The 56,870-nt window shown below is 69.3% G+C and carries 54 protein-coding genes and 1 pseudogene (1 of these 55 running past the window's edge); 20 read left to right on the top strand and 35 right to left on the bottom strand.

What is annotated here, in order from left to right; all coding sequences use genetic code 11:
- The first annotated feature begins 411 nt into the window (after positions 1 to 411).
- Complete coding sequence (locus JOD27_RS28205; RefSeq protein WP_275591807.1) at positions 412 to 1,503, top strand: MrcB family domain-containing protein; 1,092 nt, start codon at positions 412 to 414, stop codon at positions 1,501 to 1,503.
- A gap of 9 nt (positions 1,504 to 1,512) precedes the next feature.
- Here the strand turns inward: JOD27_RS28205 and JOD27_RS28200 are convergent, their stop codons facing one another.
- The 3 genes from JOD27_RS28200 to JOD27_RS46835 all read right to left on the bottom strand — a co-directional run bounded on the left by JOD27_RS28200 (position 1,513) and on the right by JOD27_RS46835 (position 4,205).
- Positions 1,513 to 2,190 carry an SDR family NAD(P)-dependent oxidoreductase gene (locus JOD27_RS28200; RefSeq protein WP_204765291.1) on the bottom strand — a complete coding sequence of 226 codons (678 nt, stop codon included), beginning with the start codon at positions 2,188 to 2,190 and terminating at the stop codon, positions 1,513 to 1,515.
- A complete protein-coding gene (locus JOD27_RS28195; protein WP_204765290.1) occupies positions 2,187 to 2,927 on the bottom strand; it encodes an inositol monophosphatase family protein in 741 nt (246 codons plus the stop codon). Before JOD27_RS28195 ends, JOD27_RS28200 begins: the two co-directional genes overlap by 4 nt.
- A gap of 318 nt (positions 2,928 to 3,245) precedes the next feature.
- The gene (locus JOD27_RS46835) at positions 3,246 to 4,205 is read right to left on the bottom strand and encodes a lysyl oxidase family protein (protein ID WP_307830359.1); all 960 of its coding nucleotides are present in this window, start codon (positions 4,203 to 4,205) and stop codon (positions 3,246 to 3,248) included.
- Positions 4,206 to 4,316: 111 nt separating this feature from the next.
- Between JOD27_RS46835 and wecB the strand changes: the two genes are divergently transcribed.
- A complete protein-coding gene (gene wecB / locus JOD27_RS28185; RefSeq protein WP_307830358.1) occupies positions 4,317 to 5,456 on the top strand; it encodes a non-hydrolyzing UDP-N-acetylglucosamine 2-epimerase in 1,140 nt (379 codons plus the stop codon).
- Here the strand turns inward: wecB and JOD27_RS28180 are convergent.
- Both JOD27_RS28180 and JOD27_RS28175 read right to left on the bottom strand, forming a co-directional pair.
- The gene (locus JOD27_RS28180; RefSeq protein WP_204765288.1) at positions 5,345 to 6,625 is read right to left on the bottom strand and encodes an FAD-dependent oxidoreductase; all 1,281 of its coding nucleotides are present in this window, start codon (positions 6,623 to 6,625) and stop codon (positions 5,345 to 5,347) included. The genes wecB and JOD27_RS28180 overlap by 112 nt on opposite strands.
- The gene (locus JOD27_RS28175) at positions 6,625 to 7,458 is read right to left on the bottom strand and encodes a glycosyltransferase (RefSeq protein WP_204765287.1); all 834 of its coding nucleotides are present in this window, start codon (positions 7,456 to 7,458) and stop codon (positions 6,625 to 6,627) included. Before JOD27_RS28175 ends, JOD27_RS28180 begins: the two co-directional genes overlap by 1 nt.
- A gap of 266 nt (positions 7,459 to 7,724) precedes the next feature.
- Here JOD27_RS28175 and JOD27_RS28170 point away from each other — a divergent pair, with 266 nt between their 5' ends.
- A complete protein-coding gene (locus tag JOD27_RS28170; protein ID WP_307830357.1) occupies positions 7,725 to 9,137 on the top strand; it encodes a sugar transferase in 1,413 nt (470 codons plus the stop codon).
- Positions 9,138 to 9,163: 26 nt separating this feature from the next.
- Positions 9,164 to 10,444 (top strand): putative glycoside hydrolase family 15 protein, encoded by a 1,281-nt coding sequence (locus JOD27_RS28165; RefSeq protein WP_307830356.1) that lies wholly within the window; start codon positions 9,164 to 9,166, stop codon positions 10,442 to 10,444.
- On the opposite strand, the gene JOD27_RS28160 is transcribed toward JOD27_RS28165, so the two are convergent.
- From JOD27_RS28160 to pqqA, 14 genes are all read right to left on the bottom strand, one after another.
- Complete coding sequence (locus JOD27_RS28160) at positions 10,413 to 11,501, bottom strand: glycosyltransferase family 4 protein (protein WP_204765285.1); 1,089 nt, start codon at positions 11,499 to 11,501, stop codon at positions 10,413 to 10,415. The genes JOD27_RS28165 and JOD27_RS28160 overlap by 32 nt on opposite strands.
- Positions 11,498 to 12,553, bottom strand: a complete 1,056-nt coding sequence (locus JOD27_RS46830; protein WP_307830355.1) for a glycosyltransferase — start codon at positions 12,551 to 12,553, stop codon at positions 11,498 to 11,500. Before JOD27_RS46830 ends, JOD27_RS28160 begins: the two co-directional genes overlap by 4 nt.
- An 11-nt stretch (positions 12,554 to 12,564) precedes the next feature.
- Positions 12,565 to 13,971, bottom strand: coding sequence for an oligosaccharide flippase family protein (locus JOD27_RS28150; protein WP_307830354.1), 1,407 nt, complete (start codon positions 13,969 to 13,971; stop codon positions 12,565 to 12,567).
- Positions 13,968 to 15,206, bottom strand: a complete 1,239-nt coding sequence (locus tag JOD27_RS28145) for a glycosyltransferase family 87 protein (RefSeq protein ID WP_204765283.1) — start codon at positions 15,204 to 15,206, stop codon at positions 13,968 to 13,970. The genes JOD27_RS28150 and JOD27_RS28145 overlap by 4 nt, the downstream gene beginning before the upstream one ends.
- Positions 15,203 to 16,072, bottom strand: coding sequence for a hypothetical protein (locus JOD27_RS28140; RefSeq protein ID WP_204765282.1), 870 nt, complete (start codon positions 16,070 to 16,072; stop codon positions 15,203 to 15,205). The genes JOD27_RS28145 and JOD27_RS28140 overlap by 4 nt, the downstream gene beginning before the upstream one ends.
- Complete coding sequence (locus tag JOD27_RS28135; RefSeq protein ID WP_239569082.1) at positions 16,069 to 17,130, bottom strand: glycosyltransferase; 1,062 nt, start codon at positions 17,128 to 17,130, stop codon at positions 16,069 to 16,071. Before JOD27_RS28135 ends, JOD27_RS28140 begins: the two co-directional genes overlap by 4 nt.
- Positions 17,105 to 18,268 (bottom strand): O-antigen ligase family protein, encoded by a 1,164-nt coding sequence (locus JOD27_RS28130; RefSeq protein ID WP_204765281.1) that lies wholly within the window; start codon positions 18,266 to 18,268, stop codon positions 17,105 to 17,107. Before JOD27_RS28130 ends, JOD27_RS28135 begins: the two co-directional genes overlap by 26 nt.
- Positions 18,265 to 19,200, bottom strand: a complete 936-nt coding sequence (locus JOD27_RS28125; RefSeq protein ID WP_204765280.1) for a polysaccharide deacetylase family protein — start codon at positions 19,198 to 19,200, stop codon at positions 18,265 to 18,267. Before JOD27_RS28125 ends, JOD27_RS28130 begins: the two co-directional genes overlap by 4 nt.
- Positions 19,197 to 20,021, bottom strand: a complete 825-nt coding sequence (locus tag JOD27_RS28120; protein WP_204765279.1) for a DMT family transporter — start codon at positions 20,019 to 20,021, stop codon at positions 19,197 to 19,199. Before JOD27_RS28120 ends, JOD27_RS28125 begins: the two co-directional genes overlap by 4 nt.
- A 143-nt stretch (positions 20,022 to 20,164) precedes the next feature.
- Complete coding sequence (gene pqqB, locus JOD27_RS28115; RefSeq protein ID WP_204765278.1) at positions 20,165 to 21,046, bottom strand: pyrroloquinoline quinone biosynthesis protein PqqB; 882 nt, start codon at positions 21,044 to 21,046, stop codon at positions 20,165 to 20,167.
- A complete protein-coding gene (pqqE, locus tag JOD27_RS28110) occupies positions 21,043 to 22,122 on the bottom strand; it encodes a pyrroloquinoline quinone biosynthesis protein PqqE (RefSeq protein WP_204765277.1) in 1,080 nt (359 codons plus the stop codon). The genes pqqB and pqqE overlap by 4 nt, the downstream gene beginning before the upstream one ends.
- Positions 22,115 to 22,393, bottom strand: a complete 279-nt coding sequence (gene pqqD, locus JOD27_RS28105) for a pyrroloquinoline quinone biosynthesis peptide chaperone PqqD (protein WP_204765276.1) — start codon at positions 22,391 to 22,393, stop codon at positions 22,115 to 22,117. The genes pqqE and pqqD overlap by 8 nt, the downstream gene beginning before the upstream one ends.
- Positions 22,390 to 23,085 (bottom strand): pyrroloquinoline-quinone synthase PqqC, encoded by a 696-nt coding sequence (pqqC, locus tag JOD27_RS28100; RefSeq protein ID WP_204765275.1) that lies wholly within the window; start codon positions 23,083 to 23,085, stop codon positions 22,390 to 22,392. Before pqqC ends, pqqD begins: the two co-directional genes overlap by 4 nt.
- Before the next feature lie 90 nt (positions 23,086 to 23,175).
- On the bottom strand, positions 23,176 to 23,298 hold the full coding sequence (gene pqqA, locus JOD27_RS28095) for a pyrroloquinoline quinone precursor peptide PqqA (RefSeq protein WP_204765274.1): 123 nt from the start codon (positions 23,296 to 23,298) through the stop codon (positions 23,176 to 23,178).
- Positions 23,299 to 23,772: 474 nt separating this feature from the next.
- Between pqqA and JOD27_RS28090 the strand changes: the two genes are divergently transcribed.
- The gene (locus JOD27_RS28090; RefSeq protein WP_204765273.1) at positions 23,773 to 24,807 is read left to right on the top strand and encodes a PQQ-dependent sugar dehydrogenase; all 1,035 of its coding nucleotides are present in this window, start codon (positions 23,773 to 23,775) and stop codon (positions 24,805 to 24,807) included.
- A gap of 99 nt (positions 24,808 to 24,906) precedes the next feature.
- Here the strand turns inward: JOD27_RS28090 and JOD27_RS28085 are convergent, their stop codons facing one another.
- The 3 genes from JOD27_RS28085 to JOD27_RS28075 are packed head-to-tail and all read right to left on the bottom strand — an operon-like array spanning position 24,907 to position 28,190.
- Complete coding sequence (locus tag JOD27_RS28085) at positions 24,907 to 26,055, bottom strand: polysaccharide deacetylase family protein (RefSeq protein ID WP_239569080.1); 1,149 nt, start codon at positions 26,053 to 26,055, stop codon at positions 24,907 to 24,909.
- Between the two features lie 57 nt (positions 26,056 to 26,112).
- Entirely contained in the window at positions 26,113 to 26,817 is a 705-nt protein-coding gene (locus tag JOD27_RS28080) for a class F sortase (RefSeq protein WP_307830353.1), read from the bottom strand.
- On the bottom strand, positions 26,802 to 28,190 hold the full coding sequence (locus tag JOD27_RS28075) for an MSCRAMM family protein (protein WP_204765271.1): 1,389 nt from the start codon (positions 28,188 to 28,190) through the stop codon (positions 26,802 to 26,804). Before JOD27_RS28075 ends, JOD27_RS28080 begins: the two co-directional genes overlap by 16 nt.
- A 317-nt stretch (positions 28,191 to 28,507) precedes the next feature.
- On the opposite strand from JOD27_RS28075, the gene JOD27_RS28070 reads away from it, so the two are divergent.
- Positions 28,508 to 29,311 (top strand): Bax inhibitor-1/YccA family protein, encoded by an 804-nt coding sequence (locus JOD27_RS28070; protein WP_204765270.1) that lies wholly within the window; start codon positions 28,508 to 28,510, stop codon positions 29,309 to 29,311.
- Between the two features lie 60 nt (positions 29,312 to 29,371).
- Here JOD27_RS28070 and JOD27_RS28065 read toward each other — a convergent pair whose 3' ends face one another.
- The 3 genes from JOD27_RS28065 to JOD27_RS28055 form a co-directional block, all read right to left on the bottom strand.
- Positions 29,372 to 29,581: a hypothetical protein gene (locus JOD27_RS28065; protein ID WP_204765269.1), complete on the bottom strand. Its 210-nt coding sequence runs from the start codon at positions 29,579 to 29,581 to the stop codon at positions 29,372 to 29,374.
- Positions 29,582 to 29,743: 162 nt separating this feature from the next.
- Entirely contained in the window at positions 29,744 to 30,964 is a 1,221-nt protein-coding gene (locus JOD27_RS28060) for an acetyl-CoA C-acetyltransferase (protein WP_204765268.1), read from the bottom strand.
- 91 nt (positions 30,965 to 31,055) lie between these two features.
- Entirely contained in the window at positions 31,056 to 31,928 is an 873-nt protein-coding gene (locus JOD27_RS28055) for an SGNH/GDSL hydrolase family protein (RefSeq protein ID WP_307830352.1), read from the bottom strand.
- 119 nt (positions 31,929 to 32,047) lie between these two features.
- Here JOD27_RS28055 and JOD27_RS28050 point away from each other — a divergent pair, with 119 nt between their 5' ends.
- The 3 genes from JOD27_RS28050 to JOD27_RS28040 all read left to right on the top strand — a co-directional run bounded on the left by JOD27_RS28050 (position 32,048) and on the right by JOD27_RS28040 (position 35,905).
- Positions 32,048 to 33,418: a cystathionine beta-synthase gene (locus JOD27_RS28050; RefSeq protein ID WP_204765267.1), complete on the top strand. Its 1,371-nt coding sequence runs from the start codon at positions 32,048 to 32,050 to the stop codon at positions 33,416 to 33,418.
- A gap of 89 nt (positions 33,419 to 33,507) precedes the next feature.
- Positions 33,508 to 34,608, top strand: a complete 1,101-nt coding sequence (locus JOD27_RS46170) for an RDD family protein (RefSeq protein WP_204765266.1) — start codon at positions 33,508 to 33,510, stop codon at positions 34,606 to 34,608.
- A 151-nt stretch (positions 34,609 to 34,759) separates the two neighbouring features.
- The gene (locus JOD27_RS28040; protein ID WP_204765265.1) at positions 34,760 to 35,905 is read left to right on the top strand and encodes a cystathionine gamma-synthase; all 1,146 of its coding nucleotides are present in this window, start codon (positions 34,760 to 34,762) and stop codon (positions 35,903 to 35,905) included.
- Positions 35,906 to 35,977: 72 nt separating this feature from the next.
- Here JOD27_RS28040 and JOD27_RS28035 read toward each other — a convergent pair whose 3' ends face one another.
- Both JOD27_RS28035 and hppD read right to left on the bottom strand, forming a co-directional pair.
- A complete protein-coding gene (locus JOD27_RS28035) occupies positions 35,978 to 36,223 on the bottom strand; it encodes a hypothetical protein (protein WP_204765264.1) in 246 nt (81 codons plus the stop codon).
- A gap of 54 nt (positions 36,224 to 36,277) precedes the next feature.
- Positions 36,278 to 37,459, bottom strand: coding sequence for a 4-hydroxyphenylpyruvate dioxygenase (gene hppD / locus JOD27_RS28030; protein ID WP_204765263.1), 1,182 nt, complete (start codon positions 37,457 to 37,459; stop codon positions 36,278 to 36,280).
- 74 nt (positions 37,460 to 37,533) lie between these two features.
- On the opposite strand from hppD, the gene JOD27_RS28025 reads away from it, so the two are divergent.
- Positions 37,534 to 38,043 carry an Lrp/AsnC family transcriptional regulator gene (locus tag JOD27_RS28025; protein ID WP_109632229.1) on the top strand — a complete coding sequence of 170 codons (510 nt, stop codon included), beginning with the start codon at positions 37,534 to 37,536 and terminating at the stop codon, positions 38,041 to 38,043.
- Positions 38,044 to 38,073: 30 nt separating this feature from the next.
- Here the strand turns inward: JOD27_RS28025 and greA are convergent, their stop codons facing one another.
- On the bottom strand, positions 38,074 to 38,571 hold the full coding sequence (gene greA / locus JOD27_RS28020) for a transcription elongation factor GreA (RefSeq protein WP_229813464.1): 498 nt from the start codon (positions 38,569 to 38,571) through the stop codon (positions 38,074 to 38,076).
- 183 nt (positions 38,572 to 38,754) lie between these two features.
- A complete protein-coding gene (locus JOD27_RS28015; RefSeq protein WP_204765262.1) occupies positions 38,755 to 39,177 on the bottom strand; it encodes a DUF4307 domain-containing protein in 423 nt (140 codons plus the stop codon).
- A 96-nt stretch (positions 39,178 to 39,273) separates the two neighbouring features.
- On the opposite strand from JOD27_RS28015, the gene mca reads away from it, so the two are divergent.
- Positions 39,274 to 40,143, top strand: a complete 870-nt coding sequence (gene mca / locus JOD27_RS28010) for a mycothiol conjugate amidase Mca (protein WP_204765261.1) — start codon at positions 39,274 to 39,276, stop codon at positions 40,141 to 40,143.
- Positions 40,144 to 40,178: 35 nt separating this feature from the next.
- On the top strand, positions 40,179 to 40,409 hold the full coding sequence (locus JOD27_RS28005) for a hypothetical protein (RefSeq protein ID WP_204765341.1): 231 nt from the start codon (positions 40,179 to 40,181) through the stop codon (positions 40,407 to 40,409).
- Here the strand turns inward: JOD27_RS28005 and JOD27_RS28000 are convergent.
- From JOD27_RS28000 to JOD27_RS27985, 4 genes and pseudogenes are all read right to left on the bottom strand, one after another.
- On the bottom strand, positions 40,406 to 41,164 hold the full coding sequence (locus JOD27_RS28000) for a nucleotidyltransferase domain-containing protein (protein WP_204765260.1): 759 nt from the start codon (positions 41,162 to 41,164) through the stop codon (positions 40,406 to 40,408). The two genes, JOD27_RS28005 and JOD27_RS28000, sit on opposite strands and share 4 nt — an antisense overlap.
- Complete coding sequence (locus JOD27_RS27995; protein ID WP_204765259.1) at positions 41,161 to 41,775, bottom strand: nucleotidyltransferase domain-containing protein; 615 nt, start codon at positions 41,773 to 41,775, stop codon at positions 41,161 to 41,163. The genes JOD27_RS28000 and JOD27_RS27995 overlap by 4 nt, the downstream gene beginning before the upstream one ends.
- Positions 41,772 to 44,230: pseudogene (locus JOD27_RS27990) on the bottom strand (polynucleotide kinase-phosphatase). Before JOD27_RS27990 ends, JOD27_RS27995 begins: the two are co-directional and overlap by 4 nt.
- A complete protein-coding gene (locus JOD27_RS27985) occupies positions 44,230 to 45,567 on the bottom strand; it encodes a 3' terminal RNA ribose 2'-O-methyltransferase Hen1 (protein ID WP_204765258.1) in 1,338 nt (445 codons plus the stop codon). Before JOD27_RS27985 ends, JOD27_RS27990 begins: the two are co-directional and overlap by 1 nt.
- A 55-nt stretch (positions 45,568 to 45,622) precedes the next feature.
- On the opposite strand from JOD27_RS27985, the gene JOD27_RS27980 reads away from it, so the two are divergent.
- Genes JOD27_RS27980 through JOD27_RS27970 form a run of 3 tightly spaced genes read left to right on the top strand, consistent with a single transcriptional unit; the run spans position 45,623 to position 49,017 of the window.
- On the top strand, positions 45,623 to 47,596 hold the full coding sequence (locus tag JOD27_RS27980) for a thioredoxin domain-containing protein (protein WP_204765257.1): 1,974 nt from the start codon (positions 45,623 to 45,625) through the stop codon (positions 47,594 to 47,596).
- Between the two features lie 52 nt (positions 47,597 to 47,648).
- The gene (abmR, locus tag JOD27_RS27975; RefSeq protein ID WP_204765256.1) at positions 47,649 to 48,203 is read left to right on the top strand and encodes an ATP-binding transcription factor AbmR; all 555 of its coding nucleotides are present in this window, start codon (positions 47,649 to 47,651) and stop codon (positions 48,201 to 48,203) included.
- A 10-nt stretch (positions 48,204 to 48,213) separates the two neighbouring features.
- Positions 48,214 to 49,017, top strand: coding sequence for a hypothetical protein (locus tag JOD27_RS27970; RefSeq protein WP_204765255.1), 804 nt, complete (start codon positions 48,214 to 48,216; stop codon positions 49,015 to 49,017).
- 154 nt (positions 49,018 to 49,171) lie between these two features.
- Here JOD27_RS27970 and JOD27_RS27965 read toward each other — a convergent pair whose 3' ends face one another.
- Complete coding sequence (locus JOD27_RS27965; protein ID WP_204765254.1) at positions 49,172 to 50,074, bottom strand: DMT family transporter; 903 nt, start codon at positions 50,072 to 50,074, stop codon at positions 49,172 to 49,174.
- Between the two features lie 47 nt (positions 50,075 to 50,121).
- On the opposite strand from JOD27_RS27965, the gene pdxR reads away from it, so the two are divergent.
- Entirely contained in the window at positions 50,122 to 51,468 is a 1,347-nt protein-coding gene (gene pdxR / locus JOD27_RS27960) for a MocR-like pyridoxine biosynthesis transcription factor PdxR (RefSeq protein WP_204765253.1), read from the top strand.
- Here the strand turns inward: pdxR and JOD27_RS27955 are convergent.
- Entirely contained in the window at positions 51,465 to 51,632 is a 168-nt protein-coding gene (locus JOD27_RS27955; RefSeq protein ID WP_204765252.1) for a hypothetical protein, read from the bottom strand. The two genes, pdxR and JOD27_RS27955, sit on opposite strands and share 4 nt — an antisense overlap.
- Positions 51,633 to 51,722: 90 nt before the next feature.
- Here JOD27_RS27955 and JOD27_RS27950 point away from each other — a divergent pair, with 90 nt between their 5' ends.
- The 4 genes from JOD27_RS27950 to JOD27_RS27935 form a co-directional block, all read left to right on the top strand.
- Entirely contained in the window at positions 51,723 to 53,252 is a 1,530-nt protein-coding gene (locus JOD27_RS27950; RefSeq protein WP_204765251.1) for an ATP-dependent DNA ligase, read from the top strand.
- Between the two features lie 196 nt (positions 53,253 to 53,448).
- Entirely contained in the window at positions 53,449 to 54,231 is a 783-nt protein-coding gene (locus JOD27_RS27945; RefSeq protein WP_204765250.1) for a GNAT family N-acetyltransferase, read from the top strand.
- 597 nt (positions 54,232 to 54,828) lie between these two features.
- Positions 54,829 to 56,268 carry a GuaB1 family IMP dehydrogenase-related protein gene (locus JOD27_RS27940; protein ID WP_204765249.1) on the top strand — a complete coding sequence of 480 codons (1,440 nt, stop codon included), beginning with the start codon at positions 54,829 to 54,831 and terminating at the stop codon, positions 56,266 to 56,268.
- A gap of 3 nt (positions 56,269 to 56,271) precedes the next feature.
- Positions 56,272 to 56,870: the 5' portion of an ABC transporter ATP-binding protein gene (locus JOD27_RS27935; RefSeq protein WP_204765248.1), read on the top strand. The gene runs 355 nt beyond the window's last position; only the first 599 of its 954 coding nucleotides appear in the window; its start codon is at positions 56,272 to 56,274; the stop codon falls past the right edge of the window.

Here is a 56,870-nt window from a genome sequence, read left to right as displayed (position 1 = left end):
TGGTGCCTGAACAGGCATTTTGCGCCTCCTTCGCGTGGCTCCATCACCCCTTTCGGAGGTACTTGCTACCTCCGAAAGATGTGGGGAGGGGAGCCGGAGAGTAACCAGAAGTCGATCTTGGTCACCGTTCGGGTCGCTGAGCTGGGTGATCTTGCTCGGTTGCCGTAGCAGCAGGTCAGGGGGCCTGGGGGTGCATCCAGCGGTGCCGCATCCTCGACCGCGGGTTCGTTTGGCTCCGGCGTGTCGCGTCATGTGGTGTTCGTCACGAGCTTCAGTTCACCGCTGCGACGCATCCTGCTCCGGACTTAACTCGTTCGGGTAACACTCAGCTGGGTTAAGCGCGATCATGTGGTGACTGATCGTGTGAACGATCGGCGTCAAAGCCGTCGTGAGGGTGGTGGCCCGTTCCCCATGCGAGCGTCTCTGCGTGACGTCCTCTTGCTTCAGCCCGAGTGGAGTTCGAAGAACACGCCCGCCATGCAGGAGCGGGGTCGGCTGATCCGACGCGAAGTCCCGCACTGGCTGCGTGACAGGTTGCCCGCAGTCACGCGAAACGCACCGGTCGAGATCGATGACTGGCAGGTCGAACCGAGTGACGGCACAGGGCTCAAGAACGAGATTCCGTGGGTGCGGGTGCACTCTGCCGGCCGCTCGCCCTCCGCGACTCTCGGGTGGTACGTCGTCTATCTGTTCGCGGCTCAGGGTGACCGCGTCTACCTGTCGTTGATGCAGGGCGCCAGCCGCTGGGAGAACGGCGAGTTCCGTCCTCGGCCTCGGTCGGAGCTCCGTCAGCGCGCAGAGTGGGCACGTGAGGCGTTGGCTGATCGCCTGCTTGCGCGTGCCGACCTGGTCGAGAAGATCGAGCTCAACGCCCGCAAGTCGAAGCTCGGGCCGGCTTACGAGGCAGGCACCGTTGTCGCGTTCGAATACTCACGGGACGAGCTGCCCTCCGACGAGGTGCTCGGGAATGACTTGAGTTTTCTCGTGTCTGTCCTGAGCCATCTCTACGAACTGGATCCTCCAGGTGAAGTGGCGCCGGAGATCGCCGACGCGGTGATCAACGCCGAACGCTCAGCGGGTCGGGCGCGGCGCGGACAGGGCCTTCACCTCAGTGCGGCGGAACGTGTTGCGGTCGAACGTCGCGCGGTTGCTGTGGCGACCGGTTACCTCGAAGAGCAGGGCTATCAGGTCGTCGACGTCGGCGCGACCGAGTCTTACGATCTCGATGCCCGGCGTGGCGAGGAACACCTGTTCGTCGAGGTCAAGGGCACCACGACCGTGTGGTCGAGCAGTGGCTCGGAGATCATCGTGACGAAGAACGAGGTCGATCTTCACCTGCGCGAGTACCCGAACAACATGCTGCTGATCATCAGTCAGATCGTGCTCGATCGCTCTGTCACGCCGCCGTCGGCGTCGCGCGGCGAGCTGCGGGTCATTCACCCGTGGCGAGTCGAGTTGCCCAACCTCACGCCGGTGACCTATCGGTACCTCGTGGGGGAGTAGCAACCCCGGTCACCAGGTCGGGCGGGCCGTCACGCCGCCGTCGACGACCAGGTCATGACCGGTGATCCACGACGCCAGGTCGCTCGCCAGGAACACGCACGCGTTGCCGATGTCCTCGGGCGTGCCCAACCGCCCCAACGGCGCCGCCGCCTCCCACCGCGCAACGCCTTCGGGCCACTGCTCGGCGATGCCGGGACGAGTGATCAGGCCCGGCGACACGGTGTTCACGCGGATGCCGCGCGGCCCGTACTCCAGGGCCGCCGCACGGGCGTGCATGATCAGGGCGGCTTTCGAGGCGGCGTAGTGGGCGTGGCCCGGCGCCGGGTGCGAGCCCTCGATGGACGCGATGTGCGTGATCGAGCTGACATGGCAACGCACCGCCGCCTGGGTGACGGCGAACGGGGCAGTCAGGTTGGTGTCCACAACGGACTGCCACTGCGCAGCTGTCATGTCCGGCAACGGTTCTACGGGCTGCACGCCTGCGTTGTTGACGACCGCGTCCAGTCGGCCGTGCAGGTCGAAGGCGTCGGAGACCACACGTGCAGCCGAGGTGCGCAGGTCGCCGTCCGTGAGGCCGCGGTGGCGGACGACCACGGCGCCCGCGGCCTCGAACCTCGACGCGATGCCCGCGCCCACACCGCCGCCCGCGCCGGTGACCAGGACGACCTTGCCGCTGAGATCGATCACGAGACGATGCCCTCCAGCCGTTCGACCAACCACGGCACGATCTCACCCCGGCCCGCCACGAAGCCGTCGCGGCCGACGTCGACGAACTCACCGCCGGCTGCGCGGACGAGCACCGCGCCCGCCGCCACGTCCCACGGGTGGATGCCCAGGTTCGCCGCCGCGTCCGCCCTGCCCGCCGCGACCCAGGCGAGCGACAGCGCGGTCACGTAGACGCGGCGCACGTCGGCGATGGTCATCAGTTCGCCCAGCAGTTCCATCTCACCGCGGTAAGGACTGCCCGGCAACGGGATGTCGGTCAGCACGAGGGGCCGCGGGCTCACACCCGGAGTGATCGTCAGGCCGGACGAGCGGACCGAGAAAGGCACGTCCACGGCCGCGGTGAACAGCTCGTCGCGGAACGGGTCGAGCACGCAGCCCGCCACCAGGGAGCCGTCGACGCCGGCCGCGACCGAGATGCACGACAACGGGATTCCGCGCACGAAGTTCCGCGTGCCGTCGATCGGGTCGACGTACCAGGTGATCCGCGCGGAATCCGACCCGAGTTCCTCACCGACCACCGCCGAGCCGGGGGCGCCTGCCGTCAGCGAAGCGCGCAGGAACGTCTCGACCTCCAGATCGGCCGAGCTGACCTGGTCGAACGTGCCCTTCGGCGAAACGTCGACGCGAGCCTCGTGCAGCAGCTTGGCGGCGTCCAGGCACGACTGCGCGGCCAGAGTGAGCAGATCCCCAGGGGTCACGCGGCCCATTGTCATCTGTCACGAACACGACCGGATGGGTCTGGGCAACGTCCCGCGCGTGTCGGTGACCTGAGCCACAGGCCTGTCGTGCCGCCGACTCGCGCAGGAGCCGCAGCCCCTCCTCGGACGGCGCCTGGCCGGACCCGAGCACGGCGGCGAACGCCCGCAGCGCGTGCTCGGTGCCGCGCGCGATGTCGCCGGGCAGCTCCTCCGCGGGCAGGCTGCTGGTACGCGGGCACCCGTTCGACGATCTCCGCGGCGAGCCGTTCGGCCACTGGACGCCCGCCGATCACCTAGGACATCAACCGATTCCGACGGCTATCGAGGCCCGCGGCGGGGTTCGTTCGCGCAGCGGACCTTGCCAGGGCAGCCGCGCAGCAGCTTCACGACGGGCGGCCGGGTGATCCGCTCCGGTGCGTGCGCGGCGCTGCCCGGCCACTTCACCGAGATGGCCATGGACGACGCGTTGTTGTCGTAGTTCTTCTCCTGCAGCACGCGGTCCGGGTTGGCGACCGTGACGACGTCGTAGACCCCGGAGGCGACGCCGGTGAGGTCGAGCCACTGGAACTCCACCCGGTACTTGTAGTCGTCGCCCTTGCCGACGGAGATCCCGAAGAACACGTCCAGCGCTTCCGGGTTGTGGTGCTGGCACTTGTGGCCGTCGAGCTCGTACGCGAGCGCGCCGGTGTGGCTGTCGCGGTCGCCTGGCAGGTGGGCCAGCGATCCCGCGTCGACGTTGGTGTAGCGGTCGCCCAGGCAGAAGCCGTTCTTGCGGTCGGTCACGACCGTGTCGCCGGTCGGGGTTCGCAGCTGGAAGTACTCGAAGCCCATCAGGTGCCAGTGCTCGTGGGCGGCGGCCGGTTCGTAGTACGACCAGGTGGAGGTGTGGTGCTGGGCCGCTCCGAACGTCATCGGGATCGGTCCGTCTACATCGGACTGAATTGCCTGACGCACGGCCATGCGCGGCTGGGCGGTACTGTCGCGGTGGGCGTGCACGAGGAACGGTCCATCGCCGATGTTGTCCACCGAAGTGGTGAACCTGAGGCGCACCGCCTTGATGTCGCCCTCTTCGACGCACGGGCCACCCGGTGAGGACGGGTCGGTCACCATGCAGACGTCCCAGGCGTCGCATTTGCTTGCGTCGCCGTCGAATCCGCCCGGACAGCCGACGGGAGCCTGCCTCAGGTCGGGCAGCATCGGGGTGGCGGCGTGGGATGACGCGGTGAGGGCGGCAGTGGTGATCACGGTGACGATCACCGCGACGGGTCTCTTGAACACCGTCACACATTAGTTGCGCCGCAACGGTTTCAGGTGCCACCGCTGCAGAGACTCACCCGATCGACTGACAGGGCAACGGAAACAGGCGTGCCGAGAACTAGTGTGCGGCCGGTGACAAGAGGCTCCATCACCCTCGTGTGCGGCACGAGGCCGGAACTGATCAAGCTCGCTCCGCTCATCCGCCGGTTCGGCAAGGACGCCGCCGTCGTCTACACAGGACAGCACTACGACCAGTCGATGTACTCGCGCATCCGCCAGGACATCGCGGAACCGGGCAGCTTCGTCGAGCTCGGTGTCGGCGGCGGACGCCGGGGTGCTCAGCTGGGAAATGCCGTGGCGGCACTGGACGCGCACTTCGCCGAAGAGCCACCCGGTGTGGTGATCGTGCAGGGTGACACCACCTCCGCGCTCGCGGGTGCGTTGGCCGCCAACGCGAACGACGTGCCGCTGGTGCACGTCGAGGCAGGCTTGCGCAGCTACGACCGCGCGATGCCGGAGGAGCACAACAGGGTCGCCATCGACCACCTCGCTGACCTGTGCTGCGCGCCGACGCCGATCAACTTCACCAACCTGGTCGCGGAAGGCGTTGCCGCGGACCGGATCACGGTCACCGGCAACACGGTCGTGGAAGCGCTGGAGGAAGCCCTTCCCGCCGCCGACGAGTCGCGGAGACTGATCGCCGGACTGGGGCTCAAAGCGGATTCGTACGTGCTCGCCACGATCCACCGGCCGGAGAACGTGGACTGCCAGGAGAACCTCGGCACGATCCTCGGTGAGCTCGCCCAGCTGCCGTTGCCCGTCGTGCTGCCACTGCACCCGCGCACCGCGAAGCAGGTCGCCGCGTTCGGCCTCGGCCGGTTGCTCGCCGGGCTGCACGTCCTCGAACCCCAGTCGTACAAGGACTTCCTGTCACTGGCTCGCTGGGCCGCCGTGCTCGTCTCCGACTCCGGTGGCGTGCAGGAGGAGGTCAGCGTCCTCAAACGGCCGGTCGTCGTGGTCCGCCGTAGCACCGAACGGCCCGAGATCGAGGGCACGTTCGGCACGCTCGTGCCGCCGGGCCCCCGAGTGCGGGCCGAGGTGCTCAAGTGGCTCGACGACGTGAGCGGGCACCGCACCCGGCTGGCCGGCATCGCGTCGCCCTACGGCACCGGTTCGCCGTCCGGGCTCATCGAGGCAGCGGTGCGCAAAATGGTCTCCGACACCCGGTTCGCCAGTCCGACGCTCGAGTTCCAGCTCGTCACCGAGGGATAGACGTGCGCGGTGGTGGCGAGCAGCAGCCGCGTGCCCGCCACCTCCACCGCCGGCTGCTGGGCGAGATATCCCACGGGGTACACCGGTTCCACGAACGGAGCGCGGAAGACGTGCACCTCTTCGACGTCCGCGCCGGGGTGCAGCGACCGCAGCTGCTCGGTCCACCTGGCCGCGATCGTGCGCTCGTCCTCGGCGAACAGCGCGGAATCCCGGTCGGTGTAACGCATGACGTACGCGAGGTGCCGCCCGTCGACCGGCCCGGTCAGCGGAGACATCTCGACGACGCCGTCGAACTCGGTGCCCGAACGCAGCACCGGAGTCCAGTAGTGGCCGGACAACGGCTGCCGCAGCACGAACAACGCGTTCACGACGCCCTGGTACCGCAGGTTCACCCAGGGCAGCAGCGGTGCCAGTTCGGCGTCGGCCACCTGCCGCAACGCGGGCAACGGCAACGTGGACACGATCCGATCGGCCTCGATCGTCTCGCCGTCGAGCTCGACCATCCCGTCCCGCACCACCCGGACCGGAGCGGACGTCCGCACGATCCCGCCGTGCGCCTCGATCGAGGCCCGCAGCGCGTCGATGATCGACTTGTAACCGCCGCGCGGGTAGCCGCGCACGGCGACGTTGCGCTCCCGGCCCAGCCGCTGCCACAGGTACAGCGCGGGCACGTCGCCGAACGCCGCGCCGAACTTCGACCCGAACAGAGGACCGAAGAGATCACGCCAGACCCGGTCGCCGTACAGGCCGCGCAACCAGTCCTCGGTGCGCAGGTTGTCGAGGTCCTTGCCCTTGCCGAGCCTGCGCAGCAACACCGACACCGCACCGAACCGGACCCGGTCGACGACACCCAATGCGGTGAACCTCACCAGGTCCAGCGCGGAGTTGAACGGGTAGTGGCGCCCCTCGACGATCATGCCCATGCTGGTGCGCTCCCAGCGGACGTCGTCGCGCACCCCGACTTCTCCCAGCAGGCCCAGCAGATCCTCGTCCGTCGGCATGACGCAGTGGTAGAAGCGCTCCAACCACCTGCCGTGCCAAGGGAAGAACGTGCCAAGACCGCCGAGCTGGCCGGTGCTCTCCAGCACCGTCACGGCGACGCCCGCGCGGGCGAGGCGGTGCGCCACGACGAGGCCGCAGATGCCGCCGCCGATCACCACTGCGCTCATCACAGCTCCCGGTACGGGGCCGGGGTGAGCCGGTCGCGCGCCAGCAGCCGGACGTACTGGACGATCGTGTGACGCAGCTTCAGCTTGCTCGGGCCCTGCTTGCGGTCGTAGCGCAGCTCCAGCGGCACCTCGGTGATCACCGGATGGCAGTGCCTGAGCTTGAGCAGAAGCTCGACCATGCAGGCGAAACCGCGCTCCTCGACGAGCCGCTCGCCCCAGTGCGTGCACGCGCGGGTGAGCAGGCTGACCCGGTAGGCGCGGAAGCCGCTCGTGAAGTCGTGCACTTCGACCAGCCCGAGCACGCGGCGGAACAGCACGGCGGCGCCACGCGACAGCATCCGGCGGAACGGCGGGGCTGTCTTGTCGTCACCGCCGTCGACGAAGCGGGAGCAGATCACCACGTCGGATCCGGCGAGGATCTCGTTGCCCAGCTTGGTGATGAGCGCGGGGTCGTGCGTGTCGTCGGCGTCCATGACGACGATGAAGTCGTCTTCGTCGGCATCGTTCAGCGCGGCCTTCAGTCCGGTTTGGACGGCCTGACCGAGGCCGAGGTTCACCTGGTGGCGCACCACTCGGACGTCCAGCCCCGCCACGTCGGCGACGTCGACCACGTCGCCGGTCCCGTCCGACGACCCGTCGTCGACGACCCACGCCGTGACCCGCTCGGTGCGGCCGACCTCGGCGATGCGGCGCAGCAACGACGGCAGCGACACGGCCTCGTTGTAGGCGGGCAGCACGACGTGCGCCCGGCCGCGAACGGGCGCGGTGACCGTTGCGGCGGGTCTTGGACCGGGCGTCGGCGAGGTGTGGACCTCGCGTCCGGCGACTGACATGGAGCCCCCATTTCATCGGGTCTCAGTGCGGCGGCCAGAATTATTCGCACGCCCGGACTTAAATTGCGGGCGGCCCCTGGCTGACTTTCGCTCGGCGGTGGGGAGCGGAAGGCTCGACTGATTTCGGATGTAATTCGAAAGGGGTACAAGTGTTCCTCGAACGGGTGACGACGGGGCTTGTTGCCGTCATTCTCGGGACATTTTCCTGCCAGATGATCTCGATCGGGTGAATTCGGATGAGACAAAGCGCTGAGGCGGAGTCGCGCGTGGGTCTTCCCCTGGACGAGTGGTTCGCGGGAGAGCTGACCACGCCGATGGAGCCCGTCCGTGACGGGACGCGTCCACGCGGTCTGCTCGGCCGGGTGAACGGGGTGGCGGTACTGCTGGTCGTGGTCGACGCGGTCGCGTTGTTCACGACGGCGTCGACCACCGCGTTGAACGCGGCCGCGATGGTGGTGCTCGCGGGCGCGCTGCTCGGCGTGCGGGTATCGGGGCGGGTCTACCGCAGGCGGCTGCAGCTGTCGTGGCTGCACGACCTGCCGCGCTCGCTCGCCACGACGGCGATCGCGTTCGCGGCAGTGGGCGTGCTGCTGTTGGTCGGCGGCTGGCCACCGGAGGTGTTGTTGCAGCTCAAGGCGGCTGTCGTCGCCTTCACCCTGGTGGGCGAGCCGGCCAGGCTGGTGGTGTTCGCGTTCGGGCGGTGGTGCCGTCGCCGGTTCGACTGCTGCGACCGGACGATCGTGATCGGCGCGGGCAGGGTCGGCACGGACCTCGCCGAGGTCATGCTGCGCCACCCCGAGTACGGCCTGCGTCCCGTCGGGTTCATCGACCCCGACCCGCCGGGCGACCGCAAACTGCCGGTCGGCCTGCTGCGCGACGACCTGGCCACCGCGATCGACCGGCTCGGCGTGGGCACCGTAGTGATCGCGTTCTCGCAGGCCGTCGACTCACCGCTGGTCGACGCGGCCGTGACAGCGCATCGGCTCGGCTGCTCGACGCTCGTCGTGCCGAGGATGTTCGAGCTGCACCAGGACGGGCCCGACGTCGAACGACTGCGCAGCTACCCGTTGCTGCGGCTGAGCACCGCGCCGACCGCCAGGCCGACGTGGTGGATCAAGCGCCTGGTCGAGCGGTCGCTCGCGCTGCTCGCGCTGGTACTGCTCTCGCCGGTCATCGGGCTGTGCGCGCTCGCGGTGCTGCTGGAGAGCGGCCGGCCGATCATGTTCAAGCAGATCCGCGTCGGCATGGACGACCAGAAGTTCGTGATCTACAAGCTGCGCAGTGTCCGGCAGACCGGTGTGGACGACTCGGACGTCCGGTGGTCGGTGGTGGGCGACTCGCGGGTCGGGCCCGTCGGCGGGTTCCTGCGCCGCACCTCGCTCGACGAGCTGCCGCAGCTGTGGAACATCCTGCGCGGCGACATGTGCATTGTCGGGCCGCGGCCGGAAAGGCCGGGTTTCGTTCGCCAGTTCTCCGCGATCCACGAACTATACTGGGCGCGCCATCGAGTACCCACCGGATTGACCGGGCTCGCCCAGGTCCACGGATTGAGGGGGGACACCTCGATCGTGGACAGATCTCGGTACGACAACTACTACATCGCGAACTGGTCGCTGTGGCTGGACGTCAAAATCGTGCTGTTGACGGTGGGTGAGCTGTGTTGCCGAAGGAATCGCTGACAGGTCGGGCACTGGCACGGTCTCTGGTGGCACTGCTGGTGTTCACCACGACCGCCTGTACGTTCCTGCCGGTCGACGAGAGAGCGGCGCAGGAGAGCCTCGCTCCGCCGGAACCGTCGATCGTCAGCGGTCCGCCGCCGAAACCGCTCGCGCCGTGCGCGTGGTGGTACGGCATCGGCGCGAAACCCACGTCGCTCCAGCTCAAGTTCGCCGCACAGCACTTCGGCCTCGTGGTGCTGAACTCGTGGGAGACGGCTGCCCTCAAGCGGCTGCGCCAGCTGAACCCCAAGGTGAAAGTGCTGGTGTACAAGGACTTCTCCAGCACCCGCAACTATCCGGGCACCGTCGACAACGGCATCGACGCGAAGTACCTGCCGACCGGGCTCGGGTACGTCGCCACGGAGAAGGCGCACCCGGAGTGGTTCGCCGTCGACACCGCCGACCAGCGGATCGAGTGGAGTGGTTACGAGAAGCACTGGCAGATGACGGTGTGGACCGAGGCCTACCAACGCGCGTGGACGACGGCGGTCGTCGAGGAGGTCGTCCGCGAGGGCTGGGACGGAGTGCTGGCGGACAACGACTTCAGCTCGTTGAGGTTCTACTCGCCGGCCTTGCTCAAGGGCACCGCCGACGTCGAGGCCACCGACCGGCTGCTGCGCGACGGCTTCGACTCGTTCCTCGGCATCGCCGGTGACGAGCTGCAGAAGGCGGGGAAGATGCTGGTTCCCAACGTGTCCGAGTCGCACCTGCGACCGGGCAGGTGGACCGCGCACTCCCGGTACGACGGGGCGATGGAGGAGAACTTCGGGCTGCGCGACGACGGCGGCAACGGCGAGCTGCTCACGTTCCGCGGCAACGAGTGGAAGGAACTGCGCGCCCAGGCCGCGCTCGGCGAGTCCTGGCTGTTGCTGGTCACGCACACCGCCAGCCCGCGCGAGGAACGCGTCGGTTACGCCACGGCGGCGCTGCTCGCCGGGCCGTACACGTGCTGGAACGGTGCGGCTCCCGACTACGAGAACCCGGCGTGGTCGCAGTACCAGGAGGCCGGGCTCGGCGAGGCGGTCGAGACGGCGAACCGGTTGCCCAACGGGTTGTGGACGCGTGGCTTCAGCAACGGCTGGGTGGCGGTGAACCCGACCGGCAATCCGGCTCAGGTGACGCCGCCCGCCGGGTTGGTGGACATCAACGGGGTGCCGGTGCCGGGGCCGTTCGAGCTGCCCGGCGCGGACGCCAAGGTGCTCGTCAAGCCGAAAGCCGTGCCCACCACTCCACCGGTCAAGCCGACGAAACCGGCAGAGACCGGCTGAGGCCGCGGTACAGCTCCAGGTGCCGCCCAGCGCACACCTCGGGGCTGAAGCGCTCCTTCGCCCGCTCGGCCAGGAGCCGGCCCGTCCAGGCCGGGTCCAGGTCGGCGAAGAGCGCGCGCAGTTGCTTGGCCAGCGAGGCCGCGTCACCCGGCGAAGCGAGGCGGAGCGCGGTGCCCGGCACGTCGAGCATGTCCGCGACGCCGCCGGTGTCCGTTGCCACCACCGGCTTCCCCGCCGCCATCGCCTCGGCGACGACGAGCGGCTGCTGTTCCATTGTGGACGGCAGCACCAACGCGTCGTGCTTGCGCAGCAGCTCCGGCACGTCCGCGCGGAAGCCGAGGAACTCGACGGGGAGGCCTTCCGCGAGCCGTTCGCACCTGGCGCGCAGCGGGCCGTCACCGACGACGGTGAGCGTCGCGTCCGGCGGCATCGCACGTGGCAGTGCTTCCAGCAACGTGGGCAAGCCCTTGCGTTCCACCAGAAGACCGACGAACAACAGGTGGCGCACCGGCGTGGCGGGCGGCTCGGCGGCGCCGATCGGGACGCAGTTGTCGATGTGTGCGATGCGGTGGGCGGGCACGCGCAATCGTTCGCGGAGGAACTTGCCCATCGCGGGTGAGGGCACGACCGTGCGGTCGACGCGGCGTGCGACGAGGGCATCCGCGGCGAGCACGGTCATCGTGTACGTCGATGGTCTCGGTGCCCGTGCGGCGCCGCGGAACCACGGCTCGGTCACGTCGTCCGGCACGCCGTGGTAGGTGTGCACGACCGGGATGTCGCCGAGCCCGGCGCAGACGAGGCCGCTGCGGCGGTCCTGCGCGTGCACGACGTCCGGTTGCCACGCCCGCAGCGCCGCGCGGGCCTGCCGGCTTGCGCGCAGATCACCCTTGTGCGGCACGGTGACCTCCTCGTGCTCGACGAGCTGCGCGTCGCGGGCGGGAACCGGGCCGAACACCTTGACCTCGGCCTCGCCACCGGCCTGCAGCGCTGCGGCGAGCCGGACTGCGACGTCGACCGGGCCACCCCGGTCCTGGGTCAGCAGGTACGCGACCCTCACCGGGCATCTCCTTCGAGCTTCTCCACGAGCGTGATGATCTGGTCGGTCATGCGGGCGCTGTCGAACAACGTCTCGGCACGCCGGCGTCCGGCACGGCCTTCCCGGTCCGCGAGCGACGGGTCGGCGAGCCGTGCCACGAGTGCTTGAGCGAGTGCGGCCACGTCCTCCTTCGGGACGACGGCCCCTGCTGACCCGAGGCTCTGCCGTACGCCGTCCACGTCGAACGCCACGACGGAACGACCGCAGGCCATGGCTTCCAGCGCGACCAGGGCCATGCCCTCGGCACGTGACGGCAGGACGACGACGTCAGCGGCGGCGTAGAAGTCTGTGGTGGCGTCGCTGCGACCCCACCACAGGACGGACTCCTGGTCCTGCTGCCATTCAGTCCTCATTGGACCGTCGCCGACCAGCACCAGCTGGGCGTCGGGGACGTTCGCGAGCACCTTCGGCCAGGCGGCGAGCAGGAGGTCCTGGCCCTTCTGTGGTGCCAACCGGCCGACGCACACCACCGTCGGCCGTTCCGGCAGCCCGAGCCGTTGGCGTGCCGCGGTTCGGTCTGCCGGGCGCAGTCGCGTGGTGTCGACGCCGTTGCACACGACCTCGGCCGGTGCGGTCACTCCTGCCGCGCGTCCGGAGGCGAGTTCGTCGTCACTCACGCACACCAGCTGGTGCGTCCACCGCGAGGCGAACGCTTCCCAGCGCACGCACGCCCGTCGCAGCAGACCCTCTGAGAGGCGGAACGACCACAGGTGCGGCTGGAAGATCGTCGTGATCCGGCCGCGCACCGCGAGCCTGCCGGTCAGCCCGGCCTTCGAGCTGTGCAGGTGCACGATGTCGGGACGCAGGTCTTTCAGCAGCTTGCGCAGCTTGTGCGTTTCTCGCGGGGTGGCCGGTCCTGGTGAGCGGGTCGCGTGCCACGCGTGGGTGTGGATCTGAGTGGGGAGCCAGCCGTGCGGCGGGCACACCACGTGCACGTCCCACCCGGCGGCCTGTTGTGCCAGCGCGAGATCGAGGACCACCTTGGCGACGCCCGCCTCGACCGGCTGCGTCACGTGCACGACCTTCACAGGCTGCCTCGCAGTTCGCGGACGGCTTCACGGTTGAGCGGCAGCACGACCGCCGCGTAGACGCCGAGCAACGCCAGCCCGGCGAGCAGTGCGCCCGCGACGCCGTCGGTGTCCGGGAGCAGGCGGGCGACGGCCGCGCAGGCCGCGGAGGCCGTGAGCAGTCCGGCTGTGGTGCGGCCCAGTTCGCATGGCGGGAACGCGAGTCCGTGCCGCGTCAGCACCCACCAGGTGAGGGGCACGAGCAACCAGACGATCGCGGCCTGAGCGATCGCCACGGCGAGCACACCGTGCCGCGTGGTCACGGCCAGCGCGCTCAGCAGGGCGACCAGGTGCGTCACCTCGAGGGCGAGGTACCACCGCGCGTGCCCGGCGGCGCGGATCACCTGGTACCAGGTGTGCAACAGGCCGAGGCCGAGTCCATAGGCGCACAACGTCATCAGCACCGGTCCCGCCGGCGCCCAGCGTTCGCCGAACAGCACCACGTGGTCCGCGAGCAGCGCGATGACCACGAAGAGCCCGCTGGTGATCATGAGCGCGGCCCTGGTGAACCGCAGCACGGCACCGGACACGCACTGTCCACTTCGGATCAGCTCGGCGCACACCGGGAACATCACGCCGCCCAGCACGACGGCCACGACGATGTACGGCATCCAGGCGATCCGGAACGCGAGCGAGTACACACCTACGGCGGACGGGCCGAGCACGTGCCCGATCGTCAGGTAGTCCACGTTGATCAGCAGCGTGGCGACCACGGCGCCGGGGCCGACGACAGCCGTCCACCGCAAGGCTTCCCGCGCGGATTCGCGGTCCCAACCCGGCCACACCCGTGCCCCCGCGACCACCGCCAGCACGGGCTGCGCGATGGCGTTGCACACCAGGCCCACTGCCACCGCGAGCGGGCCGGAACCCAGTGCTGCCAGGACGATCGTGACCGCCGTGCCCAGCACCATCCCGCCCGCGTCCGGCAGCATCCGGCGCCGGAAGTCCAGGTCACGGTGCATCATCGCCATCTGGACGCCACCGATCGCCGTGAACGGCAGGCTGAGCGCCGCGACCCTGATGAGGGTGGCCGGCGCCCCGAGCGCGGTGCCGAGCGGTTCCGCCGTGAGCATCAGCAGGGCGGCCAGCGTCGCGCCACCACCGATGCTCGACGTCAGCACGGTGCCCGCGAGCTGTCGCGGATCGCGGTTCGTGCGGCTGATCACGTCGTAGACGCCCGCGGACTGCACGACCTGGCCGATGTTGACCAGCGATACGACGAGCGACACCACGCCGAGACCGTCCTCGGTGAGCAGCGCCGCGAGCACCAGCGTGATCGCGATCTGACAGCCCTTGCTGACGACGTTGACCGCGAAGAGCCACAGTGATCCCCGGACCGCCCGCTCGCCGATCTCGTTCGTCACGCGCGTTTCCTGGCCGCGACGAGGACCAGCAGCACCCAGGCGACGACGATCGCGACACCGTCCACCGTCACGTCGACCCGCTGGCCGAACGCCCCGACGATGGTGCTGTTGACGAAGTACAGGTGCGCGAACGGAACCAGCAGGGCCAGCACCGCGAAGCCGGTGAGCAGCCAGTCGCGTTCTTTCCTGCACCGCCAGCACACCACGGCGACCGCGGTCATGGCGGGCACGGCGATCAACACGTCACCGGGCTGATGCACCATCGCCACGACCGCGCCGACACACGTGATCAGCTCAGCGAGCGATCGGTTGTCGTCGTCACCCCGATCGAGTTTCCTCGCCAGGCAGGCCGTGGCGGCCAGCACACCGACCAGCGCCACGAGCTCGGCCGCGGGCGGCAGCCAGTCCGTGACCCGGAAGAACACGGCCGGAAGATCCACGCGTTGCGCGGTCGGGGAATCCACGGCGCCGTAACTGGTTCCGCCGGCATGCGCGAGGTTCGCCGCGATCACGTCGAGGTACGGCCCGACACCCCCGCCCCGGAAGATGAGCAGCGCCACCACGGGCAGGCTTGCGAGCGCAGCGATGACGGTGCCGCCGAGCGCGACCCGCCGCGAGCCGCGGGCGAACAGCAGCACCGCCAACGGCAACCCGAACTGCGGCTTCAGCCACGCCACCGCCAGCCCGAGCGCCGCCACCCGCGGATGACTCGACCGCGCCATCAACGCCGCCGCCGCGCCCACCGCGATCAACGGGTTGACCTGCCCCACGTACAGCTGCGCCTTGCCGACCTGGCTCGTCACCAGCAGCGTCGCGATCACGATGGTGCCGAGCACGAGCGGCAGCTTCGCGCGCCGGGCCGCCAGCAACCCGAGAACTCCCAGCAGCAGCAAGGACGCCAGGGCGAACGCGATCGCGCCGATCCGGTACTCGGGCAACGCGAACGGCATGTGCAGCACGAGGTGGTACGGCTGGTAGAGGTTGAAGTTCTGCCGCACCGGCCAGTGCTCGAACATCGCTGCCGGGTCGTACGGGTTGCCGCCCGCCAGGAACTCGCGGATCGGGAAAAACAGTGCGTCCCGGAAGTCCTGCAGGCGTTCCTCGGGGAGGTTCGCCTCGGTGGGGGTGGGGACCTCCCATGACGGACGCAGGGTACGTGCGGCGCTGAACGCACCGACGATGGCGACCGCGATCGTGACGACGGTGCGGGTGCCGGGCTTGGTCGTGGTGATCACGTCAGGACCACCGCCACCAGCATCGCGGACCCCGGCAGCACCGCGAGCGCCGCCGCCAGGTCACCCGGCTCGCTCTCACCGTCGGCGACCGCGATCACCACGGCGCCCTCACCGGGCTCGCCCGCCTTGTCCGGCAACGACTCCGCGAGCGACTCCGCCTGCGCGGTGAGCCCGTGGTCCGCCGGGATCACCCGCACCGGCCTGGCCGCCGCCACGCACAGCGCGGTCAGCCGGTCGATCATGCCGGGGTCGTCCTCGCGCACCAGCGCCACCGGATGTCGCACCCCGGCCGCGGCGACGGCAGCCCGCACGGCCGCCTCGCCGGTGCGCGGCCTGCGCAGGGTCCGCACGGCCACGGTCGCGACACCCGCCGCCAGTGCCGCGGCCAGGGCGAGCCCTGCCGCGAGCTTCCAGTCCGGCGCCACCCGCGCGGTGTCCGGGCGTTCGTCGAGCACCCGCAACCGGCCGGCGGGAGCGAGGAGGTTCGCCTCTCCCACGGCCTTGGCGACCGCCGTCACGGCGGCGGAAGCCCTGTCCGCCGAACCCGCTCGCACCGTCAGGCGGGCGAGACCGGACGCCGGGACCAGTTCCACGCCGACGCCAGAGGCGATCTCACGGGAGGTGCTGCCCGAAGCGCGCGCGGCGGCGTCCAGGACGGTCGGGCTGTGCACCAGCTGGACGATCGCCGGCATCGCGAGCGAGGCCACTTCGCCGTACTGGGCGGCGGAGTCGGTCTGCGTGGCGGGCACGGCGAGCACGGCCACCCGGCTCTCGTACTGTTCGCCGCGCAGTGACGTCACCGCCAGCACGAGCACCGCGACGACCAGCGCCACGGCCGTCGCCTCCAGCAGCGTGCGCTTGTTCACCGTCGTTCTCCCGCAATGGTTCGGAGCAGTACGTCGTAGGACTTCATGAAGGTGTGCGGGTCGTGGTCGCGTTCGACGGCGGCACGACCCGCGGCGCCGGCCGTGGCACACGCCCGCGCGTCGAACAGGAACGAGGCCAGCGCTGCCGCGGTCTCGGTGGGTGAGCGGCGGGGAACCAGCACGCCGCCGCCACCGGCCAGTGCCTCGCGCACACCGTCCACATCGGACGCAACGACCGGACGGCCGGCGGCCAGCGCCTCCAGCACCGCGATCGGCATGCCCTCCCAGTCGCTGGTGAGCACCACGACGTCCGCGGCCTCCAGCAGGTCGGGAACGTCGCACCTGGTGCCGAGGAAGCGCACCCGGTCCGCCACCTCGAGTTCCGCGGCGCGCTGTTCCAGGTCCGCGCGGAGACTGCCGGCGCCCGCCAGCAGCAGGACGGCACCCGCGACCCTCGACCACGCCTCCAGCAGCACGTCGTGCCGCTTCTGGGGTTCGAGGCGGGCCGGGCACAACGCGACCGGCACGTCGGGGCCGATGCCGAGCACACCGCGGATCGCGGCACGGTCGACCCGCGGCGGCTCGGCGAACACCGCGTTCGGGATCACCTCGGCGCCGACACCCAAGGCACGCAACCGGTCCGCACTCGCCTCGGCGACGGCCACCACCGCACGCGACGTCCGCCGCAGAACCCGTGCCGCACCACCGAGATCCGACTCGGAGACGCCGTGGAACACCGTCGCCACCGGCCGGCCGCGCGCCGCCAGCCGGGACACGAGGCTCGCGGACACGTTGTGCGCCAGCAGAACATCAGGCGAGAAAGAGCGGACAGCCGACCGCACAGCGGAAGCGGCGCGCAGCACGCCGAGCGCCCTGCGTCGCGGCACCGGTACGTCGAACGTCGAGAAGCCCTGCGCCCGCAACGCCTCCGCGCGGTGCCCGCCCCCGCTCGCGATGCCCGACTCCCAGCCGAAATCGCCACCGGACCGCACCATCCCCGCCACGACGGCTTCGGCTCCTCCGGCGCCCATCTCACTGATGACGTGCAACACACGCATCGCGCTCACTCTCCTCATGGCGCAGGCCGGCCGCGATCGCCACCGCGACCAGCGACCAGATCGGCAGGTAGTACTGCTCTGACAGGAAGGTCGAGGCGACCAGCGCGGCGATCAGCGACGCCTGGATCGCGAGCATCGACCGGACGGCGGCGGCGCGCAGCACGCGTTCCGCCGACACGAACGCCAGCGCGATCGCGCCGAGGAAGCAGGCGAGGCCGGGCAGGCCGAGCTCCGCGCCGATCTCCAGGTAGATGTTGTGCGCCACCGGCGACTGCTCGTCGATCTCGGCGTTGCGCGAGGCCGCCGCGTACGAGCTGCGGAACCCGCCCGGTCCGACTCCGAGCACCGGGTTGCCGGCCAGCATGCGGGCGGCGGCCTGCCAGCGCAGCTCGCGAGTGTCCACATTGGTCGCCGCGATGTACGTCTTCTCCGCGAGCGCCCTGTCCAGCACCGGGCCCGCGAACACCACGGCGCCGAGCCCGATGACCGCGAGCCCGCCCACCGCCACCGCGACCGCACGTATCGACACGGCACGACGCGCCACGAGCCACAACGCGGCGGCGGCCAGCGCGAGGCCACCACCGCGCGAGAACGTCGCCGCCGCACCCGCCGCCAGCACCGCGGCGACCGGCAGGAGGAACTTCCGATGAGGCAGGGCGATCAGCAACGGCAGCGCCGCCACCAGGAAGAACGCGAGGTCGTTGGGGTCCTCCAGCGGGCCGGTCGCTCGTGACGCGCCTTCGAAGACCAGGCTGTACAACGCGCCGACCGCCGCGAACACCGCACCGCCGACCGCTGCTCCGAGCACCGCCCGTACCGGCACCTCGCGCGCCACGACGTCGACCAGCACGGCGGTGATCACCAGGAAGGGCAGGAAGCGCTGGGCGTAGTCCAGCGTGAACGGATCACCGGCGTGCACGGCCGCGGACGCCAGCAGCACCACGCCGAGCAGCGCCAGCACCGCGTGCAGCGGATGCGCTGCGGGCCAACGGCGTTCCCGCGCCCGTTGCACGGCCCACGACACGATCAGCACCGCCGGCGCCACCTTGGCGAGGTGCGGGTGCACCTCCTGCAGATAACCCTCCACCGGAGCCAGCAGGACCGTCGCGCACGCCGGCACGCGCAGCAGCCACGTCATCCGCACAGCTCCGTCCGGCGCTCCCGCAGCAGCCCCGACAGCCGGTCGACGTGCTCACCGGTGCCGACGACGTCGAAGTGCCGCCGCAGCACCGAAAGCACCCAGCCGAGCAACGCAGCCTTCTCGGCACTCGGCACCGCCATGCCGGGGAAGAACTCCATCCCCGGCGCCTCGGCACCGCTCAGCACGTCCGTCGGGTGCAGCAGCAACGACGGCGTGGTGCCGGTCAGCAGGCACAACCGCAGCGCGGCGCGGAAGTACCCGCGTGCCAGCCGCGGCGAGATCTGGTGCAGTTGCAACAGGTACGCGCCGTGGATCGGTACGCGCAGCAACGGCACCGTCGTGACCGGCAGCTCGACCAGGCCGGTGCCGTGCCAGCGGAACGGGGTGTTCGGCGCCAGGACCTTGCCGAAACCGCCGAAGAGATCGTCTGCGGCACCCCGCGCGGCCGTGCGGTTGTGGTAGGCGCGGGCCAGCGGGCCGATCCACGTCGGCAGGGTGCTCGCGTCGTAGCGGTAGCCGCGCGCGGCGAGAATCTCCAGCAATGCCGGGGTGACGCTGTACCCAGGACCGCGGAACCCGACGGGTCGCGGAGCCCCCGCGGCCACGATCGCGTCCTCGGCCCTGACCAGCTCCGCCTCCAGCTCGGACCGGGAGTACCGGTGCAGCCAGGGCTCGTGGCCCCACGAGTGGTTCGCGACCTCGTGCCCCGCCGCCACGACATCGCGGACGGCCTGGGCTCCGTCGTCACGTTCGGCGTCCGCCCCGACCACGAAAACCGTGGTGGTGAGCCGGTGTTCACCGAAGACGTCCAGCAGCCGCGGCACGGCCGTGGCGAGGAAGCTCGGCCTGCTTTCCCAGCCGGGGTCGCCGTGGGTCTTGAGGTAGGCCCACAGGTTGTCCAGGTCCAGCGAGACGCTCGCGGGTCTCATCCGGCCACCTCCGCGGTGGTGCGGCTCGGGGACCCCAGCACCAGCACGCCGGCCACGACGAGCGTCATGCCGGACCCGACGGCCCACTCCCAGCCCGGCGTGATCCGGTCGCCCAGCATCCCGATGCCGACGACCGACGTGAGCACCACCGTCGTCGCGTCCATCGCCGCCACCGCCGACGTGGCCGTGCCGCGCTGCAACGCCACCGCGAGGCAGGACTGGCCCACCAGCGCCGCCACGATCATCAGCCACGTCAACGTGTTCAGCAGCAGGGCGGGCAACGACTCGTCCGCCACGGATCGTCCGATGATCGCCACCACGGCGAAGGCCGTTCCGGCGAGCACCGAGACGAGGACGGAGCTCGCGCCCTGCGCGGCCCGCGAGCAGAACACGATCACGAGCAGCGGCAGCCCCAGGAAGATCAGGCCCGGCACCGTCGGGATGTCCTTCGCCACCGACGACTCCGACGCGGTGACCAGCAGGACGAGCCCGGCCGCCATCATCACGAGCACGCCGACCTCCAGCGGCCGCACGCGCCACTTCAGCACCAGCAGGCCGAACGCGGTCGCGAGTCCGACGGCGCACGACGACCCCGCCTGCACCAGGTAGAGCGGAAGCTCGGCGCGGGCGAGGAACGCGAACCCGAAACCGCCCACCTGGCCCGCGAAACCGAGCAGATAGAGGCGGTCCTTGGCCAACCGGGCGAGAAGTCCCAGTCCGGTTCCCGGCCTCCTGTCCGCACGCTGCGCGGCCACCGTCTGGGCGACGATGCCCAGGCCGTAGAGCGTGGTGGAGACAACGAGCTCAAGGTATCCCGACATGCAGAATCTCCCTCGTCAAGGCCCCGAAGAATACGGAGCCGCGAGGGCGTTACCCATTAGAGGGATATGTGACAACTCAACGCAAGAATTGGCGATTGTTTATCGCTCGAAAGTGGAGATGATTTGCCTGAAAGGGTGAGGAATCAGAGCTCGATGACGGTGCCGTCCAGTGGCGCTTCGACGCCCGCCTCACGCAGCTTCACCGACTCCGCGGACTCCGGGTCGAGCACCGGGTTGGTGTTGTTCAGGTGCGTGTAGATACGCCGCACGTCGGGAAATCGCCGTAGCTCCGGCAGGCTGTGCGTGATCGGCAGGTGGCCCATCGCGGCCTGGCCGGACGAGCTGCCTGTCGCCGAACCCATCTCGGACGCCGCGTAGAACGTGCCGTCGAGCAGCAGGCAGTCGGCACCGGCCACCACGTCGTCGAAGCCCGCGGGCCACGATGCCAGGCACGGCGCGTAGACCAGCACGCCGCCCGTGACCGGGTCGGCGAAGCGGTACGCGACCACCCAATGGCCATCCACAGTGGACGAACGGGCGTACTTCGGCCTCTTGCCGCTGATCGGGATCGCCGACACGCGCAGACCACCGAGGTCGAACGACTGATCCGCCTCCACCTGCCGCCACGCCAGCGGCGCGTAGCCGTCGATCACCGTGCGCAGGTCGAACTGGTCCTGCAACGCGTGCAGCACGGTGCCGGGCGCCCACACCGTCAGCCCTGCCCCGCCGCGCAACGTCAGCAGCCCCAGCGTGTGGTCCAGCTCGGCGTCGGTGAACAACGCGCCGCGGATCGGTGTGTCCCGCGGGCCGGGACCGGGGTTCAGCAGTGAACAGGCGGCGATCTGCGTCCGGATGTCCGGCGACGCGTTGACCAGCCACCAGTCGGTGCCGTTGCCGCTGATCGCGAGGCAGTCCTGCGACCGCGAGGGCAGCTCGCCGGAACGAGCACGCACGCACAGAGCGCACGCGCAGTTCCACTGCGGGAAACCGCCACCGGCGGTGGTGCCGAGCAGGACAGCTTTCAACTCATCTTCCTCATCGCCATCGCGGGCACCTCGGAAGGCGCCATCTCGGTCTCCAGGATCAGGTCCACAGTGGACCGCGAGGGCGACAGGGAGCACACCGGGTCGGTGTTGGCGGCGTCACCGGTGAGCTGGAACGCCTGGCACCGGCACCCGCCGAAGTCGATCTCCTTGCGCGGGCACGAGCGGCACGGGTCCTTCATCCACTCGAAGCCGCGGAAGGCGTTGAAGGACGGAGAGTTGTGCCAGATGTCGTGCAACGACGAGTCGCGCACGTTCTCGATCTTCAGCGACGAGATCACCGTGGCGGCGGGACAGGGGAGCACGTCGCCGTTCGGCGCCACGGTCAGCTGCCGCGCACCCCACCCGTACATGCAGGGCTTGGGGTGGGCCTCGTGGTAGTCGGCGATGACGTAGACGATCTCCATCCGCCCGCGCAGCCGTTCCTGCGCGGCGGCGGCGATCGGGTCGGCGTGCGCGAGCTGTTCGCGGGTCGGCAGCAGAACCGCCCGGTTGCGCAGGGCCCAGCCGTAGTACTGGGTGTTGGCGAGCTCCAGCCGTTCGGCGCCCATCTCCTCGGCCATCGCGATGATCCCGGCGATGTTGTCGAGGTTCTGCCGGTGCAGCACCGTGTTGACGGTCAGGGGCAGGCCCTCCTCGCGGATGTGAGCCGCCGCCTCCACCTTCCGGTCGAACGCCTTGATGCCCGCGATCCTGTCGTTGCCGATGCGGGTCGCGTCCTGCAACGAGAGCTGCACGTGGTCGACACCGCGCGAGGCCAGCTCCCGCAACCGGTCCCGCGACAGACCCACTCCCGACGTCACCAGGTTGACGTAGCAGCCGAGGCTGTTCGCGTGCGTCACCAGTTCGGGCAGATCCGGGCGCAGCAACGGTTCTCCGCCGGACAGGTGGATCTGCAGTGCGCCCAACGCCCGCGCCTGGTCGAACACCCGGCGCCACGACTCGGTGTCCAGCTCGGCGTCACGGCGCACCAGCTCGACGGGGTTCGAGCAGTAGCCGCACTGCAACGGGCACCGGTGCGTCAGCTCGGCCAGCAGACCGAACGGGGCCTCAGCCATCGACGTCCACCACCCTCCGCTCCACGAGTCGCGCCACCAGCTCGGCGATGTCCTCGGGCTGCACACCCGCGTAGACGTCGCCCAGCGCCAGCGCGATGTCCCCGACCGACCGAACCCCGTCGCACAGCGCCACGACCGAGGCGGCGGTCTCGTTCAGCACCAGCACACCCTCGGGGAACAGGACGACGTGCGCCCCGCGGATCTGGTCGTAGGTGCACTTCACGCCGCGCCGGATGTGCGGCACGGCGTCGAGCGCGACGGCGGTCGTCACGGCTTTCCCTTGCCCGAGTAGTAGTCCACGGCGTCCAGCACGGCCCGCAGCACGTCGCACTTGAACGACAGCGCGGCGACAGCGGCTTCCTGCTGGGCGCGGGTGCGCGAGTGCTCGACCACGATGTCCAAAGTGGCCCGTCCCTCACCGGCGACGGCCTGGATGCGGTTGGTGAAGTAGGCGAAGCCTTCCTCGGCGATCCACGGGTACTGCTCCCGCAATGCCGCCAAACGTCTGCGCATCAACGCACCGGAGAACATCTCGGTGAGCCCGGAGGCGATCGCCTCCACCCACGGCTTGGTGCGCGCGAAGTTCACGTAGGCGTCGACGGCGAACCTCGTGCCGGGCAGCACGTGCCGTTCGTCGAGCACCTCTTCCCGCGTCAGCCCCACGGCCTCCGCGAGGCGGATCCAGTTCTCGGCGCCGCCCTCGCCGGGCTTGGTGCCGTCGTGCCAGATGATCCGCTCACGCCACTGGCGCCGGATTTCCGGCAACGGGCAGTTGGAGAGGATCGCGGCGTCCTTCTGCGCGATGCAGCGCTGGTAGTACCAGCGGTTCGCGGCCCACGCCTGCAGCTCGTGCTTGCTCAGCCGGCCCGCGTGCATGCGCAGGTGGAACGGGTGGCTGTCCCAGTACCGGGGCGCGAGGGCGCGGAGCTCGGCGACGAACTCCTCGGGTGCAAGGGCGGTCATGGGCTTCGGACTCCTCGGTCTACCGGGAAAAGACGCGGGGGACCGGGGTTCCCGGCAGGAGAGACAGGAACCCCGGCACGGAGCCTGACGTCAGCTGCGGGCCGCGTAGGCGGTGACCTCCATCGGCGTCTCGAAGTCGCGGAAGTCGGGCTTGACCCACTCGCGCTTGACCTCGGGAAGCTTCTGCTCGGCAGTGGTGACGACAACGTTCATGGCGCAACTCCTCGGGTCTCCGGCCGGCGTGCCCCAATTGCCAGGGCGCGCGGCACTTTCCGTGGGGCGCGGCGGCGAACCACACGTTATGTCTTGTGGGTGGCCGAGGTCCAGACCGTACATAAAGTTACCTAAAGTCATCGGAGGGGTGACCCGATCGGCGGCTGCGGGCCCGGCTACACACCGTGGTTGTATCTGGAGGTCCCACGCCGTCGCCGCACGACGCGAAAGTCGAGGGCGCACCCCATGTGTGCTCGTCGAAGTGCATACGTCGGCCTGGAGCATCGACTTCCTGCCGGACGGCACCGGCGTCTTCACGCAACATCGCCGACGGCGGCTGACGTGGCTACCCGACGTGTTGAGCCACAGGCATCCGATGACTGTTGTGGGCTAATTCGATGTGTGATTGGGTAAACACGCCCTGCAACGCCGCCGCCGCAGCCTAATCACGAGCGGACCCGAAGGAGAGCACACATGCGTGCTCGTCGTATCGCAGCCGCGGCAGCCTGCACCGCTGTGGCCGCAACCCTCAGCGTCATGCCGGCATCGGCCCAGGACGGCCCGTCGGCGCTCGCCGAGCGGACCCTCGCCACGAAGCTGGACATCCCGTGGGACATCGAGTTCCTGCCGGACGGCAGTGGCATCTTCACCGAGCGGGACACCCGCAAGATCAAGAAGATCAAGGGCACCACCGTGACCGAACTGGACACCGTGGAACAGGCCCAGACGACCGGTGGCGAAGGCGGACTCCTCGGCCTCGCCGTGTCGAAGACGTTCGCGACCGACAACTCGATCTTCATCTACTACTCAACCGCGAGCGACAACCGCATCGCCAAGCTCAAGCTGGGCGGCACCCCGCAGGTGATCGTGAGCGGGATTCCCAGGAACCGCTACCACAACGGCGGCGGCCTCGAGTTCGGTCCCGATGGCTACCTGTGGGCCACCACGGGCGACGGCCAGAACACGAACAACGCGCAGAACTGGAACTCGTTGGGCGGCAAGGTGCTCCGCTTCGACACGGCGGGCAAGCCCGCTGCCGGCAACCCTCGCGCCGGCAGCATCGTCTACTCGATCGGCCACCGCAACGTCCAGGGCATCACGTGGGTCGGCAACACCGCGTACGCCACCGAGTTCGGCAACAGCCAGACCGACGAGCTCAACCGGATCGAGGCCGGCAAGAACTACGGCTGGCCGACCTGTGAGGGCAACTGCAACACCGCGGGCATGACCAACCCGGTCAAGACGTGGAGCACCAGCCAGGCCGGTCCGTCCGGCATCGGCTTCCACAAGAACGCGTTGTACATCGGCGCGGTCACCGGCAAGCGCGTGTGGAAGATCCCGGTGAACGGCACCTCGCTCGGCACCCCGCAGGCGGTGTTCACGGGGTACGGCCGCGTGCGCGCGGTGGCTCCCGCGCCGGACGGCACGTTGTGGCTCGGAACGTCCAACCAGGACAACAACGGCTCGCCGGGTGCGAACGACGACCGGATCATCTCGACCGACGGCTAACCCGATCGGGTGCTGTTGAAAGCGCACGCGGGGACCCTTCGTACGCTCCTGGAGTACGAAAGGTCCCCGCGTACTGTCAGCAAACACGGGTGGGTGACGTCAGTTGCGGGCTGCGGGCATCCGGCGGAGCTGGTCCAGCACCGCCGGATCCTGCAACTGCATCCACTGGATCACCTCGGTGTACGTGGCGCACACCGTTTCCGGCTTGTCGCACACGTACTCGAGGAACTGCTCCATCGCGTTGGAGAACGCCGAGCCGTTCCACTCGTTGAAGTGGTTGCCGATCACGAGCGGCGCGCGGTTGCCGTTCAACGCGGCCTGGTGCACCGACTTGTACGTGTCGAAGACGATCTGGGCGAACTCGGCGGAACGCCAGGGTTCGTCCTTGGCGGCGTTGAGCGAGTACCAGAGGTTGAAGTCCATCATGACGACCTGCTTGCCCAGCGCGGGCACGCGCACCTCGGGCATCGGGAACTCGTACAGTCCGTTTTGGACGGTCGGCCACTGCACGCCCAGCGCGACCTTGCTGGTGTCGTAGACCAGGCCGTGTGCGGCCATCGCGGGGAAAGCCTGGTCCCAGTTGCCTTCCAGACACGGCGTCCGTCCACCCCGGACTGCGTCGGCGGGCAGCTTGAACCCGGCGGCCCGCGCCCTGTCCACGATCTGCTTGAACTGGGTGAGCTCGTCGTTCCAGGCCTTGTTGTCCCACTTGTCTACCGACGGCTGGGTGCCGCCGGAGCAGAAGTGGCCGTTGTAGTGCGTGCCGATCTCGTGTCCGTCGGCGATCACCTGGTTCAGGTAGCCGATCCTGGCCGCGATGTCCTGCGGCGTGCCGCCGAACGAGATGTCGGAGACGCCGCGCTTGAGACCGGCCGGCGGCTGGTACTGCATCTTGTCCTGCTCCGACAGCATGTAGACGCCGGAGAGCAGACCCGTGACGTGGGCCTTCTTGGCCTTCGCGATCGGCAGGACCTTGTCCCAGTGCTGCTTGGACACGGCGCCGTCGAAGGAGAACAGCACGAACTGCGGCGGCTTCTCACCAGGCGCGAGCTTGTGCATCCACGGCTGCTTCTGCAGCTGCTCGGGGGTCGGCGCGGGCACCGTCGGCGTCGGGCCGGCGTCCTTGGGCGCGGGCAGTCGCGGTGCCATCGGCAAGGGGCCGGAGTCCGCCTGGTTCTGCTCGTCCTTGTTCGGACCGAGAGTCATCACCAGCACGAGAGCCAGCGCGAGCGCCACCCCCGTGGTCAACCATCCCCAGCGTTTCACACTTCAGAAGACGACTGGTCACCTGAACGGGTTGCTTCGTCACCCAACGGGGTCGGCGATCACCACGCGGTTCGCCTCGTAGCCCTGTTGTCCGCCGATCCACGTGCCACCGCAGGTGACCAGCACCAACCGGTGCGGGCCGCGCGGGCCGAAGAACTCGACGGCGCGGGCGGGCAGCTCGTCCTTGCGAACCGTCTCGATCTGCGTGATGCGGAACCGGAACTCCTTGCCCGCGCTGTCGGCGATCACGACCTCGCGGCCGTTCTGCGCCTGCCACAGCTCGGCGAAGGGACCCTTGGCGCCCTTCCAGTCGACGTGCCCGGCGAGCACCGTCGCGCCCTCGGAGCCCGCGAGCTCGGTACCCCACCAGGTGGCCTCGCCGATGCCGTCGGGAACGGGCAGCACGCCGTCCTTCACCTCGCGGCGCACCAGCGTGGCGGTGCCGCCCGCGGGTAATCGGACCGAACCGGGACCGGCCTTGGGCGGCGCGGGTTGCTGCTGGGTCGGGTCGGCGGGCGTGGCGCCCGCCGTGTTGGACCCGCCGACGAGCCCCGTGAGGTCGGCGCCCCGGCCCGTGCTGAGGCTGTCGGCCACCGGCCCCGGACCGACCACGGGGATCTCGTCCGCGATCGCGTGTCCTTTGAGGACCTCGGTCTCGGACGTGGTGACCAGCACGCTGGTGGCGGCGACGCCAGCCACCAGCACGCCGGTCAGAAACGCCTTGGGACTCACTGCCTGCGCCACACCAGGAAGCCTGCCAGCGCCGCACCGAGCAGCACCAGGCCACCGACCGCGAGCATCAGAACCGGACGCAGCTGCGTGTCGAACGACGCGGTCGCGACGGGCGTCGTGCCGTCCTGACCGGCCGGGATCGTGCTGGGCACGACCGGCTTGTTCGGCTTGTTCACCATCTCCAGCGCGAGCGTCTGCCCCGCCGCGACCGTGCCGCACGAGGCGGGCGGCGCCTTCGGGTCGAAGAACTCCTCGTACCCCTTCGGTGCGGCCACCTCGACCAGGCAGATGTCCTGCGGGGTGCGCAGGTCCGGGACCTCGACCGTGCCGTCGGCGCCGGTCTGCAGCACCAGCGGCTTGCCGTCGGTGCCGACGAGCTCGGTGTCGTCCTGCTTGAGCGCGGGCTTCGTCTGGTCCTTTGACGTGACGCGCAGCGCGACGCCCGCGATGGCCTTCTTGGTCTCGGAGTCGATCTTCGTGATCTTCACCTTGCCGGGCGCGGTCTTGGCCTGCCCGCTGGCGTTGGCGTTGAGCTTCTTCTCGCCGCCGGTGGTGACCATGCGCTGCATGTCGTCCGTCGGGATCGGCTGGTGCACGACCGGCTTGTCGGCGGGGGAGTCCGCGTTCACCGTGATCGACGGCTTCGGGCCCGTCGGGACGACCTTGATCGTGGCCGGGTTGCCGTCGGCGTCCGTCGTGACCCTGCCGCCGACACTGCCGTCGACGAGCGTCGCGTCGGTCAGCGTGAAGTCGATCGGCGCGCTGGGCACGCCCTTGCCGCTCGCCTTGACGAGCGACGCGGTCCAGCTCGACTCGGTGCCGATGATCAGCGGTTCCTTCGGCGTGGTGACGGTGAGCGTCCACGGGCCGCGGTTGGCCTCGGCGTCGGCCTTCAGGCGCGCGACGGCGTCCATGACGGACTGCGGCAGCCTCGAGGCGTAGAACGCGGAGTCGTAGGCGAGGAACCTCTGGTCGTCCGTGTCGAGGCGCACAGCTCCGTCGACCGGGGAGGTCCAGGTGTGCAGAAGGTGCGCGAGCGCGGCAGCCTCGTCCGGCGACTTGGTCGTGGAGTAACGCAGCAGGAGATAGGAGATGTTCGCCGCGATGTCGGGCTGCAGCTCCTTGCCCGCCTTCGTCCGCAGCAGATCACCTTGCTTGTAGGGAACGCTGCTGTCCGGCGCGGGCAGCGCGTATTGCACGCACCACACCTGCTTGTCCTGGTAGACGTATGACCCGTGCCACTCGCTGCCCGGCACGGCGTGGGGCTGGCGCTCTGACGCGTTGTGGCCGATGCCCTTGACGCCGACTGCGGTCGCCGTCGTGGGTGCGGCCAGGAGCACGAGCCCCGAGACCGCCGCCACGGCGGCAAGACGTTTCCAGCCCATTTGGATCTTGGCCCCCTCTGGCCTGTGATACCACCGCGTGCGAGCTTGTCGGTACCCCACACCGGCGACAAGCCGCCACGAGGGGGATGTGTGTCGTCACTCTGGGTGTGAACGCGAGGGGAACGTGACGGGCCTTACTCGGTTTGTGAGTGACACGCCGCGACACGCCGTAATCTCACTACGCTCCGGAGTTAGCGCAGTATTTGCGCACGTGTGATCGTCGTCAGGGGTAAAGTCCCCTTTACCGACGGGGAACCTGGCACCAAGCGTGCTCGTTGTACCCGTGACGGCGTAAAGCAACGCCCCAGGAGGACCAGGTGCGCTCCAGCAGCAACCCGGCTTTCCGTAACCTGCCGACAGGCGGCGGTTACGGAGGCTATGCAGGCTTCGGCCAGCCCGAAGCTGGCTACCAGCAGGCTCCGCCGCCGCTGACCAGCGAGCGGCCCATGACGATCGACGACGTCGTCACCAAGACCGGCATCACGCTGGCCCTGGTGGCAGTCGGTGCGATCGCCACATACCTCATGAAGGCGTGGGGACTGCTCTTCCCGGCCGCGATCATCGGCCTGGTGCTCGGCCTGATCATCTCGTTCAAGCGCGTGCCGAGCCCGCCGTTGGTCATCGCCTACGCCGCCGTCGAAGGTGTCTTCCTCGGCGCGTTCAGCGGCATCATCGGCCGCATGATCGACACTTGGACCCGCACTCCCGGCCAGGGCGTCGTGGTCATCGGCCAGGCGATCATCGGCACGATCGGCGTCTTCGCCGGCATGCTCGTGGTCTACAAGACGGGCGCGATCCGCGTCACGCCGAAGTTCACCAAGTGGATCACCGGCGCGATCATCGGCGTCGCCGTCCTCATGCTCTTCAACCTGATCATGAGCTTCTTCACCGACGGCGGCCTCGGCCTCCGCTCTGGTGGTCCGCTCGCGATCATCTTCAGCCTCGTCTGCATCGGCCTCGCGGCGTTCAGCTTCCTGATCGACTTCGACGCCGCCGACCAGGCGATCCGGGCCGGTGTGCCGGCCAAGTACGCGTGGCAGATCGCGTTCGGTCTCACGGTCACCCTGGTGTGGCTGTACACCGAGATCCTGCGCCTGCTGTCGTACTTCAACTCGGACTGACGTCCAGGCTCACGGAGGGCGCTTCGCTTCGGCGGGGCGCCCTTTCGGCGTTCTGGGGCCTCAGGCCCGCCAGCGCACGTCGGGCAGTTCGGTGCCCACCTTGATCAGGCAGGTCGTGCAGAGAGCACCCGCCTGGGCACGCGACACCCGCTCGTCGGGCACCGAGTGTTCGCAGACGGCCTCGTAAAAGCTCCGGGAACCATCGGCCTGGTCGAGGGAGAAAGCATGGCATTGCAGGTCGTATTCGCTTTGCCACCACACGTACGGCATGTCCGACCCTCCTAACTCATCGGGTAGGGACGGACTCCCCTTCGCCGGATGACGCCGTTGCGCGACGAATTACGTCATCGGCAGAAAGACGGCAGGCAAGTAGCTCCGTTCGGGTGAAGCAGAGCTACTTGCAGCCGTCAATTTGCAGATCTTGAAAAAAGCTCAGCTCAGGCGCTCGATCACCATCGCCATGCCCTGGCCGCCGCCGACGCACATGGTCTCGAGACCGAACTGCTTGTCGTGGAACTGCAGGGAATTGATCAAGGTCGTGGTGATGCGCGCGCCGGTCATGCCGAACGGGTGACCGACGGCGATGGCGCCACCATTCACGTTCAGGCGGTCCAAATCGATTCCCAGGTCCTGGTAGGACGGAATCACCTGGGCCGCGAACGCCTCGTTGATCTCCACGAGGTCGATGTCGGAGATCGACAGTCCGGCCAGCGCCAGGGCGCGCTTCGAGGCCTCGACCGGGCCGAGACCCATGATTTCCGGCGAGAGACCCGAGACGCCCGTCGACACGATGCGGGCGAGCGGCGTGATGCCGAGTTCGCGCGCCTTCGTGTCGGACATGATCACGAGAGCCGCGGCGCCGTCGTTCAACGGGCAGCAGTTGCCGGCGTTGATCCGTCCGTCGGGGCGGAACACCGGCTTCAGCTGGGAAACGGCCTCGTACGTCACGCCGGCGCGCGGGCCGTCGTCGGTGGAGACCACGGTGCCGTCGGGCAGCGTCACGGGCGTGATCTCGCGAGCCCAGAAGCCGTCCGCGATCGCCTTCTCCGCGAGGTTCTGCGAGCGGACGCCGAACTCGTCCATCTCCTGCCGCGAGATCCCCTTCAGCAGAGCCAGGTTCTCGGCGGTCTGGCCCATCGGGATGTAGATGTCCGGCACGGTGTCGAGCGTGCGCGGGTCGACCCACTCGTCAGCACCGGACTGGGCGACCGAGACGGTGCGCGCCTCGGCGTCGGCGAAGATCGGGTTGTGGGTGTCGGGCCACGAGTCGGAGCTGCCCTTCGCGAACCGCGAGACGGCCTCGACACCGGCCGAGATGAACACGTCGCCCTCGCCGGCCTTGATGGCGTGCAGGGCCATGCGCGTCGTCTGCAGCGACGAGGCGCAGTACCGGGTGACGGTCGTGCCGGGCAGGGAGTCCTGGCCGAGCAGCACGGCGACGACGCGCGCCATGTTGAAGCCCTGCTCGCCGCCGGGCAGGCCGCAGCCGAGCATCAGGTCGTCGATCTGCGCGGGGTCGAGCTGGGGGACCTTGTCGAGCGCTGCTCGCACCATCTGCGCGGCCAGGTCGTCCGGCCGCACGTCCTTCAGCGAGCCCTTGCCCGCGCGGCCGATGGGGGAGCGGGCAGCGGAGACGATCACGGCCTCAGGCATCACGAAACTCCTCGTTGAGAGTCAAGGTTGCCGCCGAGCGTAGTTAACGCCCGCTCACCCCGGCCAGCGCACGTGACGCGAATTTCGAAACTCAGGCGTGCCGTCTTTGCGGCCACCACGGCACGCGCGCCGGCCGCACCGCGAGAGCCGCCGCCGACCGCAGTGGCAACGCGGGCGCGACCCAGCCCGGCCACAGTCCCGCGACCTGGCACAACGGCGCGAGCAGCACACCGGCCGCGGCCTCGTAGCCGACGGCGCTGGGATGAAAGCGGTCGGTGCTGAACATGTCGACGTGCCGCGCCATGAACTCCGGCGCCAGCAGGTTGGCCAACGACACCGGCACGCCGCCCGCCCGCTTCACCTCGGCGGTCTGCGCCGCCGCGAGCCGCAGGCTGTACTGGTGCCCGACGAACCGCAGCGGCTGCGGAATCGGCCGCACGGTCCCGAGGTCGGGGCAGGTGCCGACGACGACACCGGACCCGGCGGCGCGCAGCCTGCGAACCTGTTCGCCCAGCAGGGAGGCGGACTCGCGCACCCCCAGCCGCGAGGTCACGTCGTTCGCGCCGATGATGATCAACGCCACCTGGGGCGCTTCCCGGACGGCCGCGTCGACCTGCGCGATCAGGTCCCGCGTGGTCGAGCCGCTCACGGCGTGGGTCGAGAGGCGCACCGGCCGTTCGGCTTCCTCTGCGAGCGCCTGGGCCAGCAGCACGCCCGGCATCTGCGAGGGATGCGTCACACCGACGCCGACCGCCATCGAGTCACCGAGCAGGGCGAACCGCAGCGGGTCGCGGCCGTCGTCGAGGTAGACACCGTCGGGTGCGGGCCACAGGTGCTCCAGCACGCCGATGGCGATCCGGGCACGTCTGCCCTGCTCGGTCAGCAGCCCGACCAGGGCACCGGAGAGCCCCCCGAGCGTCGCGGCGGTCATGGCCACCGCTCGTAGCGTCCTCAGTCCGATCACCCGCAACACCCCCTTTCCAGAGGAATCGTCGGCAGCGCCGTTCGAATTAACCTCCGCCGCCACTAGAGCTAGGCTTCGTTTCGCTATCTCGGAGAGTGGGAGCAGGGGAGTAGATACCGGTGGAGTACGTCGAGCACGTCGTCGATCTGGTCGGCAACACGCCGCTGGTGAAGCTCAACTCCTTGACCTCGGGGATCAAGGCCACGGTGCTGGCCAAGGTCGAGTACCTGAACCCCGGCGGCAGCGTGAAGGACCGCATCGCGCTGCGGATGGTCGAGGCGGCCGAGCGCTCGGGTGAGCTGCAGCCCGGCGGCACGATCGTCGAGCCGACCTCGGGCAACACCGGCGTCGGGCTCGCGCTGGTCGCCCAGCGCAAGGGCTACAAGTGCGTCTTCGTCTGCCCGGACAAGGTCAGCGAGGACAAGCGCAACGTCCTGAAGGCCTACGGCGCCGAGGTCGTGGTGTGCCCGACCGCCGTCGCGCCGGAGCACCCGGACTCCTACTACAACGTCTCCGACCGCCTGGTCCGCGAGATCCCCGGCGCGTGGAAGCCCAACCAGTACGCGAACCCGGAGAACCCGGCGAGCCACTACCACCAGACCGGCCCCGAGATCTGGCGCCAGACCGACGGCCGGATCACGCACTTCGTCGCGGGCGTCGGCACCGGCGGCACGATCTCCGGCACCGGCCGCTACCTCAAGGAGGTCTCCGACGGCGCCGTGCAGATCATCGGCGCGGACCCGGAGGGCTCGGTGTACTCCGGCGGCCACGGCCGTCCGTACCTGGTCGAGGGCGTCGGCGAGGACTTCTGGCCGGAGACCTACGACAAGACCATCTGCGACCAGATCGTCGAGGTCTCCGACGCGGACTCGTTCGACATCACCCGCCGCCTCGCCCGTGAGGAAGGCCTGCTCGTCGGCGGTTCGTGCGGCATGGCCGCCGCGGCCGCGCTGCGCGTCGCGAAGGACCTGCCGGAGGACGCGGTCGTCGTCGTGCTGCTCCCGGACGGTGGCCGCGGCTACCTGTCGAAGGTCTTCAACGACCGCTGGATGGCCTCCTACGGCTTCCTCCCGCCGGACTCGACCGGCGCGACGGTCGGCGACGTGCTGCGCCGCAAGGGCGGCAAGCTCCCCGACCTCGTCCACGCGCACCCGAACGAGACCGTGGGTGACGCGGTCGCGATCCTGCGCGAGTTCGGCGTCTCGCAGATGCCGGTCGTCAACGCCGAGCCGCCGGTCATGGCCGCCGAGGTCGCCGGTGCCGTCAACGAGCGCGACCTGCTCGACGCGCTGTTCACGGGTAAGGCGCAGCTGTCGGACCGCCTCGACAAGCACATGGGCGCGCCGCTGCCCACGCTCGGCGCCGGCGAACCCGTCGGTGTCGCGATGAACGCGCTGTCGAGTGCCGACGGCGCGCTCGTGCTGGAGGACGGAAAGCCCGCCGGAGTGGTCACTCGACAGGACATTCTGGGGTTCTTGGCTGGTCGCTGAGCGTAGAAGCGGGTGCGTCCGATAGCGTGACGCCCCAGATCAACCAAGTCTTACTCACACACGGCCCAGCCAAGGGGGTTGGAAACCGGATGAACGCTCCGCAGCCGCCAGGAAACCAGTTCGGCGGTCAGCCGCACCAGGAGCAGCCCAACGCGGACGCGACGCAGATCGTCCCAGGGGGTGGGCAGCCCTCCGCGGCGAACCCGAACCCGGACGCGACGCAGGTCGTCTCGCCTGGTCAGACTCCTGCCGCACCGCAGCCGAACGCGGACGCCACCCAGGTCGTCAGCCCCGGCCAGGTACCGCATGCAGCCTCCGGCTCCGGTGGCTTCCCGGCACAGGGACCCGGCTCTGGCGGGTTCCCCGCCCAGCCGCCGCCCCCGTACGGTGCCCCGCAGCCGCCGGCCTACGGCGCTCCGCAGCAGCAGCCCTACGGCGCTCCGCAGTCCAACCCGTACGGCCAGCCGCAGCAGCAGGCCTACGGTCAGCCGCAGCAGCCGTACGGTGCTCCGCAGTCGAACCCGTACGGCCAGCCGCAGCAGCCGTACGGTCAGCCCGGCTACGGGATGCCCGGCATGGCGCCGCCGCCCCCCACCGGTTACGCCGAGTGGGGCTCGCGCTTCGTCGCGGGTCTGATCGACTACGCGGCGCCGACCGTCGTGGCGTACATCGTCTTCTTCGCGGTCGGCCTGATCGCCAGCTCGGCGGGCTCCGCTGACGCCGCCGGCATCCTCGGCCTGGTCGGCGTCCTCGTCGGCTGGGGTGGCCTCATCGGGTTCTACATCTGGAACTCCGTGATCCGCCAGGGTTCGACGGGTCAGTCGATCGGCAAGAAGGTCGCCAAGATCAAGCTGATCAAGGAGGAGACGCAGCAGCCGCCCGGTGGTGGCGTGGCGTTCCTCCGCCTGCTGATCAACTACGCCTTCGGTCTGGCGTGCGGCATCGGTTCGCTGATCAACTACCTGTCGCCGCTGTGGAACAAGCCGAAGAACGAGACCTACTCGGACAAGATCGTCGGCACCGTCGTGATCAACTGGCCGGAGACCGGTGGCTACCCCGGCACCGGCGGTTACGGCCAGCCGCAGCAGTCGGGTTACGGCCAGCCGCAGACCGGTGGCTACCCCCAGCAGCAGCCGGGTGGCTACGGCCAGCCGCCGCAGCAGGGCTACGGCCAGCAGCAGGGCTGGTAGTCCCCAGCAGCACATCATGAACGGCGCTTTTGCCCACCTCAGGTGGGCAAAAGCGCCGTTCATCGTTTGCCAGGCGGTCTCTTCGAGCTTCGCTCGTTTCATCGGCTGGACTCGTGCCGTCGACCGCCAGACGGGTGAGTACCCTTGGGTGATGAGCACCCCTTACGGCTTCGCGACCAGGGCGATCCACGCCGGTCAGGACCCGGACCCGACCACGGGTGCGGTGAACGTGCCCATCTACGCGACGTCGACCTACGCGCAGGACGGCGTGGGCGGGCTGCGTCAGGGCTTCGAGTACTCGCGCACCGGCAACCCGACCCGCCGCGCGCTGGAGACGGCCCTCGCCTCGCTCGAACGGGGCCGCTTCGGCCGCGCGTTCGCCTCGGGCATGGGCGCGACCGACGCCGCGCTGCGCACGTTCCTCAAGCCCGGCGACCACATCGTCATCCCGAACGACGCGTACGGCGGCACGTTCCGGCTGATCGACAAGGTCTTCTCGCAGTGGGGCGTCACCCACTCGCCGGCGCCGGTCACGGACATCGACGCGATCCGCGCCGCGGTGCGTCCCGAGACCAAGCTGGTGTGGATCGAGACGCCCACCAACCCGCTGCTGAACATCGGTGACATCGCCGCGATCGCCGAGGTCGCGCACGCCGCGGGCGCCAAGTTCGTGGTGGACAACACCTTCGCCTCGCCCGCGCTGCAGACGCCGCTGGAGCTCGGCGCCGACGTGGTGCTGCACTCGACCACCAAGTACGTCGGCGGCCACTCCGACGTGGTGGGCGGCGCGCTGATCACCTCCGACGAGGAGATCGACGCGGCGTTCGGCTTCCTGCAGAACGGCGCGGGCGCGGTGCCCGGCCCGTTCGACGCGTTCCTGACGTTGCGCGGCCTCAAGACCCTCGAGCTGCGCATGGAGAAGCACTCGGACAACGCCGAGCTCGTCGCCGAGGCCCTGGTGCGGCACCCGAAGGTGCGCAAGGTGCTGTACCCCGGCCTGGAGTCGCACCCGAACCACGAGGTGGCGGCCAAGCAGATGCGCCGGTTCGGCGGCATGGTGTCGTTCATCGTCGACGGCGGCGAGGAGGCCGCGCTCGAGGTGTGCGCGCGGACCAAGCTGTTCACGCTGGCCGAGTCGCTCGGTGGCGTCGAGTCGCTGATCGAGCACCCAGGGAAGATGACGCACGCGTCGACCGCGGGCTCGATGCTGGAGGTCCCGGCGGACCTGGTGCGCGTGTCGGTGGGCATCGAGTCGGGTGACGACCTGGTGGCCGACCTGCTCGAAGCCCTGGGCTGACAAACGCGACCGGCACGATGAAGGGAACCTTCCTCCAGCTCAGTGGAGGAAGGTTCCCTTCATCGATCTGGCCTAGGGCTTCTTGGAGCCGCCGAACCTGTCGACGTTCTCGACCTCGGCTGTGGGCGCCGCCGGAAGGTCGGCGCCGTTGACACAGCCGCCGACGAACTCGATCGACCCGCCCGTTTTGACGAAGCGGCCGGCCTCGTCGCAGCCGGCGTGAGCCACTGTCAAGAACGCCGCGCCGGTCAGTGCCGCAGCCGTGGTCACGGCTCCGACCAGCGGAATCACCGCGGCCACGCGTCGTACGAGTGCCATGCCACCTCCCCACGATGTGTATCCCCCGTAAAGCACCTTACCGGGGGAACGCCATCAGAGGTTGCCGCGTCGCTCCTGCTCCCGCTCGATCGCCTCGAAAAGGGCCTTGAAGTTGCCCTTGCCGAAGCCCAGCGAGCCGTGCCGCTCGATCAGCTCGTAGAAGACGGTCGGGCGGTCGCCGATCGGCTTGGTGAAGATCTGCAGCAGGTAGCCGTCCTCGTCTCGGTCGACCAGGATGCGGTGCTCCTTGAGCACCTCGATCGGCACGCGGACCTCGCCGATCCGGGCCCGCAGCTCCGGGTCGTCGTAGTAGGTGTCCGGGGTCTCGAGGAACTCGACACCGGCGTCGCGCATGGCGGTGACCGTGCGGATGATGTCGTTGGTCGCCAGCGCGATGTGCTGCACGCCGGCGCCCTCGTAGAACTCCAGGTACTCGTCGATCTGCGACTTCTTCTTCGCGATCGCCGGCTCGTTCAGCGGGAACTTGACCCGATGGTTGCCGTTGGAGACGACCTTGGACATCAGCGCCGAGTAGTCGGTGGCGATGTCGTCGCCGATGAACTCCGCCATGTTCACGAAGCCCATGACGCGGTTGTACCACTCGACCCAGTAGTCCATCTTGCCGAGCTCGACGTTGCCGACGCAGTGGTCGACGGCCTGGAAGAGGCGCTTCGGCGCACCCTCCGGTCGCTTGACCGTGGACGTCCGCGCGACGTATCCGGGCAGGTAGGGGCCGTTGTACTTGCTGCGGTCCACCAGAGTGTGGCGGGTCTCGCCGTACGTGGCGATGGCCGCGAGACGGACGGTGCCGTGCTCGTCGGAGATGTCGTGCGGCTCCTCCAGCACGGTCGCGCCCTGCTTGCGGGCGTGCGCGATGCACTGGTCGACGTCGCCGACCTCCAGCGCGAGGTCGACCACGCCGTCGCCGTGGCGGCGGTGGTGGTCGAGGAGCTCGGAGTCGGGCTTGACGCCGCCGTGGATCACGAAGCGGGCCGAGCCCGACTTCAGCACGAACGACTTGTGGGAGCGCTGGCCGGTCTCGGGGCCCGCGTAGGCCACGAGCTCCATGCCGAACGCCACCTGGTAGAGCCAGGCGGTCTGCGTGGCGTTGCCCGCGACGAACACCACGGCGTCCATGGCGCGCACGGGGAAGGGGTCCTTGGTTGCGTCGTAGTCGACCAACCCCACGAGCTGCCGGAGCTGGTCGTAGCTCACGTCGTCAAGCTGCTGCGTCATGCCTCACAGCATGAGTCGACCCAACAGGGTGAGCAACAGTCAGCGATTTCGCTGGGCAATTTGTATAGTGATCTATGCCTTCAGATCAGCAGAGTGAGCACTCTGACCAGCCAGTGGACGAACTGGACGCCCGACTCCTGTTGCTGTTGACCGACGAGCCCCGCCTCGGGGTCCTCGAATGCTCCCGCCGGCTGGGTGTCGCGCGCGGCACGGTACAGGCGCGGCTGGACCGTCTCGTCGAACGCGGCGTGCTCACCGGGTTCCCGCCGGCGCTGGACCTCGGCGCGATGGGCTACGGGCTGACGGCCTTCGCGGTCGTGGAAATCGCGCAGGGACGGCGTGCGGAGGTGTGTGAAGGGCTGGCCGCGATTCCCGAGGTGTGCGAGGTGCACGCGACGACGGGCCAGGGGGATCTCTTCGTGCGGATGGTCGCGCGGTCGAACGCGGACCTGCAGCGCGTCGTCGACCATGTCGTGGACGTGCCGCACGTGCGGCGCTTGTCGACGTCCATCGCACTCTCCACACCCGTGCCACCACGGGTGCGGCCGTTGCTGGAACGCGTGAAGGGGCGGCCACCCCGGTAGGTGGCCGCCCCTTCACAACGTCTTCAGCGACTATCCGGCGTACGGCAGAGCCTTGATCAGCGTGACCTTCTGGAGCTTGCCGTTGGGCAGCTCGTACTCCACGGTCTCGCCGTCCTTGGCGCCGTTCAGAGCCTTGCCGAGCGGCGAGGACGGGGAGTAGACCTCCATCTCGCCGTGCGCGCCCTCTTCACGGGTCGCGAGCAGGAAGGTCTCGGTCTCGTCGTCGCCCTCGTAACGGATCGTGAGCACCGTGCCCGGCGCTGCGACACCCTTGGTGGTGGGGGCCTCGCCGACCTTCGCGGCCTGGAGCAGCTCGTGCAGCTGGCGGATGCGCGCCTCCTGCTTGCCCTGCTCCTCGCGAGCCGCGTGGTAGCCGCCGTTCTCGCGCAGGTCGCCCTCCTCGCGGCGGGCGTTGATCTCGGCAGCCATGACCGGGCGGTACGCGATAAGTTCGTCCAGCTCAGCCTTGAGCCGGTCGTAGGCCTCCTGGGTCAGCCAGGTCACCTGGGTGTCGCTCACGGTCACCAACTCCTCGTCTTGCTCCGGCGCACGTGTGTGCACCAGATAGTTCCCGGGCCGTGGCCCGGAACGGAAAAACACGGCCCGCGCCGGGGCCGTGCTTGAGCCTCAAGAGTAACACGTGGACAACGTTCAGCGACGGCGATTTGTTCCCCAGTTCGCCGCTTAAACCGCAGATCACCCGCTTGGACGCTAGCTCGTGGACAAGTAGGGGGGAACCTGGTAAGAGCACCCGAACACCTCGCCGGTGACCGGCGGCTTCGAGGTGCGGAGAACTGTTGTCTCGACGACGACGGAATTCCCTGGAGGCACCAGAACTTCGCGTCTGCCTGCTTCGTCCCCGTCCTTGGCGCGGGCCCGGATGATGCAAACGGCTGGTCGCTCCGGTTGATCTCGGGAAACCTCGAAACTGACCTTCACGCTGTCGTCGCCGAGGATGATGAACGCCGTCTGCTTCGCCTCGATGGGCTTTGTGCCGAGATTTCGGTAACCCACGAAGGCGACCACCGCGCCTACCGCCACGGCTACAGCGAGTAACACCCACCGAGCCCACTTGTTGAGCGGCTTGCGCCGGCTGTTGCCATACCGCCCCTCGGGCAGCGCGCGTTGCGACACTTTCCCGCGCCCTCCTGACCCGCTGGGGAACAATGACGACCGACGTTCAGTTGTTGAGTGTCGCAGGACCGTTCACACAGGAGGACCACGGGGGTCATGGCCGACAAGCTGCGCCTTATGGCAGTGCACGCACATCCCGACGACGAGTCGAGCAAGGGCGCGGCCACGATGGCCCGCTACGTCGCCGAAGGCCACGACGTGATGGTCGTGACCTGCACCGACGGTGGCGCGGGCAGCATTCTCAACCCGGCGATGGACAAGCCGGACGTGCTCGAGAACATCATCGAGGTCCGCCGCGAGGAGATGGCCCGCGCGGCCAAGATCCTCGGCATCCAGCACCGCTGGCTGGGTTTCAAGGACTCCGGTCTGCCCGAGGGCGACCCGAAGCCGCCGCTGCCGGAGGGCTGCTTCGCCCTCGTGCCGCTGGAGGAGTCGGTGCCCACGCTGGTGGAGGCGATCCGCGACTTCCGCCCGCACGTCGTCGTGACCTACGACGAGAACGGGGGCTACCCGCACCCGGACCACATCCGCACGCACGAGATCTCGATGGCCGCGCTGGACGCCGCCGCCGACCCCGCGTTCGACCCGTCGCTGGGCTCGGCGTGGGAAGTGCAGAAGGTCTACTACTCGCACGGCTTCTCCCGCGCCAAGCTCCTGGCGTTCCACGAGGCCATGGAGGCCCGCGGCCTGGAGTCGCCGTATACGGAGTGGCTCGCGCACTGGGACGCCGACCGCCCGGACGTGATGGAACGCGTGACCACCCAGGTCGAGTGCGCGGACTACTTCGACGTCCGCGACGAGGCCCTCAAGGCCCACGCCACCCAGATCGACCCGACGAGCCGCTGGTTCGCCATCCCGAGCGAGCTGCAGCGCGAGATCTGGCCGACCGAGGAGTACGAGCTCGTGCGCTCGGTGGTGGACTCGACGCTGCCGGAGAACGACCTGTTCGCCGGAGTTAAGGTCTAGGGGTGCTCTCCCCAGACTTCGACCTCAGCAGCACGATGGCCTTTGTCGCCGTGCAGCCGTCGAACACGAACGACAACGACAAGGGCGGCCAGGGTGAGGACTTCGGCAAGTCCTCCCCGGTCGGCCTCGTCCTGCTGATCCTCTTCTTCATCGCGGTGTTCTTCCTCGTCAGGTCGATGAACAAGCACCTCAAGCGGGTGCCCGCGTCGTTCGACGAGCCGGCCTCGGACACGCCGTCCGAGCCCGAGGAGAAGAAGAAGGACTAGCTCAGGCGCGTCTCGATCACGAACTCGTGCACCGCCTCGAAGGCGGGCGGGTGCTCGGGCAGTTCGCTGCTCGCCCGCGCGTTCTGCAGCTCCTCCTGCCAGTGCGCGAGGTCGGCCTCCAGCCGTTCGGGAGTGGGCCGTTCTGGCACGCCCGCCAACGCCCGGTGCTCGCCGAGGATCTTCGCCTCGATGAGTGCGGTCAGGTAGTCCGGCCCGTCGAGCTTGTCGAGCAACGTCGGCAGGTGCGCGATCACCTCGCCCGCGCGCAGCAGTTGCACGCCGGTGAGCAGCGCGCGGAACGTGTAGAGCAGCGGCTTGATCTCGCCGGTCCGCTCGAACAGCCGCCACTGGGTCACCGCGAACCCGCGGTAGTGGTGCCCGTGCCGTGAGGTCAGGCACCCCGCGGCGAGGTCGGCGAGCTTCCGATGGCCGTCCGTGGTGTGCACGACGAGCGGCGAGAGGAGCTGCTCCAGCACGTAGCCGTTGGGCCGGGTGAGCAGACGGCAGAACTTCTCCACGTCGTGCGTGACGAGGTCGATCTCGACGCTGTCGCGCACCCACATCCGCTCCTTGGTCTCCGGGCCGCGCCGCAGCCCGACGACCTCTTCGAGCGGCAGAATGTGCACGCCGCGCAGGTCGACGTCCGAGTCGCGGGACGGGAAGCCGTACAGGTGCGCCCCGGACACGGTCGCGAAGAGCAGGTCGTGCGACTGCTCCGCCACCACCGCGCTCAGGTCAGGTACCTCGTAGCTCACAACGCCCTCCTGCGCACCGACACCAGCCAATCCTCCACCCGCGCCCGATCCGGTTCCTCGGGCAGCGGTCCTTCGGCGTGGGTGAGCTCGTCGCCCAGCCGGTGCGCCCAGGCCACGGCCTCCTCCCACGGCAGCTCCTCGGTGCGGATCTTGAGGAGCGCGCGGTCCGCGGTGATGTCGAGTTCGCCACTGCGCACCAGGTGCAGACCGAGCAACCGCAACCGCACGACGTGCATGAGCTGCTTCGGCTTGAGGTTGCGGCCCGCGCGCGACAGCTGCATCTCCGTCGCGCGCGTGTACGCCCGCACCGCGTATCGGGACAGGAACGCGGGCAGCAGCGCCCGCAGCTCCTCTCCCAGCGGCGTGACGACCTCGACCAGCGGGCTCACCAGCGTCTCGAGCACCGTCGGGTTGGACTTCAGTGCCAGCTTGCAGAAGTGCTCGACCTCCCAGCTGAGGCGTTCCGGCTCGGGGCCCTCGACCGACGTCGGGGGTTTGTCCAGGCGCCAGAACGCCTCCGTGGGCGCGACGAACACGCCGCGTCTGTCCACATCAGACTCTTCGGTCGCGAGCCCGTAGGCGTGCGAGCCGATGATCGCTTCAAGAATCACAGTCGTGGGTCCACCGGTTCCGACTCGAGGGCCAGCACACCGAAAACGCATTCGTGCACGCGCCACAACGGCTCGCCGCGCGCGACGCGTTCCAACGCCTCGATGCCGAGGGCGTACTCACGCAGGGCAAGCCCGCGCTTGCGGCCGAGACCGCGCTTGCGCAGTCGTGCGAGGTTCGCCGGCTCGGTGTAGTCGGGGCCGTAGATGATCCGGAGGTACTCGCGTCCGCGCACCTTCACGCCCGGCTGCGCCCTCCTCGTCAGGTTCGCGAGCGGCTTGACGACCATGCCCTCGCCGCCCGCCTCGGTGAGCTCCTCCCACCAGCGCACGCCGGCGGTGGATCCGCCGTGTCGACCACGAGGTGCCGAGTCTGTTGGAACAAGGGTCCTTCCAACCGGCTCAGCGTCTCCAGGTGCCACAGGTGCGAACGGTCGTGGAACGTCCGCCCCTCGGCCGCCAGCAGCTGGAACGGCGCGATCCGCACACCCTCCAAACCTTCGGTGGGCCAGCAGTACCGCTCGTAGGCCGCCCGGTAGGCCGAAGCGTTCGCCGATCGCCTTTCCGTGCGCGCCAGCAGATCCGTCACGTCGACGCCACGTGCCTTCGCGGTTTCGAGCGCTTCGACCGCGACGGGCAACGCACCGCCCGCCGCTGCCCCGACCGCCGCGTACTGCTCGCGGATCAGCCCGGAAGCCTTGGCGTTCCACGGCATCAGCTCGGCGTCGATCAGCAGCCAGTCCGTCGAGAACTCGTCGAACAACGGCTTCGCGCTGTCCCGCACCCGATCGAGCAGTTCGTCACCCAGCGCGCCGTCGAAGAACGCCCGGCCGGTGCGCGTGTAGATCGCGCCGCCTTCCTTGCGCACCAACAACACCGCGCGAGAACCCATGTGCTTCTCCTCGCAGATCACCTGCGAGACACCGGCGGCCGCGTACTCCGCGAACGCCTCCGTCGGGTGCTCCAGCACGTCGTCGCGCTGCGAGGTCGCCGTCGGAGCCATCGTCGGCGGCAGGTACAGCAGGTCGTGCGGGTCGATCGCGAACCGGCTCATGACCTCCAGCGCGCTCGCCGACTGCTCGGCGCGGATCGTCACCGCGCCCATCACCGACGTGTCGATCCGGCGCAGGCCCGTGACGTCGCTCAACGCCAGCACGTCCGGCTCCCGCTGGACGACCAGGCTGGTCAGCGGGCGCTCGTTCGCGTACCAGACCTGGTGGGCCTTGACGGAGACGAGCTCCTTCTCCGGGTAGCGCAACGCGGTCAGCTTGCCGCCGAACACCACACCCGTCTCCAGGCACATCGTGTTGTTGATCCACTCGGCCTCGGGCACCAGGACGTGCCCGTACAGCACCGTCGCGGAACCGCGGTAGTCGTTCGCCCACGGCAGGCGCACCGGCAGCCCGTACTCGTCGACCTCACCGGTCGTGTCGCCGTACAACGCGAAGCTGCGCACCTTCGCTGACGCACGGCCGTGGTAGCGCTCGGGCAGACCGGCGTGCGCCACGACGAGGTTCCCGCCGTCGAGGACGTAGTGCGCGATCAGGCCGTCGCAGAACTTCGTGACAGCGCGGCGGAACTCCTCCGGCTCGTGGGCGAGCTGCTCCAGGGACTTCTCCAGCCCGTGCCGCACCGTCACCTTGTGGCCGCGCAACGCCCGCACGAGCTTCTCCTCGTGGTTTCCGCGCACGCTGAGGGCGTGGCCGTTCGCCACCATGCCCATCACGAGCCGCAGCACACCGGGCGTGTCCGGTCCGCGGTCCACAAGGTCACCGACGAAGACGGCCTTGCGCTCGCCCGGCGGAACCGCGTCGACCGCACGGCTTTCGTCGTCCCGCACCAGCTCGTAACCCAGCTCGACGAGCAGCTCCTCCAGCTCCGCGCGGCAGCCGTGCACGTCACCGATCACGTCGAACGGCCCGGTCTCGTGCCGCAGGTCGTTGAGCAGCTTCTCGTACACGATCACTGCGCTGTCCACTTCGGACTCGGAGCGCAGCACGTGGACGCGCTTGAAGCCCTCCTTGCCGAGGTACTTCAACGACCGCTGCAACGCCGCCCGGTGCCGCTTCACGACGTGCGCGCCGAAGTCGCGGTCGGGGCGCTGTGCGTTGCGCTTGAGACACACGTCGGTCGGCGTGTCGAGCACGATCGCGACCGGCAGCACGTTGGCCTTCTTCGCGACCTCGACCAGCCTGGCGCGGTCAGGAGCCTGCACGTTGGTGGCGTCGATGACGGTGACCTTGCCGGCTTCGAGTCGCTTCGACGCGACGTGGTGCAGCACGTCGAACGCCGCCCCGGACGCCGACTGGTCGTTCTCGTCGTCGGAGACGAGCCCGCGGAAGTAGTCGCTCGACAGCACCTGCGTGGGGAGGAAGTGCCTGCGCGCGAAGGTCGACTTGCCGGAACCGGAGGCGCCGATCAGCACCACCAGACACAGGTCGGGAATCTTCAGTTCCATCAGTCGTCTTCCCCCAAGCTGAACACTGCCATCTGGGTCGGCGCGCCCCGTTCGGCGTCCTCCGGCCCGATTCCCACATAGCGCACGCGGTAGCCGCGTCGCGTCGCAACGCCGTCCGCCCACGCCGCGAACTCCGCGCGTGTCCACTCGAAACGGTGGTCGGAGTGGCGCAGCTGCCCTTCCGGCAACGTGTCGAACAGCGCGTTGTACTCGACGTTCGGCGTCGTCACCAGCACGGTCGCCGGTCGTGCGACGGTGAAGACCGAGTGCTCCAACGCGGGCAGGCGCGACGGGTCGACGTGCTCGACGACCTCCATCAGCACCGCCGCGTCGTACCCGGCGAGCGCGGTGTCCGCGTACGTCAAAGCCGACTGCCGCACCGTGATCCGCTCGCGAACGCGGTCCGGCATGCGGTCGAGCCGCAGCTTGCGCGCGGCCTCCTGCAACGCCTTCGCGGACACGTCGACACCGTGGATCTCGGTGAACTCCGGCTCCTTCACGAGTTCGCGCAGCAGCGCGCCGCCACCACAGCCGAGGTCGAGCACACGCTTGGCACGCGCCTCCTTCAGCGCCGTGATCACAGCCTCCTTGCGCTGTGCGGCAAGGGAGATCTTCGGTTCGGCCAGCGCGTTGTCGATCTCTTCCGGCTCGACCTCGTCGACGTCGGCGAGACGTTCCAGGGCAGAGGTGATCAACGGTCGCTTGCGCGCCAGGTACCTGGTGGTGATCAGCTCCTTGTCGGGGTGGCTCGCGAGCCAGCCGTCACCGGCCTTGAGCAGCTTGTCGACCTCGTCTGCCGCGACCCAGTAGTGCTTGCCGCCGTCGAGCACGGGCAGCAGCACGTAGAGGTGCTTCAGGGCGTCGCTGAGCTTCACGGTGCCGGTGAGCGTGACATCGCCGTAGCGCGAGTCACCGTGTTCGGTGATCGCTACTTCCCAGCCGAGCGGCGCGAACAGCCGGTCCGCGAGCCGGTGCGGCAGCGCGGGAATACGGATGACCAGCGGAATCGGGGTCTGCGCGAGTTCGGGGTAGCTCTCGCTGCGGCCGTTCATCGCGGTGCGGAACACGCTACCGAGCGCGACCGTGAGCAACGACCCGGCTGCGTAAGGGCGGTCGTTGACGTACTGGGTGAGCGTGCTGCCGGGACCTCGCACCAGCGCGATGGGGTCGACCTCGAGCAGGAGGGCGACCGTGCACTCCTCGTTCGTCGCCTTCGGGTAGAAGACGTGCGCGACGCCCGAGCTCGTCGTGAAGGACTGAGCCCGGTCCGGGTGCTTGTGCAGCAGGTGACCGAGGTCGGTCGCCGGCTGGTGGGTCGTGGTCATGGTGAGCAACACGAGGTCGAGTCTGATCGAGAGTCGGTCTCCACGCTGCTCATTTAGTGTGGATTGCATGAAGAACCGGCTCGCCGACGCGACCAGCCCCTACCTGCTGCAGCACGCCGAGAACCCGGTCGATTGGTGGCCGTGGTGTGAGGAGGCGTTCGAGGAGGCGCGCCGGCGGAACGTCCCGGTGCTGCTGTCCGTCGGTTACGCGGCCTGCCACTGGTGTCACGTGATGGCACACGAGTCGTTCGAGGATGAGGCTGTTGCGGCGTTCCTGAACGAACATTTCGTGTCCGTGAAGGTGGACCGCGAGGAACGTCCGGACGTCGACGCCGTGTACATGGAGGTCACGCAGGCCATGACCGGGCACGGCGGGTGGCCGATGACGGTGTTCCTGACGCCGGACGCGCGGCCGTTCCACGCGGGCACCTACTACCCGCCGTCACCGCGTGCCGGCATGCCGTCGTTCACCCAGCTCGTCGAGGCTGTTTCCGCTGCCTGGACCTCGCGTCCGGACGAGGTCCTGGAATCGGCTTCCGTTGTCGTGGAGGAGATCTCGCGCAACACGGCGCCACTTCCTCCGTCTACTGTGGACGCGAATGTGCTGGCGGGAGCGGTCGTGTCGCTGCTGGGCGAGTTCGACCGGCGCAACGGCGGGTTCGGTGGCGCGCCGAAGTTCCCGCCTTCGATGGTCGTCGAGTTCCTGTTGCGGCACTACGAACGCACAGGTTCGGTCGAGGCGATCTCGATGGCGACCGCGACGGCCGACGCGATGGCGAACGGCGGCATGTACGACCAGCTCGGCGGCGGGTTCGCGCGCTACAGCGTCGACGCGTCGTGGATCGTGCCGCACTTCGAGAAGATGTTGTACGACAACGCTTTGCTGCTCCGCTTCTACACGCACCTGGCGCGGGTCACCGGTTCCGAGCGCTACACGCGCGTCGCGCGGGACACGGCTTCGTTCCTGCTGCGGGATCTGCGCACCGCCGAGGGTGGCTTCGCGGCTTCGCTGGACGCCGACACTCAGGGCGTCGAGGGCCTGACCTACGTGTGGTCGTTCGAGGAGCTCGGGGATGCGGCGGCTGCTTTCGGAGTGACCGAGGAGCCGAACTTCGAGGACGGCAAGTCGACGCTGCGGTTCGTGTCGGAGCCGGGGGAGGACGTGCGGGCCTCGCTGCTGGCCGTCCGTGCCGCGCGTCCGCAGCCCGGCCGTGACGACAAGGTGGTCGCGGCGTGGAACGGCCTGGCGATCGCCGCGCTGGCCGAGGCGGGCGCGTTCTTCGGTGAGCCGTCGTGGATCGTGGCGGCGTCGGGAGCCGCGTCGCTGCTGGCGTCGGTGCACCTTGTCGAGGGCAGGCTGCTGCGGACCTCGCGCGACGGGGCCGCCGGGCCGTCGTTCGGCCTGCTGGAGGACTACGGCTGCGTCGCCGACGGCCTGCTGGCGTTGCACCAGGTCACGGGCTCGATCCGGTGGCTCGACCTGGCGTGCGGACTACTGGACACCGCGCTGTCCCGTTTCGCCGTGCCGGACTCTCCCGGCGCCTACTACGACACCGCTGACGACGCTGAGTCTTTGGTTCGCCGTCCCGCCGACTCAACCGACAACGCGTCGCCCTGTGGTGCGTCTTCGCTGGCCTCGGCGCTGGTCACGGCGTCTTTGCTGACCGGCGCTCAGTCCTCGCGGTATCTGACGGCTGCCACGGAGGCCGTGACGCGCGCTGGTCTGCTCGCCGCGCGGGCGCCCCGCTTCGCCGGCCACTGGCTGACCGTCGCCGAGGCGCTGGTCGCCGGTCCGCTGCAGGTGGCGGTGGTCGGTGTCGACGATGCCCGCCGCGCGGAGCTGTGGGCGGCGGCCGTCGCGCACGTGCCGGGCGGTGGCGTCGTCGTGGCCGGTGAGCCGGGCTCCGTGCCGTTGCTGGAGGACCGCCCGCTGGTCGACGAGGCCCCTGCTGCCTACGTGTGCCGCGGCTACGTGTGCGACAGGCCTGTCGTGACCGTGGATGCGCTGGTCACTTCGCTGACGGCGAACACTGCTCGCTGATTACAGGCGTAACGTCAGTAATGACGTAATCATGTAATCAGAGGTGGTTGAGATGGGACGTGGATGGCGAGGGCGAGGCGGCTGGCAACAGGCTGACCTGCCGTCGGCCGACGACGCGGCGGCGTGGTTCGCGGGCAGGCTGCCCGACGGCTGGTTCACCGGAGCGCCCGAGGTGATCGTCGACCGCGAGGAGATCACGGTCGTCGGCACGCTGCCTGACCTGGAAGGCGAGTTCGACGACGCCTCCCGCGCCGCGGCCGAGTCGGGCCGCATCTCCCGGTGGCGTGAGGAAACCCGCTCCGAACGCATCGAGATCGCGCGCCAGGCCGAACACCGCTACGGCCGCAAGGTCGCCTGGGGTGCTTCGCTCGGCGGCACGCGCGAACTCTTCACGCACCTGGCCGTGCCGGTGATGACGCGCCTGCGCCAGCCGGAACGCCAGGTGCTCGACACGCTCGTCGCCGCGGGCGTGGCCCGTTCCCGCGCGGACGCCCTGGCGTGGGCCGTCCGCCTGGTGGGCGAGCACGCCGACGCGTGGCTCGGCGAGCTGCGCGATGCGATGTCGAAGGTGGACGATCTCCGTTCGCAGGGCCCGGATCTGTCATAACCTGCGCGGCGTGGAGCTGACGTCGATCGCCGAGTCCGTTGTCCGCGCGGAGCCCGGTGCGTTCGAGACGTTCGTGGATCAGGCCCAGGGCCGCTCGCCCGACGAACTGTCGGCGGCGGCCCTGGTCCTGTCGTCGTCTTCTGACCCTGCGGTCAACCGGCTGCTCGGCAACCTGCTCTACCTCACCGGTGCCTCACCCGCCCTGGAAACACTCGTGCTGCGGGTGCTCGGCGCGATCTCGCGCGGGGAGTTCGACGAGTGGCAGCCCGCCCTGCTGCTCCCGCTGCAGGACGAGGACGTCCGCCTCGCGTTGCCGCACCGCGACCGCCTGCTGGCCGCGGTGCCAGCCGACTCGTGGCTCTCCGGCCTGCTGCAGGTGCTGGACCTGGAGCAGCTGCTGGTGCTGCACCCGTTGAGCGGCAAGGGTTTCGAGGTGACGATCGGCGGCATCGGCGACAACTTCCAGCTCCATACGTTGCTCGCCTACCGCCTGATCCCCTTGCACATCCCCGGCGAGCCGCCTTCGCTCTCCTGGGTGGAAGCGGCGTCCGTCGGCCCTGACCTGGAGCCCGCAGGCGGAATCCAAGGCCAGTTCGAGCTTTCCGACGCGTTCGGCGAGACGATCTGGAACGAGGGCCGCCCGTCCGACATCCCGTTGCTGGACGACCGGCGCGTGATCGTGCTCAGCCCGCCGCGCTACCAGCGCTCGTGGAACGCGGGCCGCCTGTACCCGATGATGACGCCGATGGTCGACGTGACGCGGGAGCTTCCGCCCGACGAGGCGGCGTCGTGGCTCGCGAAGGTCGCCTCGTGAGCTCTGCCTGTCACGCCAGGCAGGTTCTCGACACCGAACCGGTCGCGCCCGGCCCGACTACCGCTGTCGGCTCTGCGTCGCCCCGACCCGACCGCCGCTGCCGTTGTAGGCCGCGAGCCACTCGGTGGAGCCCTGCCGTCGGACCTGGAAACCTCTACGGTGCAACAACTTCCGCCTGAGTGTCAGACCCGCTCGCTATTGTTGAATTTGGGGGAATCCGGCCCGCGTCGTGTGTGTGGTGGGCACCCGTGCGGAGCCCGATGGCGCACCCGAGTGCGACGGTGGCGGCCCCGACGGCGGAAATCAACGTGAACTCCTGCGCACCCAACAACACGGAAGTCACAAGGCCGGACACAGGCATCAGGCCGATGAGCACACCAGCGCGGTCAGAGCCCAACCGGCTCACGGCGAAATACCAGAGCCCGAAAGCCAACGCGGTCACCACCACCGCGAGCAGCACGAGCGCGAAGGTCTGCCGGGTGTCCGGCACCTGCCAGCCACCGACGAACGTGCCGAGAACCGCGCCGATCACCGCCGCCAGCAGGCACGTCCAGGTCGCCACGCCCAGCACGCCGAGTCGCCGCACCACCCCGACGGCGAACAGGGTGAAGCAGACCTCGCCGACCATCGTCAACAGCGCGAGCACGAGCCCAGGACCGTGCCACGAGCCGCCACCGGACAACAGCACGATGCCCGCCGCTACCACCACTGCGCCGACAACGGCGGATGTCGTTCGTTGGCGGGACAGCAGCGCCAAAGCGATCGGGGAACCGCCCATCACGGCGGCGACGAAGCCCGGTTCGGCGTACTGCTGCGCGGCGATGAGCAGGGCGTTGAAGCCGAGCATTCCCGACGCGACCACGCCCAGCAACGGAGGGATGTCGCGCCACGACGGCATGGGCAGCCGACGGGCGACCAGCAGCAGCACGGCCGCACCCAACAGGTAGCGCATGGCCTGGCCGGTCAGGACCGGATAGCCCTCGAGCATGCCGGTGATGGGCACTGACGCGCCGACGATCGATGCCGCTGTCGCTCCCGCGGCCACCCCGAGTTTCATGCCGTTCAGCTTCACGGCGAACTGGTCCAGGTTTAAGCTCCACTTCAATGGTTGAGAACTGGTCCACTTTCCGTGAGCTGCTGTTGCCGGGGCATCAGCGGCGACGCGGCGTGGAGGTCGAGCTGCGCAGGGCGATCCGCGACGGGCGGCTGGCGCCGGGCACGCGCCTGCCGTCGAGCAGGGACCTGGCGGCGCAGCTCGGCGTGGCGCGAGGGACCGTCACGTCGGCCTACACGCAGCTGGTGGCGGAGGGGTATCTCACCACCCGGCGCGGGTCGGGGACGACGGTCGCGAGCCTCGGCCCGGCCGGGGCGTGCGGTGTGCCGGAGCCGCCGCAGCGGTGGCGGTTCAACCTGCGGCCAGGGTTGCCGGCGTTGGGCGCTTTTCCGCGTGCGGAATGGGTTGCGGCGCACCGGGCAGCGCTTGCCGACCTGCCCGACGACGACCTCGCCTACCCCGACCCGGCCGGATTCGTGGGGCTGCGCAAGGAGATCGTCGACTACCTGGCGCGGGTGAGGGCGGTGGTCGCGCGGGACGCGGTGATCACGAACGGCGCCGCGGACGGGTTGCAGCTCACCGCCAGGTTGCTGAACGGCAGCATTGCGATCGAGGAGCCGAGTCACTTCGGCGGCGAGGACCTGTTGCGATCACACGGGCTCGACACCGTGCCGATTCCGGTGGACGACAAGGGAATCCGAGTCGACCTTCTGTCCAAAACGGACTGCAAGGCGGTGCTGGTCACCGCGGCGCACCAGTTCCCGTTGGGCGTTGTGCTGCACCCGGAACGGCGGAGGGCGCTCGTGGACTGGGCGCGTGAGCGGGACGGGTTGATCATCGAGGACGACTACGACGCGGAGCACCGGTACGACCGGCCCGCGCTCGGTGCGCTGCAGGCGCTGGCGCCCGACCACGTCGTGTACCAGGGGACGACCAGCAAGGTGCTGGCGCCAGCGTTGCGCCTCGGGTGGCTGGTGGTGCCGGAGCGGCTGCGCGAGGGCATCGTGGACCGCAAGAAGTACAACGACATGGGCACCGCGACGATCCCGCAGGCGGCGTTCGCGCACCTGTTGCGGACGGGCGGCTATGACCGGCATCTGCGCCGCACGCGCGCGCTCTACCGGAAGCGGCGCGACGCGTTGTTGGAAGCCGTTGCCGAGCATCTGCCCGAGTGGCAGTCCATCGGCGTCGCGGCCGGGTTGCACGTCGTGTTGCGCATGCCGGACGGGACGGACGACCTCGCGTTGAAGAGCAGGCTCGCGGAACGTGGCGTGCACGTGTGGGCGTTGGCGCAGTACACGCGCACGCCGATGTGGCCGGGCCTCGTGCTCGGATATGCGGCGCTCACGCCTGACCGCCTGCGCGAGGCGGTCAGGGAGATCGCTGCCGCCGCCTAGAGGATGTGCTCGCGAGCGGTGCTCATGTCACCGCTCAGGATGTGCTCGCGCATGGTGCTCGCGTCGCTGCCGAGGATGTGCTCGCGGTCGGTGCCGACCCCAGGGGTGGACGAGGCGACGGCGGCGATGAGCAGGGCAGCGGCAATGATCTTGAAAGCACGCATGGCGTGATAAACCCCCAGGCAGAACGGTTGTCCTGGCCAGCCTAGCCGGACCGCCCAGAAATTGTCAGTGCTCGGGTGCACCATGAGTCCGTGCTCCTTTCCGAAGTAGTCGACACGTCGGCCGCCGTGGCGGCGACGCGGTCGCGCCTTGCGAAGGTCAAGGCGTTGTCCGCGTTGCTGCGCTCGGCGACGGCCGACGTCGTGGTCGCGGTGGTGTCCTTCCTCATAGGAACGCCGCGGCAGGGTCGCATCGGCGCGGGCTGGCGCACGGTCTTCGACCTGTCCGTGCCCCCGGCCGCCCAGGCCGAGCTCACGGTCGCCGAGGTCGACGCCGCGCTCGCCGAGGTGGCAGCGACGTCCGGCAAGGGCTCGGCGCAGCGCCGAGCCGACCTGCTGGCGGCGCTCTTCGGCCGTTCCACAGAGGCGGAGCAGGACTTCTTACGCCGCCTGCTCACCGGCGAGCTGCGGCAGGGCGCGCTGGAGGGCGTGATGCTCGACGCGATCGCCTCCGCGGCCGACGTGCCGGGCGAGACGGTGCGGCGCGCGTTCATGCTGTCCGGCCGATTACCGGACACGGCGGTGGCGGCGCTGGCGGGCGGTGCGGCCGCGCTGGAGGCGTTCCGGCTGGAGGTCGGGCGTCCGCTGCGGCCGATGCTGGCCTCACCCGCCGAGTCGTTGACCGACGCGCTGTCCGAGCTCGGCAGCTGCGTGGTGGAGCACAAGCTCGACGGCGCACGCATCCAGGTGCACCGCTTGGGCGACGACGTTCGCATCTACACCCGTACGTTGCGCGAGATCACCAAGACGGTGCCCGAGCTCGTCGACCTCGTGCGCGGCCTGCCGTGCACGTCCGTCGTGCTCGACGGCGAGACCCTGGCACTGACCGACGAGGGGAGGCCCCGCCCGTTCCAGGAGACGATGAGCCGGTTCGGCGCGCAGGACGAGCGCGAGCTGCTCCTGCACCCGTACTTCTTCGACTGCCTGCACCTCGACGGCAAGGACCTGCTCGACGAGCCCCTGAGAGACCGCCTGGCGGCCCTGCGCCAGGTGGCGGGCGAGCACGTCATCCAAGGCGCGCTGGACCCGTCACCGGACGAGGCGGCCGAGGTCGTCACGGCGTCGCTGAGCGCGGGCCACGAGGGCGTGATGGTGAAGTCACTGGCCTCGCCCTACGCGGCCGGCCGCCGCGGCCGCGCCTGGCAGAAGGTGAAGCCGGTGCACACCCTCGACCTGATCGTGCTCGGCGTCGAGTGGGGCAGCGGCCGCCGCCGCGGCTGGCTGTCGAACCTGCACCTGGGCGCCCGCGACCCGGACGGCGGCCCACCCGTGATGGTCGGCAAGACCTTCAAGGGCCTCACCGACGAGCTGCTCGCGTGGCAGACCAAGGCCCTGCAGGAGATCGCGACCGAGCAGTCCGACTGGGTCGTCATGGTCCGACCGGAACTGGTGATCGAGATCGAGCTGGACGGCGTGCAGGTCTCGCCGCGCTACCCCGGCGGCGTCGCACTGCGGTTCGCTCGCGTCGTCCGCTACCGCCCGGACAAGGACCCGTCAGAAGCCACAACGATCGAGGAGGTGAGGGCACTCCTGCCCACCGCACAACCGAATCCGGAGTCCTGACGTCAGGGCGAAAGGCGCGTAGTGCGCCCGGCAAGCAGGCAGCTCGGCAGGGCGGCGAGGCCTGGGCCGGCGATACGTTCACCGGCACGCTGCTGAACGCCGTGCACCCGAGACGGCCGCACCGCCTCGCGGTGGACGCGCGCCAGCACTGAAAATGGCGTGCGGCTCCCACCGGCCCACCAATAGCGTCAAACCAGTGACTGATGCTGCCGCGCTGCTTCGCGCCTACGACGACCAGGCCCGCTCCGCCGAGTGGAAGATCCCGGACGCCGAGGCCACCGTCCACCGCGACGGCCCCGTCTACCGGGTGTCCTGGCCGAAGCGACGAGGCCTGGTCGCCGGCCCGCCCGAACTGGGTATCACCGGCGCCGACCTGGACGCCCTGATCGCACGCCAACGCGACTTCTTCGCCGCCCGAGACCAGGGTGTCGAGTGGAAGACGTGGGGCCACGACACCCCCGCGGACCTGCCAGAACGTCTGGTCGCGGCAGGTTTCGAGTCCGAGGGCCGGGAGACGGTGCTCATCGGCCTCGCCGAGAACATGGTCACACCGGTCGACCTGGCCGGCATCACCCTGCGAGAAACCAAGGAAGAGGCCGACTTCCACAGGTTGGCAGCTTCGGCCTCCGAGGCGTTCGGCAAAACGGTCAGCTGGCTCGCCGACTACCTGCTCGAACGGCAGAACGACCCGAACACAGTCGTGGTCGTGGCCGAAGCGGAAGGCCAGATCGTCTCGTCCGCCCGTCTCGAGATCGTCCCCGGCACTGAGTTCGGCGGCCTGTGGGGCGGCAGCACCCTGGCCAAGTGGCGGGGCCGAGGCATCTACCGCGCACTCATCGCCCACCGGGCTCGCGTGGCCCTCGCCCGCGGCGTGAAGTACCTCCAGGTCGATGCCACCGAGGACAGCAGGCCGATCCTGGAACGCCTCGGCTTCGTGAAGGTCACCACGACCACCGGCTACGCCTGGAAGCCGCGGTGACTCACGCCGCCCCCGCACCTCCTCTCCGGGGATCCCCCGCAGGCGACTGGACGACTTCGCCGAAGTCTCGGCCGAGCGGCATCCGGAGGCTCAAGATCTCGAGTTGTCCACAGGTTGCGGCTCTCTGAACTGCGGGAACGCCCAGCGGGATAACCTGTGGACAGCCGGGAACCCACAACGCTTTTCACTCGTTCCGCAAGGTAAGGAAGCGCGGGGGCCCGGTCGGGACGGAGACACGGTCAGCGGTCCTTTTCGGACTGCGAGCTCGGGTCAGGGCCGGACCGGTGGCACGGTCAGGTCGAGTCTGGTGCCACCGCCAGTTCGAGCCAGACGCCCAGGCCCCGCGACGCAGGCCAGGCCCCGCGACGCAGGCCGGGCCCCGCGACGCAGGCCGGGCCCCGCAACCCAAGCCGGGTTCAGCCGGGCCGGATTCAGCCGCGCCAGGCCGGATTCAGCCGCGCAGGCCGAGCCCCAGCTCCGCGGACTGAGCCCCAGCTCCGCACACCGAGCCCCGCCGCACCGGGCCGCGCCCGGTTGCGTCACAGCCCAGGTCGGGCCACATGCCCACTTGAGACGCACCGGGTATCGTGGAAGCACGTGCGGTTCATCGAAGGGCATCGACCCTCTTACGACCTGACCTACGACGACGTGTTCCTCGTCCCCGGCCGCAGTGCCGTGGAGTCGCGGTTCGGCGTCGATCTCTCCACTTCGGACGGCACGGGAGCCACGATCCCGATCGTCGTCGCCAACATGACGGCGGTTGCCGGGCGGCGGATGGCCGAGACCATCGCGCGGCGCGGTGGGCTGGTCGTCATCCCGCAGGACGTGCCCACCGAGGCTGTGGCGGAGATCATCGCGTGGGTCAAGGAGCGGCATCCGGTTTGGGACACGCCGCTGACGCTGACCACGGGCGATGCGGTGGCGGACGCGTGGAACCTGTTGCACAAGCGGGCGCACGGTGCGGTGATCGTCGTGGACGACGGCAACCGGCCCATCGGCGTTGTCGACGAGGCGGCGCTCACCGGGGTCGACCGGTTCACGCGGATCGGCGACGTGATGAACACGGACATCCTGCAGTTGCCGCTGGGCACGAAGCCGCAGGACGTGTTCGACCAGCTGCACCACAGCGCGCACAAGATCGCGCTCGGCATCGACGACGAGCAGCGGCTCAGTGGTGTGCTGACCGAGTTGGCGGCGCTCAGGGCCGAGATCTACAAGCCGGCGACCGACGCCGACGGCCAGTTGCGGATCGCGGCTGCGGTCGGGGTCAACGGGGACGTCAGGGCCAAGGCCGAGGCGTTGCTCAAGGCCGGGGTGGACGTGCTGGTCGTGGACACCGCGCACGGGCACCAGGAGAAGATGATCGCCGCGCTGAAGGCCGTGAAGGAAGCGCACCCAAGTGTGCCGGTGGCGGCCGGGAACGTCGTCACGGCGGAAGGTGTGCGGGATCTGGTCGAGGCCGGCGCGGACATCATCAAGGTCGGTGTCGGGCCGGGTGCGATGTGCACCACGCGGATGATGACGGGTGTCGGCAGGCCGCAGTTCAGTGCGGTCGCGGAGTGCGCGGAAGAGGCGCGTCGGCTCGGCAAGCACGTGTGGGCCGACGGTGGTGTGCGGCATCCGCGGGACGTGGCGTTGGCGCTTGCGGCCGGTGCCAGCAGCGTCATGGTCGGCAGCTGGTTCGCCGGCACCTACGAGTCGCCCGGTGACCTGCAGCGGGATGAACGCGGGAACCTCTACAAGGAATCGTTCGGAATGGCGTCGAAGCGGGCCGTGACGGCGCGGACGCGGAGCGACAACGCGTTCGACCGGGCCAAGAAGGGGCTGTTCGAAGAAGGCATCTCCACTTCGAAAATGCGCTTGGACCCGGTGCGTCCGAGCGTGGAGGATCTGTTGGACGCGATTACGTCCGGCGTTCGCTCGGCCTGCACGTACGCCGGTGCGACCTCGCTGGAGGAATTCCACGCCAAGGCTGTTCTCGGCATCCAGTCGGCGGCTGGGTTCGCAGAAGGGCGGCCGTTGCCAGGGGGTTGGTGAGAAGTGGACGAAGCGGTCGAGGTAAGAGACCTCCGCAAAGTCTATAAAACCGGACAAAAACCGGCGGTGGACGGATTGAGCTTCACCGTCCGCCGCGGTGAGGTCTTCGGGTTGCTCGGGCCGAACGGTGCGGGCAAGACGACCACGGTCGGCGTCCTGACCACGCGTGTCCGCCCCACCTCGGGGCAGGCGCTCGTGGAGGGCGTCGACGTGGTGGCCGACTCGAAGCGCGCACGGCAGCTGCTGGCTGTCGTGCCGCAGCGCAACAACCTCGACCGCTCGCTCAACGCGCGGCAGAACCTGTTGTTCCACGCGGCTTATCACGGCATCGGGCCCGCGGAACGCAAGAAGCTCGCCGACGACATCCTCGAGCGGATGGGGTTGAAGGATCACGAGGAGGCGCTCGTCGACACGTTGTCGGGCGGGCAGGCGCAACGGCTGATGATCGCCCGCGCGTTGATGCACCGGCCGAAGGTGCTGTTCCTCGACGAACCCAGCACCGGGCTCGACCCGCAGGCGCGGCTCTTCGTCCACGAACGCGTCGCCGCGCTGCACGCTGAAGGCGTCACGGTCGTGCTGACCACGCACGACATGGACGAGGC

Origin of the sequence: Lentzea nigeriaca, from assembly GCF_016907955.1 — a bacterium.
GTDB classification, from domain to species: Bacteria; Actinomycetota; Actinomycetes; order Mycobacteriales; family Pseudonocardiaceae; genus Lentzea; species Lentzea nigeriaca.
Note: the sequence above shows the minus strand (reverse complement) of the source record. Positions and strands in the feature narration are given on the sequence as shown.

Coding starts and splice junctions, on each gene's coding strand:
- JOD27_RS46170 (WP_204765266.1), top strand. CDS start 33,508: ATGAACGCTCCGCAGCCGCCAGGAAACCAGTTCGGCGGTCAGCCGCAC.
- abmR (WP_204765256.1), top strand. CDS start 47,649: ATGGGACGTGGATGGCGAGGGCGAGGCGGCTGGCAACAGGCTGACCTG.
- JOD27_RS28130 (WP_204765281.1), bottom strand. CDS start 18,268: ATGACGTGGCTGCTGCGCGTGCCGGCGTGCGCGACGGTCCTGCTGGCT.
- JOD27_RS27965 (WP_204765254.1), bottom strand. CDS start 50,074: ATGAAACTCGGGGTGGCCGCGGGAGCGACAGCGGCATCGATCGTCGGC.
- JOD27_RS28060 (WP_204765268.1), bottom strand. CDS start 30,964: ATGCCTGAGGCCGTGATCGTCTCCGCTGCCCGCTCCCCCATCGGCCGC.
- JOD27_RS27980 (WP_204765257.1), top strand. CDS start 45,623: ATGAAGAACCGGCTCGCCGACGCGACCAGCCCCTACCTGCTGCAGCAC.
- pqqC (WP_204765275.1), bottom strand. CDS start 23,085: ATGACCGCCCTTGCACCCGAGGAGTTCGTCGCCGAGCTCCGCGCCCTC.
- JOD27_RS28065 (WP_204765269.1), bottom strand. CDS start 29,581: ATGCCGTACGTGTGGTGGCAAAGCGAATACGACCTGCAATGCCATGCT.
- JOD27_RS28035 (WP_204765264.1), bottom strand. CDS start 36,223: ATGGCACTCGTACGACGCGTGGCCGCGGTGATTCCGCTGGTCGGAGCC.
- hppD (WP_204765263.1), bottom strand. CDS start 37,459: ATGACGCAGCAGCTTGACGACGTGAGCTACGACCAGCTCCGGCAGCTC.
- JOD27_RS28025 (WP_109632229.1), top strand. CDS start 37,534: ATGCCTTCAGATCAGCAGAGTGAGCACTCTGACCAGCCAGTGGACGAA.
- mca (WP_204765261.1), top strand. CDS start 39,274: ATGGCCGACAAGCTGCGCCTTATGGCAGTGCACGCACATCCCGACGAC.
- pdxR (WP_204765253.1), top strand. CDS start 50,122: ATGGTTGAGAACTGGTCCACTTTCCGTGAGCTGCTGTTGCCGGGGCAT.
- JOD27_RS28005 (WP_204765341.1), top strand. CDS start 40,179: ATGGCCTTTGTCGCCGTGCAGCCGTCGAACACGAACGACAACGACAAG.
- JOD27_RS28040 (WP_204765265.1), top strand. CDS start 34,760: ATGAGCACCCCTTACGGCTTCGCGACCAGGGCGATCCACGCCGGTCAG.
- JOD27_RS28175 (WP_204765287.1), bottom strand. CDS start 7,458: ATGTCAGTCGCCGGACGCGAGGTCCACACCTCGCCGACGCCCGGTCCA.
- JOD27_RS27955 (WP_204765252.1), bottom strand. CDS start 51,632: ATGCGTGCTTTCAAGATCATTGCCGCTGCCCTGCTCATCGCCGCCGTC.
- JOD27_RS28120 (WP_204765279.1), bottom strand. CDS start 20,021: ATGTCGGGATACCTTGAGCTCGTTGTCTCCACCACGCTCTACGGCCTG.
- JOD27_RS28090 (WP_204765273.1), top strand. CDS start 23,773: ATGCGTGCTCGTCGTATCGCAGCCGCGGCAGCCTGCACCGCTGTGGCC.
- JOD27_RS28075 (WP_204765271.1), bottom strand. CDS start 28,190: ATGGGCTGGAAACGTCTTGCCGCCGTGGCGGCGGTCTCGGGGCTCGTG.
- JOD27_RS28180 (WP_204765288.1), bottom strand. CDS start 6,625: ATGAGCGCAGTGGTGATCGGCGGCGGCATCTGCGGCCTCGTCGTGGCG.
- JOD27_RS28205 (WP_275591807.1), top strand. CDS start 412: ATGCGAGCGTCTCTGCGTGACGTCCTCTTGCTTCAGCCCGAGTGGAGT.
- pqqA (WP_204765274.1), bottom strand. CDS start 23,298: ATGAACGTTGTCGTCACCACTGCCGAGCAGAAGCTTCCCGAGGTCAAG.
- JOD27_RS28135 (WP_239569082.1), bottom strand. CDS start 17,130: ATGCGTGTGTTGCACGTCATCAGTGAGATGGGCGCCGGAGGAGCCGAA.
- JOD27_RS28125 (WP_204765280.1), bottom strand. CDS start 19,200: ATGAGACCCGCGAGCGTCTCGCTGGACCTGGACAACCTGTGGGCCTAC.
- pqqE (WP_204765277.1), bottom strand. CDS start 22,122: ATGGCTGAGGCCCCGTTCGGTCTGCTGGCCGAGCTGACGCACCGGTGC.